43 protein-coding genes and 2 pseudogenes (2 of these 45 running past the window's edge) are annotated in these 57,671 nt (G+C 65.5%); 24 read left to right on the top strand and 21 right to left on the bottom strand.

The genetic code is table 11. The features are described from left to right. Together BOX37_RS08355 and BOX37_RS08350 are read left to right on the top strand one after the other, a co-directional pair. Positions 1-1,919 carry the 3' portion of an McrB family protein gene (locus BOX37_RS08355; protein ID WP_071927145.1) on the top strand. The gene continues 127 nt to the left of window position 1, outside the view, so 1,919 of the gene's 2,046 nt are visible here — the last part of the coding sequence; its start codon lies beyond the left edge, outside the window; it ends in the stop codon at positions 1,917-1,919. After that, positions 1,912-3,165, top strand: a complete 1,254-nt coding sequence (locus tag BOX37_RS08350) for an McrC family protein (RefSeq protein WP_071927144.1) — start codon at positions 1,912-1,914, stop codon at positions 3,163-3,165. Before BOX37_RS08355 ends, BOX37_RS08350 begins: the two co-directional genes overlap by 8 nt. Before the next feature lie 73 nt (positions 3,166-3,238). On the opposite strand, the gene BOX37_RS08345 is transcribed toward BOX37_RS08350, so the two are convergent. Continuing rightward, positions 3,239-3,751, bottom strand: coding sequence for a GNAT family protein (locus BOX37_RS08345; RefSeq protein ID WP_156910328.1), 513 nt, complete (start codon positions 3,749-3,751; stop codon positions 3,239-3,241). Further along, positions 3,748-4,905, bottom strand: a complete 1,158-nt coding sequence (locus BOX37_RS08340; RefSeq protein WP_071927142.1) for a helix-turn-helix domain-containing protein — start codon at positions 4,903-4,905, stop codon at positions 3,748-3,750. Before BOX37_RS08340 ends, BOX37_RS08345 begins: the two co-directional genes overlap by 4 nt. Before the next feature lie 607 nt (positions 4,906-5,512). Between BOX37_RS08340 and BOX37_RS08335 the strand changes: the two genes are divergently transcribed. The 3 genes from BOX37_RS08335 (at position 5,513) to BOX37_RS08325 (ending at position 9,919) form a co-directional block, all read left to right on the top strand. After that, a complete protein-coding gene (locus BOX37_RS08335; RefSeq protein WP_240505268.1) occupies positions 5,513-7,105 on the top strand; it encodes an ATP-dependent nuclease in 1,593 nt (530 codons plus the stop codon). Positions 7,106-7,356: 251 nt separating this feature from the next. Then, positions 7,357-9,282 carry a UvrD-helicase domain-containing protein gene (locus tag BOX37_RS08330; protein WP_338039863.1) on the top strand — a complete coding sequence of 642 codons (1,926 nt, stop codon included), beginning with the start codon at positions 7,357-7,359 and terminating at the stop codon, positions 9,280-9,282. Positions 9,283-9,427: 145 nt separating this feature from the next. Beyond that, on the top strand, positions 9,428-9,919 hold the full coding sequence (locus tag BOX37_RS08325; protein WP_071927139.1) for a Pycsar system effector family protein: 492 nt from the start codon (positions 9,428-9,430) through the stop codon (positions 9,917-9,919). 9 nt (positions 9,920-9,928) lie between these two features. Here BOX37_RS08325 and BOX37_RS08320 read toward each other — a convergent pair whose 3' ends face one another. The 7 genes from BOX37_RS08320 to BOX37_RS08290 form a co-directional block, all read right to left on the bottom strand. Then, a complete protein-coding gene (locus tag BOX37_RS08320) occupies positions 9,929-10,456 on the bottom strand; it encodes a hypothetical protein (protein ID WP_071927138.1) in 528 nt (175 codons plus the stop codon). Next, positions 10,446-11,516, bottom strand: coding sequence for a hypothetical protein (locus BOX37_RS08315; protein WP_156910326.1), 1,071 nt, complete (start codon positions 11,514-11,516; stop codon positions 10,446-10,448). Before BOX37_RS08315 ends, BOX37_RS08320 begins: the two co-directional genes overlap by 11 nt. Position 11,517: 1 nt before the next feature. Continuing rightward, positions 11,518-13,653: a hypothetical protein gene (locus BOX37_RS08310; protein ID WP_071927136.1), complete on the bottom strand. Its 2,136-nt coding sequence runs from the start codon at positions 13,651-13,653 to the stop codon at positions 11,518-11,520. Then, positions 13,650-14,381: a hypothetical protein gene (locus BOX37_RS08305; protein WP_071927135.1), complete on the bottom strand. Its 732-nt coding sequence runs from the start codon at positions 14,379-14,381 to the stop codon at positions 13,650-13,652. The genes BOX37_RS08310 and BOX37_RS08305 overlap by 4 nt, the downstream gene beginning before the upstream one ends. Before the next feature lie 34 nt (positions 14,382-14,415). Then, complete coding sequence (locus BOX37_RS08300; protein ID WP_276207262.1) at positions 14,416-15,060, bottom strand: Crp/Fnr family transcriptional regulator; 645 nt, start codon at positions 15,058-15,060, stop codon at positions 14,416-14,418. Between the two features lie 224 nt (positions 15,061-15,284). After that, complete coding sequence (locus tag BOX37_RS08295; protein WP_071927133.1) at positions 15,285-15,968, bottom strand: helix-turn-helix domain-containing protein; 684 nt, start codon at positions 15,966-15,968, stop codon at positions 15,285-15,287. Continuing rightward, positions 15,965-16,342 (bottom strand): hypothetical protein, encoded by a 378-nt coding sequence (locus BOX37_RS08290; protein ID WP_071927132.1) that lies wholly within the window; start codon positions 16,340-16,342, stop codon positions 15,965-15,967. The genes BOX37_RS08295 and BOX37_RS08290 overlap by 4 nt, the downstream gene beginning before the upstream one ends. Before the next feature lie 1,012 nt (positions 16,343-17,354). On the opposite strand from BOX37_RS08290, the gene BOX37_RS08285 reads away from it, so the two are divergent. The 3 genes from BOX37_RS08285 (at position 17,355) to BOX37_RS08275 (ending at position 28,244) form a co-directional block, all read left to right on the top strand. Further along, the gene (locus tag BOX37_RS08285) at positions 17,355-23,717 is read left to right on the top strand and encodes a DEAD/DEAH box helicase (protein WP_071927131.1); all 6,363 of its coding nucleotides are present in this window, start codon (positions 17,355-17,357) and stop codon (positions 23,715-23,717) included. Further along, on the top strand, positions 23,717-25,930 hold the full coding sequence (locus BOX37_RS08280; protein ID WP_071927130.1) for a 3'-5' exonuclease: 2,214 nt from the start codon (positions 23,717-23,719) through the stop codon (positions 25,928-25,930). The genes BOX37_RS08285 and BOX37_RS08280 overlap by 1 nt, the downstream gene beginning before the upstream one ends. 76 nt (positions 25,931-26,006) lie before the next feature. Then, complete coding sequence (locus BOX37_RS08275; RefSeq protein WP_071927129.1) at positions 26,007-28,244, top strand: 3'-5' exonuclease; 2,238 nt, start codon at positions 26,007-26,009, stop codon at positions 28,242-28,244. A gap of 3 nt (positions 28,245-28,247) precedes the next feature. Here BOX37_RS08275 and BOX37_RS08270 read toward each other — a convergent pair whose 3' ends face one another. Next, positions 28,248-30,185: an N-6 DNA methylase gene (locus BOX37_RS08270; RefSeq protein WP_071927128.1), complete on the bottom strand. Its 1,938-nt coding sequence runs from the start codon at positions 30,183-30,185 to the stop codon at positions 28,248-28,250. A 270-nt stretch (positions 30,186-30,455) separates the two neighbouring features. Between BOX37_RS08270 and BOX37_RS08265 the strand changes: the two genes are divergently transcribed. The 3 genes from BOX37_RS08265 to BOX37_RS35945 are packed head-to-tail and all read left to right on the top strand — an operon-like array spanning position 30,456 to position 31,986. After that, entirely contained in the window at positions 30,456-30,983 is a 528-nt protein-coding gene (locus BOX37_RS08265; RefSeq protein WP_156910325.1) for a hypothetical protein, read from the top strand. Next, complete coding sequence (locus BOX37_RS08260) at positions 30,980-31,516, top strand: hypothetical protein (protein ID WP_071927126.1); 537 nt, start codon at positions 30,980-30,982, stop codon at positions 31,514-31,516. The genes BOX37_RS08265 and BOX37_RS08260 overlap by 4 nt, the downstream gene beginning before the upstream one ends. A 56-nt stretch (positions 31,517-31,572) precedes the next feature. Further along, positions 31,573-31,986: a lipase family protein gene (locus tag BOX37_RS35945; protein ID WP_084759491.1), complete on the top strand. Its 414-nt coding sequence runs from the start codon at positions 31,573-31,575 to the stop codon at positions 31,984-31,986. Between the two features lie 120 nt (positions 31,987-32,106). Here the strand turns inward: BOX37_RS35945 and glnA are convergent, their stop codons facing one another. Continuing rightward, positions 32,107-33,543: a type I glutamate--ammonia ligase gene (gene glnA, locus BOX37_RS08250; RefSeq protein ID WP_071927125.1), complete on the bottom strand. Its 1,437-nt coding sequence runs from the start codon at positions 33,541-33,543 to the stop codon at positions 32,107-32,109. A 253-nt stretch (positions 33,544-33,796) separates the two neighbouring features. Between glnA and BOX37_RS08245 the strand changes: the two genes are divergently transcribed. Further along, complete coding sequence (locus tag BOX37_RS08245) at positions 33,797-34,252, top strand: RDD family protein (protein WP_071927124.1); 456 nt, start codon at positions 33,797-33,799, stop codon at positions 34,250-34,252. Positions 34,253-34,419: 167 nt separating this feature from the next. Here BOX37_RS08245 and BOX37_RS08240 read toward each other — a convergent pair whose 3' ends face one another. After that, positions 34,420-35,163, bottom strand: coding sequence for a DUF4191 domain-containing protein (locus BOX37_RS08240; protein WP_071927123.1), 744 nt, complete (start codon positions 35,161-35,163; stop codon positions 34,420-34,422). A 119-nt stretch (positions 35,164-35,282) separates the two neighbouring features. Here BOX37_RS08240 and BOX37_RS08235 point away from each other — a divergent pair, with 119 nt between their 5' ends. From BOX37_RS08235 to BOX37_RS08225, 3 genes are all read left to right on the top strand, one after another. Beyond that, positions 35,283-36,701 carry a M20/M25/M40 family metallo-hydrolase gene (locus tag BOX37_RS08235; RefSeq protein WP_084759490.1) on the top strand — a complete coding sequence of 473 codons (1,419 nt, stop codon included), beginning with the start codon at positions 35,283-35,285 and terminating at the stop codon, positions 36,699-36,701. Continuing rightward, positions 36,698-37,546, top strand: coding sequence for an alpha/beta hydrolase (locus BOX37_RS08230; RefSeq protein ID WP_071927121.1), 849 nt, complete (start codon positions 36,698-36,700; stop codon positions 37,544-37,546). The genes BOX37_RS08235 and BOX37_RS08230 overlap by 4 nt, the downstream gene beginning before the upstream one ends. Before the next feature lie 138 nt (positions 37,547-37,684). Beyond that, positions 37,685-38,149, top strand: coding sequence for a 6,7-dimethyl-8-ribityllumazine synthase (locus BOX37_RS08225; protein WP_071927120.1), 465 nt, complete (start codon positions 37,685-37,687; stop codon positions 38,147-38,149). A 1-nt stretch (position 38,150) separates the two neighbouring features. On the opposite strand, the gene BOX37_RS08220 is transcribed toward BOX37_RS08225, so the two are convergent. Together BOX37_RS08220 and BOX37_RS08215 are read right to left on the bottom strand one after the other, a co-directional pair. Further along, entirely contained in the window at positions 38,151-39,599 is a 1,449-nt protein-coding gene (locus BOX37_RS08220) for a neutral zinc metallopeptidase (protein WP_071927119.1), read from the bottom strand. An 85-nt stretch (positions 39,600-39,684) separates the two neighbouring features. Next, positions 39,685-40,635, bottom strand: coding sequence for an endonuclease/exonuclease/phosphatase family protein (locus BOX37_RS08215; RefSeq protein WP_071927118.1), 951 nt, complete (start codon positions 40,633-40,635; stop codon positions 39,685-39,687). 76 nt (positions 40,636-40,711) lie between these two features. Here BOX37_RS08215 and BOX37_RS08210 point away from each other — a divergent pair. Beyond that, positions 40,712-42,018 (top strand): annotated as a pseudogene (locus BOX37_RS08210) (IS701 family transposase). A gap of 75 nt (positions 42,019-42,093) precedes the next feature. After that, on the top strand, positions 42,094-43,272 hold the full coding sequence (locus BOX37_RS08205; protein ID WP_420811611.1) for an IS701 family transposase: 1,179 nt from the start codon (positions 42,094-42,096) through the stop codon (positions 43,270-43,272). 156 nt (positions 43,273-43,428) lie between these two features. Here BOX37_RS08205 and BOX37_RS08200 read toward each other — a convergent pair whose 3' ends face one another. The 5 genes from BOX37_RS08200 to BOX37_RS34865 all read right to left on the bottom strand — a co-directional run bounded on the left by BOX37_RS08200 (position 43,429) and on the right by BOX37_RS34865 (position 48,142). Beyond that, complete coding sequence (locus tag BOX37_RS08200; protein ID WP_071927116.1) at positions 43,429-44,910, bottom strand: amidase; 1,482 nt, start codon at positions 44,908-44,910, stop codon at positions 43,429-43,431. Between the two features lie 96 nt (positions 44,911-45,006). Beyond that, positions 45,007-45,609, bottom strand: a complete 603-nt coding sequence (locus tag BOX37_RS08195) for a TetR/AcrR family transcriptional regulator (RefSeq protein WP_071927115.1) — start codon at positions 45,607-45,609, stop codon at positions 45,007-45,009. A gap of 91 nt (positions 45,610-45,700) precedes the next feature. Next, entirely contained in the window at positions 45,701-47,077 is a 1,377-nt protein-coding gene (locus BOX37_RS08190) for a DUF2254 domain-containing protein (protein WP_071927114.1), read from the bottom strand. A gap of 302 nt (positions 47,078-47,379) precedes the next feature. Next, positions 47,380-47,877, bottom strand: coding sequence for a transposase (locus BOX37_RS35165; protein WP_276207260.1), 498 nt, complete (start codon positions 47,875-47,877; stop codon positions 47,380-47,382). Between the two features lie 73 nt (positions 47,878-47,950). Then, positions 47,951-48,142, bottom strand: coding sequence for a transposase (locus tag BOX37_RS34865; RefSeq protein ID WP_206045788.1), 192 nt, complete (start codon positions 48,140-48,142; stop codon positions 47,951-47,953). A gap of 252 nt (positions 48,143-48,394) precedes the next feature. On the opposite strand from BOX37_RS34865, the pseudogene BOX37_RS08175 reads away from it, so the two are divergent. Beyond that, positions 48,395-49,382: pseudogene (locus tag BOX37_RS08175) on the top strand (IS701 family transposase). Between the two features lie 254 nt (positions 49,383-49,636). Beyond that, positions 49,637-49,927 (top strand): hypothetical protein, encoded by a 291-nt coding sequence (locus tag BOX37_RS33820; RefSeq protein WP_071927113.1) that lies wholly within the window; start codon positions 49,637-49,639, stop codon positions 49,925-49,927. A gap of 60 nt (positions 49,928-49,987) precedes the next feature. On the opposite strand, the gene BOX37_RS08165 is transcribed toward BOX37_RS33820, so the two are convergent. Further along, positions 49,988-52,501 (bottom strand): GmrSD restriction endonuclease domain-containing protein, encoded by a 2,514-nt coding sequence (locus BOX37_RS08165; RefSeq protein ID WP_071927112.1) that lies wholly within the window; start codon positions 52,499-52,501, stop codon positions 49,988-49,990. 113 nt (positions 52,502-52,614) lie between these two features. After that, positions 52,615-53,637 (bottom strand): hypothetical protein, encoded by a 1,023-nt coding sequence (locus tag BOX37_RS08160; RefSeq protein ID WP_071927111.1) that lies wholly within the window; start codon positions 53,635-53,637, stop codon positions 52,615-52,617. A 223-nt stretch (positions 53,638-53,860) separates the two neighbouring features. Here BOX37_RS08160 and BOX37_RS08155 point away from each other — a divergent pair, with 223 nt between their 5' ends. The 5 genes from BOX37_RS08155 to BOX37_RS08135 all read left to right on the top strand — a co-directional run. Continuing rightward, positions 53,861-54,064, top strand: coding sequence for a cold-shock protein (locus tag BOX37_RS08155; RefSeq protein ID WP_056821080.1), 204 nt, complete (start codon positions 53,861-53,863; stop codon positions 54,062-54,064). Positions 54,065-54,257: 193 nt separating this feature from the next. Next, positions 54,258-55,058: an ABC transporter ATP-binding protein gene (locus tag BOX37_RS08150; protein WP_206045787.1), complete on the top strand. Its 801-nt coding sequence runs from the start codon at positions 54,258-54,260 to the stop codon at positions 55,056-55,058. Continuing rightward, positions 55,055-55,813, top strand: coding sequence for an ABC transporter permease (locus tag BOX37_RS08145; RefSeq protein WP_071927109.1), 759 nt, complete (start codon positions 55,055-55,057; stop codon positions 55,811-55,813). The genes BOX37_RS08150 and BOX37_RS08145 overlap by 4 nt, the downstream gene beginning before the upstream one ends. Further along, entirely contained in the window at positions 55,810-56,604 is a 795-nt protein-coding gene (locus tag BOX37_RS08140; protein ID WP_084759488.1) for an ABC transporter permease, read from the top strand. The genes BOX37_RS08145 and BOX37_RS08140 overlap by 4 nt, the downstream gene beginning before the upstream one ends. A gap of 39 nt (positions 56,605-56,643) precedes the next feature. After that, positions 56,644-57,671, top strand: the 5' portion of a protein-coding gene (locus BOX37_RS08135) for an ABC transporter substrate-binding protein (protein ID WP_071927108.1). Its footprint extends 28 nt past the window's final position; only the first 1,028 of its 1,056 coding nucleotides appear in the window; it begins with the start codon at positions 56,644-56,646; its stop codon lies beyond the right edge, outside the window.

Here is a 57,671-nt window from a genome sequence, read left to right as displayed (position 1 = left end):
TCGAACGCTATGCGTTGGGCTGCGGACCGGGCACGTACTGCCGGCTGATGGAGTTCGATACGGTCGATCTCGGCGGCATCGGTGGTGGTAGCGCGGGGAAGCACATCATCTTCCGGCGCAGTTCCGGCGAGTGGAAGCTCGCTCCGCAACTCGGCTCAGACCTCGAGGCGGGTTGGACGCGATTGCGCGCTCAGTTCGTGGCCGCGTTCGATGCCGTCAGACGTGAGGCGTTCGACGAGCTCGACGACCTCGACGCGCTGCGGTCCGGTCAGTCGTTGGTGACGAAGTCACTGGCGACCTATTTCCCACAGCATTTTCTCCCGGTCTTCTCGGGCTCTCACCTGCGTAGCTTCATCGAGCGTCTCGGTGGCACCCCGGAGCGCGGAGCGACCTCCTGGCGCGCGAACCGTCAGCTGCTCGCCTTGGTCGAGCAGTTCCCGGAGTTCTCCGAGTGGGAACCCCACGAACTGATGCAGTTCCTGTACGACTACTTCGACCCGAGGGAACGCAGCCGCCCCATCTGGAAGATTGCCCCCGGCGAACAGGCGAAGTACTGGAAGGACTGTCTGGAGGGCAACTACATTTGTGTCGGCTGGGACGAACTCGGCGACCTCTCGCAGTACACCAGCGACACCGACCTCAAAGACGCTTTCACCGCGCTGTGGCCGACCTCCGCCATCAGTAGTGCGAAGAACCTGCTCGCCTACCGTGATCTGGAGCCTGGCGATCGGATCATCGCCAACCAGGGCATGTCCACCGTGCTCGCCATCGGCACCGTAACCGGCGGCTATCGGTTCGACGACTCACGGACGGACTGCAAACATGTGGTTCCGGTCGCGTGGGATACCAGCCATGCGCGGCGACTGGATACCCCGCAGGGCTGGCGGCGCACCATCGTCAAGGTCAAGGACAGCCTTTTCGCGGAGCTCACCAAAGCGCAGTCCGCGCAGAATCCGAGGGCCGCCGATGTCGAACCCGAACTACCGGAATCGATCTCCGCGATCACGGCCGCCCTGCATCGCAAAGGTCAGGCCATCTTGTACGGCCCGCCGGGCACCGGCAAAACCCGCCTCGCCCTCAATGTCGCACTCGCCACCCACGGCCGGACAGCCGACATCGATGGCCCGAATCGGAATGCTGCGGTTACCGAGCTCCTCGAGACCGGCCGCGTCCGCCTGGTTACCTTCCACCCGTCCTACGGTTACGAGGACTTCGTCGAGGGCTTCAAACCGGCACACCATCCCGGCACCGCGGGCCTGCACCTGGAACTCACCGACGGCCTGTTCCACAAGCTCTGCGCCGAGGCGGCAACCGCCGATGAGGGCGACAAATTCCTGCTGATCATCGACGAGATCAACCGCGGCGATCTGCCTCGCATCTTCGGCGAGCTGATCACCGTGCTGGAATCCGACAAGCGCGGCCTCGGTGTCGATCTGCCTATCAGTCAGCGCGTTTTCGCCGTGCCGCCCAACGTTCAGATCATCGGCACGATGAATACCGCCGACCGCAGTGTCGGTCACCTCGACGCGGCGATTCGCCGCCGCTTCGCATTTGTCCATGTCGGACCCGACCCGGAGGTCGTTTCCGGCACCATCGGTCCTCTCGAACTTCCCGAACTCTTGTCAGCGCTCAACGACCGTATCGCTGGTCACCTCGACGCCGACCACCAGATCGGGCACGCCTACCTCCTCCACAACGGGCTCCCGATCTCGACCGAAGAGGAACTCGCCGCCGCCTATTACCACGACATCGTGCCGTTGCTCGAGGACTACTGCATGGGTCGTGCCGAACTGCTCCACCGCGTGCTGGGTTCCCTGGTCGACCCCGAAACCAGCCGCCCGAAGATCATCACGGCCACCGATCTGCCGACCTCGCTTGCCACCGAATTCACCACGAGCACTTCAGGTCTCGATGAGTGAAAGATCCGAGGTCCGCCTTCGGGAATACGAATCCGCCCAGATCCCCGCAGATCTGCTCACCCCAGGCGACCTGGTCCGGCTCCGTGCGATCCAGGCCCAGGGCCGCTTCACCGTGGAAGAGTCCCGGACTGGCTGGCGCCTCGAGGCCGATGCGACGGTCGGCATCCTCAATCTGGACCGAATCCGTCTGGTAATCGAGCCGAAGCTCGCCTTCACCGGAGAGTCTCTCATCCGGTGGCTGTGCTATGCCCTAGCCGTGCCCGTCCCGCACGATTCGACCGCGCGAGACTGGTCCGTATCCCGGACCGGCTTCGCCGACATCGTCGCCGCCGCGCTTCTGCGCGAATGCCAGATCCTGCTCCGCGAGGGCCTGCGCCGCGACTATGTTCGCAACCGCCAGCTCGGCCCCGTGCTTCGTGGACGCCTCGACACCGTCACCCAGGCCACCCGCCGCTACGGCATGCTCGACCAGCTTCACCTCGACACCTTCGACCGCAGCCCGTCGATCTGGGAGAACGAAGTCTGCGGCCACGCCCTCAGAGCCGCTCACGCGATCGTCTCCGACTCAACTCTGGTGCAACAGCTTTCCCTGATCGCCGCCGAATTTCCCGCTGTAGGGCGAGTTTCCGGGGCCGTGGATGCTCTGTCCCGAGCCAGCTACAACCGCCTCAACTGCCGCTATCGCTCAGCACATGTGTGGGCGGGCCTGATCCTGCGATCCGGCGGGGTAGCCGACCTACTCACCGATACGGGCACCCGTACCGACAGCCTCCTTCTCCACCTCCCCAGCGTCTGGGAAGCTGCCGTCGCCCGCCTCATCGCCGACTCCGCCCCACCCGGCGCCACCATCGCAACAGCGATCACAGCTACCAAGATCACCGTTTCCGGCGACCTGTCGACCCGCACATTCCGCCCAGATGTCGTAGTCACCGTCGCTTCTCCCACTACGTCGCAATACTTTCCCATCGACGCGAAATACAAGCGCTACGAGAACAATTCCGTCTCAGCGGCCGATACCCACCAACTCCTCACCTATATCACCGGCTACTCCCCACAGGACACGCCCGCAGCCGCGATAATCCACCCGTGCACCCATCCGCACTCTTCCCGAACACTGCACGTCCGCGGAAACAATCGACACCTCGGCACAATCCACACCATCGGCATCGACGTCGGCCAATCCCCCACCGAAACCGCAGCCTGGCTCCGGACCGGACTGTGGAGTGCGTGTGGCACGGGCACGTGACGAATGAAGCTCCATGGCTCGAAGGTGCGCGATGACCTTTCGGTTTCAGCGCCTCAGCAACCGAGGTCGCGGATCACTGCTGATACTCGCCGAGCGGCACCGAGATCGGCTCGAACTCAGCACGTTCGAACAGACGCTGACTCGGGTGGTTCTCGACATGAATATTCGCGGTGACCAGTATCGGACCAGCGCTGAACTCCTGTGCTCGATCGACGATGACCTCGCAGGACCTGGCCAGGACGCTGTCGGCGACCTTTCCGCCCAGTCCCCGCATGCTCTCACTCACCCCGACAGCCGCGACGTGGGCAGCGAACATCGTCGACGTGGATTCGTCGAACGTCAGATGAGCTACCGCAACAATCTCCGTGCTGGCCTCACATCGCCCGACGATCAGGAGATTGCCCGCCTTCAAACACTGCGGACTGCGCCGAATGATGCTCTGAGCCAGACGTTCCCAGGGTTTGGGATGCGGCAGCTCGCGCCCTGCGGGGCTGCGAAGGCGTGCGGTTGTGCAGGTGAAGGTTTGAAGTTCTATCGCCTCTCGGCGATCGGTAATCGTTGTCCAGCAGATCTCCGATGGAATCACTGGGCAGGTCGGCCCCTCGCTGCGAGCCAGTCCGCCAGCTCGGCATGACTCGGCCGGTTGTCGAAGCCCTGTTCGTATGCTCGCGCGAGGTCCCTGTTGTCATCCGGTTCAGGGAAATCAATCTCATCGACCGACACATCCAGCGCCCACGCGAGGTGTTCGGGAGAGATGGCGCCATCCTCGACCCGCTGTTGGAGCGCGTCGAGAAGAATCGACGGAACCGCGCGTGTGGACGACTCTTGCTGTCTCAGTATCACCGCTCGCCGAACTTCGAACGGCTCGAACTCGTCAGCGGTATGCGCGCGAACTGCCACCGGTGTTGCCTGTTTCAGGGCCGCGACGACTTCGACGGAAGGGTGAATCCTCAGCGTGGCCAGCCGATTCTTCAAGGCAGCCGTGGACACACCCGTTTCCCACAGGAAGCGCGCCACGCTGCGAGCACTCATCACAGGCCAACTCTGCTGAGTGACAAGTGCTTCAGGGAGGAGCAACCGAGCCGCGAAGTCGTCAGCCGGCGCCTCGTCCGACTCCCCGGGGTGCTGGTCCCCGCTGGGGTGCCCGAGTGCAAGATGAGCAAGCTCGTGGGACAGTGACCAGTTGCTCCGAAACCAATTGGGAGTGGTCGCGAGGATGACGACCGCCCGCGAGCCGATAGTCAGCGAGTAGTCCGTCGACAACATCGGCAGGCGAATGACGTCGACCCCCAACCGCTTCTCGACAGCGTCACCGAACCGCCGTGCGAAGTTCTCGCCGAGCACGCCGCGCATCGCCTCGGGGCTGTCGGGCATTCGTTCACTCGGCGGTGGCCCCTGTGGGAACGCCGCGTTGTAGGTCTCGACCACTTGCGCGAGGAGCGCCTCGTCGTGGGACCGCCCCGGATTGGTCCGCACGCCGCGATCGCCATCCCAGACATGGCGAGCAGCGATCCTGACCCGTTGCGGATCCCGTTCGCCGGTGACCAGCCAGTAGAGGTCGGCGCCGATCTCGTCGGCGATGCGGGCAAGTTCCCGGGAGGAGAACCCTCGCTGGCCGTTCAGCGCCCGCGACAACGCGTCAGGCTTCATTCCAGCCCGCTCAGCAAGGCTGCGCTGGTTCAGATCCGCAGGCATCCGCGACCGGATCCGCTCGCCTACCGCCATCAGATCGTCATCCATACATGCCAGACTACCTGGGTAATTGGGAAAATCCCAACACAAACCGGCGTGCGTATTGAAAACATCGTCAACCGAGATCTGCCTGCCCGGTGCCACGCTCCGAAGGAGACAAGGAACCACCCATGCGTCCGAACAGCTGCAAGCCTGGCAACACATCCAGGCAGCGCCCCCGACGAATGATCCGAGATCAGACGCCACGAAATTCTATGTGGATGATCCGAGTGGTTTCGTCGCGCACATCAACGGTGACTTCGCGAATCATCACCTTCCCCGACGCCGAGGTGAACCATGCTTCCTGCCCTCGTTCCACCCGTGGTGACGACTCCAGCGGCGGTCCGGCGATTGTCTTCACAGGATATGCCCGAGGACGTCGCCAGTTCCCCGAGATCGGTGGTGAATCCGCTGATGCTTGACAGCTCTACCGACAGATCAGCCACGGCAACTCCCCCCACACCCTGGAAGCGGGCCCAGCCGAGGTAACCGCAGCGCTCGTAGACACGTTGTCAGACAAGAACATTGAGTGCCACCTTCGCCTCGAGTGCATATCGCCAGATGACCAGCAGAACCACCACCCTGCAGCGATCGGTCGGGATTCCGTCACCCGAAGGTGACGCTGATCGCGCTATCATGCTCAACGGTCGGGGCGCGGAGCGTCCAGGTGACGAGCTGGGGGTGGTTCGTGGTTGTGTACGCAGGCAACGGGTTTCGTAGTGAGATCCGGGATGGGATCATCCAGGAGCTCGCGGGCAAGGTCGCCAAGGAGAACTACGGCCAGTACCTCCGCAAACTCACGCTCACCAAGGTTCGTGGCTTCACCGAAATCGAGGTGAGCTTCGACTTTCCGGTCACCGCGGTGGCCGGGCCGAACGGCGGCGGGAAGTCGACGATCCTCGGAGCTGCGGGTCTGCCCTACAGCTCGGTGCCGCCGAGCCGGTTCTTCGCCAAGAGCGGCAAGTACGACGACAGCATGCAGAACTGGTCGATCGAGTATCAGCTCATCGACAAGGGGCTGAACCGAAAGGTGCCGGTGCTGCGGACCGCCAGTTTCAAACGGCTGAAGTGGAATCGGACGGCGGTCGACCGGCGGGTGCTGATCTTCGGGGTCGAACGTACGGTCCCGGCCAGTGAGCGCCAGAATCTCCGCCGGGCGGTCGGCGGCGCCTTCGAGGCGGTTCGCGAGACCCACCTCCCTGATCAGGTCATCGACCAAGCCGAGAAGGTGCTCGGCAAGCCGTTGGCCGGGTTCCGTCAGTTGTTCCTCGATGCCACCGATCGGTTGAGCATCTTTTCGGGGGTCACCGCACACGGTGACGGGTACTCGGAGTTTCATTTCGGTGCCGGTGAGGCGAGCGTCATCAGGATCATCGCCGAGGTAGAGGCGGCCGAGGACAACAGCCTGATCCTGATCGAGGAGATCGAGAACGGTCTTCACCCGGTGGCAACCCAGCGGATGGTGGAGTATCTGATCGACGTGGCGCACCGCCGGAAGTGCCAGGTCGTGTTCACCACCCATTCGAACGACGCCTTGGCTCCTCTGCCCGCAGAAGCGATTTGGGCTGCGCTGGGCGACAGGGTGATCCAAGGAAAGCTCGACGTACGGTCACTGCGCGCGATCACCGGGCAGGTAGAGGCCGATGTGGTGGTTTTCGTCGAGGATCAGTTCGCCCGAGATCTGGTGGCCACCGCGTTGCGCGGGGACGGCGAGATCGAGATGGACATGATCGAGATCCATCCGATGAGCGGCGCTGCGGTCGCGAAGAACGCCACCCTGCACCATAATTCGATCCCCACCACCCGGCAACCTGCGCTCTGTTTCCTGGACGGCGATCAAGCGTCTCAGGCCGACAGTGACAAACACATCCATCTGCTGCCTGGAGATTTCGATCCGGAACGCACTGTGCTCGACGATGTCTTTTCCCGACTCGATGAACTCGGAGCGAGACTGACGATGTCGCTGCGACTGCCGCTGGATCGGCAGCGGCGTGTCGTTTCGGTGGTCCGCTCACGCAAGACGACGAACCGCGACGTCCACGTGATCTTTCAGCAGATCGGTGAAGACCTCGGATTTCTGTCGGCGCACGATGTGGCCCACGCATTCCTCGCATTGTGGGCGAACGAGTTTCCCGAACGGACCGCGACGATCGTCGATCTGATCCGGCAAGCGCAGCAACGGGAACGACCGATGCGGGCACCCGCATGACCGGGCGGGTGTAGTAAGTGGCGAGGATCGTCCTCACTTCCACAGCCACGAGCAGAGATCTCGATCCGACCGTTCGACGGCGCCTCATCGACCTGTTGTCACTGTTCCAGGGCAGCCCACAGGACGAGCCATGGACGGAGCCGGTTCCGGGCGCGAACGATTCGCGGGTGCGGACGGCATACGTGGATGGCAGGCACCGCGCCGTCGTCTTCCGTGTCGATCCTGACGCCGGCGAGACGACCTACATTTACATGGGCACGTGGCCGACCGCCGAAGCAGTCCGCCGAGCTGCCAGGGCGATGCTGCGCGTCAATCCGGTCTCCGGTGTGCTCGAAGGTACCGTGGGCCAGCTGCCGCTCGTCACCTCCGGACCACGGACTGCTGACCCGGCCCGTCATCCCGTACTGGAGCGGAGCGGGCGCACTGCGGCAGAGCTCGCTGCGGAACTGGGGCTCGACCGCACCGTCACCGAACGCGCGTGCCGCATCACCGATCGGTCGGAATTCGTGCGGTTCGCCGGAGAAGTCTCGGCAACGCTCGGGTGGCAGGGCCAGGCATTGCTCCAACTCCTCGATGGAGCTACACCCGCGCAGATTCGCGAACAACTCGACCTGATCGTCCCGAGCGACACAACAACGGCCGAAGACGACAGGATCATCGCCGCCCTGGCGCGCCCGGCATCACGGCTGCGCTTCAGCTATGCCGAGGATTCGACCGAGCTACGACGTGTCATCGACAGTGGCGACGCTGATGCCTGGCGAACATTCCTGCATCCGGAACAGCGGCGATACGCGGAGCAGAGCTATCAGGGCTCGTTCCGGGTCTCGGGCGGCTCGGGCACCGGCAAGTCGGTCATTCTCGTTCACCGCGCGCGTAACCTCGTTCGCCGCGACCCGGCTGCCCGCGTGGTACTCACCACGTTCACCAAAGAGCTGGCAACGATTCTCCAAACGAATCTCCGAACCCTCGATCCCGACATAGCGATTGTGACGAAACTGGGACAGCCCGGTATCTACGTCGGCGGCATCGACAGTCTGGCCATCCAGGTCCTGCGGCAGAGCTCAGAAGTAGAACCTGCATCACAGGATGTCTTCGGGCACCGCAAGTTCCATTGGCGGGGAAAGCGACCCGATCGCTACGTGTGGCCGCGGATCGCCGGGCAGGTGGACCATGGTTTGCCGCCCCAACTGACCACGCCGTGGTTCCTGGAGAACGAGTATGTTTCGGTGGTGCTGGCGCGACGAATCCGGACGTTCCGCGAATACGCAACGGTGGACCGGCGTGGGCGCCGAATCCGATTGGACAGGGCAACCAAGCACTCCCTGTGGAAGATCTTCGACGCGTACCGGGAGCTGTGCGCGCGGTTCAACTGGTACAGCTATCAGGAAGTCGCCGCCGTGGCAGCGCGGCGCCTCGTGCACGATGCGTCTGCAGGTGGCGTGGCACTCGCGGACCACGTTCTGGTGGACGAGGGGCAAGATCTGCATGCGGTGCATTGGCGATTCGTGCGAGCGCTTGTCGACGAAGGAGCTGACGACGTGTTCATCGCCGACGACCCACACCAACGCATCTTCAGCGAGCGAATCACTTTGTCGGACCACAATATTGCGTTGAGCGGTCGGTCACGTCGGCTCACTCTGAACTATCGGACCACGGCCCAGAACCTTGACTTCGCCCTGAGCTTCCTGTCGGACACCGAGTTCTGGGATCTCGAAGATCGGGTCGAACCGGGGTCTGGCTACCGCTCTGCCCGGCTCGGTCCCGAACCTAGTCTGCTGCGATGCCCTGGCGAGGAAGCGATGCTGAAACGGATCGTCGCGACGGTCCGTGGATGGCAGGAGTCCGGCACTTCGGCGACAACCATCGCGGTGCTGGCCTTCGACAACACCACAGCTGACAGAATTCGAACACGGTTGAGGTCAGCGAGTTTCGGGGTCGACGACGACTTCCGCGACGATGCTCCACCACCTGTCGCGGTCCGCACGATGTCCGGCGCGAAGGGGCTCGAGTACACCCACGTGATCGTTGCCGGCGTCGACCCCGGCAGACCGCCCACAGCAGTCGTCGACATGCAAGGGTCCCCGCACGAGACTGCCGATGCCGCGCAGCGTGCCAAGGCGCTTGCCTACGTCGCAGCAACCCGTGCCCGGGACCACCTCACGTTCATCTGGCACTGATCCGCTCACCACCGAGCTTGACGCTCTCTCGCTGAATCTGCCCCAACTTTCCTCGGAGACCACGACCCAGCGTGCGTGCTGTGCACCAACCTGCTGTGTGTCTTAGTACCTGGAGGTTACTCATGGCCGCTGCTGTGCTGGTCTCATGATGATCCGTAGCAAAAGTCTCGCCCCGCTCGACGACCTCAACACTGCTCTTCGCACCATCTCCGAGTTCAACCGCGTCATCCTCGCAGCGGACACCAAGGCCGGATTGCTTTTGACCGCCAACGGATTCGCAGTGACCGGCCTGGTCACCACTACTCGCTCGTCTATGAATATCGCTCTTGTCGTGACGGCGATCGGGCTCGCAGTAAGTCTGATCGTCTGTATGGGATACCTCGGCGCGACGCTGCGGCCAAGGCTCGGCAGCGCTGGGGCGGGGAACTGGTTCTGCTTCCCAACCTTTCCCAGCGAGGCGGACGTGCGCCCGACAACAGCGGTGCTGGCCGATCAGGCGTGGTGGCAAGCCAGCGCCCTGGCTGAGATTGCCCGGCACAAGTACCACCGGTTCGGGGTGGCACTGCGCTGGACGGCCATCAGCCTCGTCGTCTTCGTTGCTTGGTTCACGGTGGCGCTGCTCGGAGCATCGAGATGATAGCGCCGATCATCCCATCCAATGTTGAACTGGAGAGATGCATGGCTGACTGTCGGCTACGCAGGAACTGCTGTTCCACGAGAGAAATCCCAGCACGAGCACCGCGATCGCAATCTGTCGGCTGAACTTGCCCACTGATCCGAGGAATCGCAGCACCACCGAAAGCGCGGCCTGCAGCCAGTCCGTCAGGGCGAGCACGGCCTCACCATAGCCATACACGATTGCTCCCGGCTTTCGTCCGGCTTTGACCAGAAGTGTTGTGACCATCCATTCCGGCGCCAACAGCACCGCTGGGATCGGCGCGGTAAGCCGACCTTCGTACCCATTCAGCTTCCCACTCATCCACGGCACCACCTTGCCGATGGCAACGCTCAGAAGAAGGAACGCCACCACCGCAAGAATCAAGAACTCCACCGCCGCTGCCCACTGCGCGGTGAAACCCAGATCGATCAGCAACTTGTCGAGCTGCGCGACCAACCCACCGCCGACGGGAAGCTCGGCCAACGGGTTGTCCGCGACCGCGAGGTCAGACGTCATCGTCATCGGACCGGTCGAGAATTTCAGCCTCTTGGACAAGAGCCGACATCGACGAGGCGGAAAGCTCAGTCTTGGGCGGCGACACCGAACCGGCTTCCACCGCCCCGGGACTCAAATGGTTGGCGACGACCGCGGTCGCACGCGCCATGATGTCCTGGACGTCGCGCTTGTTGACCAGGTTTTGTTCCAGCAGGGCGGTCAACATGCCGTGCGCAGCATCGAAATCCACCTGCTTCTGCCGCATCATCAACGCGATGACCTCGTTGGCGTCGTCGCGGTTGGATGCCAGTCGGTACGCGAGCACACTCAGTTCACCGCCGTGCAGTGCCTCAGCGTAGAAACTCATCCGTTGCTGCTCCAGCTCAAGGTCGCGTCGTTGGGCGAGTTTGGTGAGCTCATAGTCCTGGTGGGTCGTTTGCAGCTTCAGACCGTGCCGGGACTCGTTCGCCGTCAGCTGCAGTTGCGCGGTGTGCAGGAGAGCGTCATGCTCGGCCTCACGACGCCGTGCCTTCCTGTGATCAAACGTGGATTCTTGAATGTAGGCATGGGTGCCCGACTCAGGCGCAAGCTTGACCGAGCAACTCAAAAGCGCTATACCACAGCTCAATTCGATTTGCTGATCGGCGAAATGATCGTTCACTTCCCGCTCGGCCATCATGAAGCGTTCGATCTGATATTCACGGCTCAGCCGTCGCAGCTCGCGTTCCAGGTAGGGCCGGTACACCTGCTCGCCGCTGGCCGGATGGTCTCTGACCGCCTTCACCGGGTCGGTCACCTGCCACGTGAGGTCGACCTCTGCAGTGAAGGTGAAAACGCCCTCGGCCGCAGGGAGAACGAACGTGCACGGATCGTGGTGCACGGCAACGTCCACCCAGTACACACCGGCAGGGGGCCGGAAGAACGCCTCACCTGCCGATGGCCGACGAGTGAGAAGAAGCAGCTCACCTCCCCGGTCCACCGAGACGGCCGCGTGTCCATCGGTAGGTGGACGGAATGTCCGCCAAGCAGACCGGTCGACGGTGGCGTAGCGTATCAACGGTCGAGTTCCGTCGATTGTCATGTCAATTCATCCTTTTCGACTCGAACATTTTCAGTAATTCGTCAACGGCCGCCACTGGCCCATTGCGTTCGTCCGCCCACTCACGCAGATAGTCCGGGACGACTCCGCTGTCCTGATCTGCTTTCTCCAAGTCGACCAGTAGTCGCCCCAATGGCACGCACAATCCGGAGTCGCGCTCGGCGAGATAAACCCACCGTCGGATCTCGTCATAGGCGGCAGGCAGGAAATACGGTGCTTGCATCAGGCGGGCCAGAAGCACGATGACATCATCGCGATGCTCGCTCGATTCGTCGGCCAGCCAGACCAGCACCGGCCACGGATACACGCCCTCGGCCGTGTCGACCGATAGATCGAAGCTCAATTGCAGGACGCACAGAAACCCGGTGCCGCGCAGGCTGCGATGCTGCGATGCAGTCCACCGGCGCAGCTCGCGTAGCACGGTGCCAGTCATATCGCGGATAGAGAATAGCTGCTTCATGCTGTAACACACCGCATCACGCACATCCGGCTCGGAGCTACGGGCTGCCTGACGGAGCAACAAAATGGCACGCTGCGGCATGAGCTGTCCGATCGTGCTGCCCAATGCGGCTGTCGCCGTCACTCGGCGCGCCAACGGCTGCCCGGGGCGAGACCATGCCGCGAGCATCCGCGCGACCAGCGGCGTGAGTTCTGGCCTCAGACTGGGAAACTGCAACGCACCGATCGCGGCATACTCTTCGTGATGCCGACCGCTGTCGGCCCACGGTTCGATCACCAACCGCCTGGCATGTTCGAACTCGAAGGTGGACAGCAGTCCTACCGCGACCCCGGCCCGCGTGCTGACTCTGAGGTCGTCGGCACCGCCGAGCCCACGCAACCAGTCACGGACCACCTCGTGCGCAGCGGGATATTCCTGCCACACGTACTCGAGCAGGCGCTGCGGAACGCGTTCGTCCTCGAAGCGCACAGCGTCGACCGGGATTCGGCCGTACACGGTGTCCTCGTGCGAGCGATATGACTGGGCACGGACCATGCCCAGTACTTCAACGCTCCGGACGCCGAAGACTGACCGAACCGACGCAATGTCCTCATTATCGACCTCGGCATCGAAGATCAGGCTCGCCAGTGTGCGGGCCGCCGCGGACACGATGTGCAGCGGCATCTTGTTGAACACCGCCAGGGCAATTGCAAATGGGCGGGCATCGGCGTCGAGTTCATCGAACCACTGCCGAAATCGACTGTCGGCGTATGCCGAATACCGGGCGATCACATCGTCGATGTCGGCTTGGCCCTTGACCACCTCGACGAGTTGTGCAGCCAATTCGGTTAGTTCGCGGGTGGGCAGACGGTCATGGGCCACCAGGTCCAACAACACGGACACCTCGGCATACTCGAGTATGCCCAGCTCCTCTTCTGCGAGATGTCTGCGCAGGTGCTCGCGCACCAGTGCCTCCACATCGACAGGTTCTCCGCAGTCGACCACGAAGGGATGGACAGCGGAGCCCAGTTCGACCTGTTCATCCACAATGACGACCAACCGACATTCGTGCTCGAGCAATCGTTTCCCGAGTTGTTCGAGATGGAACTCGCTCAGCGACCGCAACTGGTCGATCTCGGGTGTTTCGAGCAGGTATCCCGTGCGCTCGCTGAACTCGATGCTCAGCGACCGTAGTTCCACCTCAGGACTGAGCTTGTTCACGCCCGCCGAACACTGCCGACTCAGCGCCCGCAGAGCTGTAGCCGTTCTCCCCCACCCCTCGGGAGCGCGCAGCAGTGACACCGGATGCGATTCCAAGCGTTCGCAGATCTGTTCGAACTTCGGTGGTGGCACAAATGTCTTCTCGAGCTCATCAAGTCTGCTGGGCGACACCAGCCCGCTTCGCATGAAACCGACATCGGGACCGCCCGAATGGTTGTCTCGGCCGATCACAGTGCCGACCTGCGGCTCACCAATGAACAGGTTGTTGGCGACAACCGACATGCGGTCGCCACCCAATGCACCCAACGCATCGTTCAGCGCCTCCGCGGCGGCACGTGACTCACGTTTGCGTTCGGCGTCGGTGGCGCGTTCGCGAATACTGTTCGCTTCCTCCTCAGCGTCATCGATACGCTCCGGCCCGGCAGTGTCATCGGCGACCGGTACCTCGGAGTCGCTCACGCCGGTACCGTCCCACCTACATTGTCACCACCGATGATGGTGCGGGCTCGCACGTCACCCACGATCATGTTGTTGGCGGTGATCGAACCGGACTCACCCACCGCTCGAACAGGGTTGGCCTCCTGCGCTACCGCGGGCGCGGATGTGTCGGCGGGCAGGGGCGGCTCCGGGTAACCCGGCACCCTGAGCCACGCCCGCACCGGTCCTTCTTTGGTCGTGATATCGACACTGCGGTACTCAGCGGAGGTCACTGTAGGTCGGTAGTTGTGCCGCACGACACCCTGATACACGATATCGGAAATCACGACGACCCCGACCGCCCTGGCTGCGTTCTTCAGAGTTCCCTTCACCACAGCGGCGTCGTTGAGACGGAAGGTAGCGGTCAGCGCGTCGCTGGACCACCCTCGCCCATCCTTGTGCACATACCCTTCGTGGACTGCGACGCGAACACGCATCCAGTCGAGCGGGCCAACGGTGTGATTATGGGTGCGAACACCTACCACAACCGACTCGACGATCTGGTCGAGGACCTCCAGTACCGGAAGGCTCAGCACGAGTAGGCAACCGTCGCCCCGATCATCGTCGGCGACCACGGTCCCGGTGCGATCCGTCGCCTCGTCGAGTATCCGGTACAGCGTCGAGCGCATCGCCGCGAGCTCGGTGTTGCCCAGTTGGCTCGAGTTCTCGACATCGACGACGAGAAAGGTCCGGTGCATCGGTTCGTTCATGGTGTGCCTCCGTGTGGTGTGAGTCGCCTCATGTCTATCGGGGGTGGCCAGGCGCGTCTGCGTCCAAATGCACACTCGGCAGTCCTTTTACGATGTCGGCCAGTAGATCCGGCCGCAGCAGCTCGATTCGTCGCCGCCCGGTGCGGAGTACGCCGAGATCGCGCAACCGCTTCAGTGCTTTGGACACCGCTTCGCGGGATGCGCCGGCGGCATGTGCCAATTCTTCCTGCGACAACGGCAAGGTGATGATCACTCCGTCATCTCCCTGCTCGCCGTAGCGTCTGGCGTAGTCGACCAGGAGCCTCGCGATACGCTCGGTGACGTTGTACGCACCGAATTCGAGACGCTGTACGTCGGCCTCCCGCAGGCGGTCGACCACCACCCGCAGCAGGGCGAACGCGATCTGGCCATCACCGATGAGCAGGTCACGAAACGCCGAGCCTGGAACCAACGTCGCGGTCACCTGCGACAAGGCCGTCACCGTGGCCGAACGTTCCTTGCCGTCGATCGCAGACAACTCCCCGAGCAGGTCACCGGGACCCCGAATGGCCAGAAGGGCCTGCTTGCCGGTAGCTGCCGCTGACGTCACCTTGACGCGCCCATGCTCGATCACGACGACATGCTCGGACCGATCACCTTCGTGCATCAGCACGGCCCCGGCGGACCATTGACGCCGTATACCGGCCTTCAGAAGGGACTTTCGACAGAGTTGCCAAGCCTCGTCGAGATTCAGAGCTCCCCCTCAGCAAACCATGTGCTCAACATCATTCATCGCAGCACATCGAACATCACAGCGCAACAACATATTTCGACTATGAGACCTCGACTCAGCATCCGCTCACCGACCCGAAGGACTACCGGCCAGCCGCGTGCGAGCAATAGGTAGTCAGCTTGTCGAACGAACTAAGCCTGATCAGTTGTCTCGTCGAGGCACTCGGAATCCGACGAGACATCCAATCGGAGCTGCCGAACCAACCGCTCCATTTCCTTCTCCCATCCGGGGGTCTCGCCACCGGCAGTGTGGATGGCGGTTCGCACTGCGGCTGTGCCGCGGGTGCAGGCCTGGAGCAGGTCGTCTGCGTGGACCTGGAGTTCGACCAAGATCTCGTCTTCACGGTGGTCGAGACGGGCGGAGGAGATGTGATCGAGCGTTTGCAGGTTCGACCAGAGTTCTTCGATGTGGGTGGCGAAATCGGCTTTGTCCCTGACGCCGTCGGCACTGATCGATGCACGGAAGCAGACCGACCATGCCTTCCCCGCGGAGTCGTCTCGATCCACGAGGTGCCGCCTGATTCGGGCGCCCACAGCGTCGTGGCCCGCAGCTCCGCCGAGTGCGTCAGAAGCAAGGCGCACGCGGTATCCGAGGACGTACATCATGCGTGCCAAGCTTCGCAAAGTGAGGTTGCGTCTGCCGCTCAATCGCTGGCTCACTTCGGTGGGCGCCACTTCCAGCAATTCTGCCAGCTGTTTCTTGCTCACGCCCTTCGCGTTCAATGCGCCGTGCACCATCTCGGTAGCCGACAACAGCAGACGCTCCTCCGCGAACAGCGCCTCTGCCTCCGGCGTCCGCCGAAACCATGTCGTCATTGTTCTTGCGCCTCCTTCCAGATCCCCCGTGCCCGTTCGGCCTGCGCGCATACCTTGCGATCGGGCGGCTTGACCGCACCGTGGGTTGCCACCCAGTCCTGCCTCGACCTGATTACGTAGAGCCGATGTCCAGACCTCGTCTTGATCTCATGAACAGGTGGCTCGCCGTTGCATTGCAACGGGCGCATCTCTTCGGGGCTCCGCAGGAAGCCCACCTCCGTCAGCCTGTCCAACCTTGCCCGAAACTGGGCTTGAGGCTGCACCGGTAGACCCTCCAACCAGGCCGAAGCGAGGCATCCGCGTCCCGGCACCACCACACCAAACACCGTCAGTGCGCGACCTTCATAGATGACCTCCAGCTCAAATGAAGACATAACTTCACTTTCTTGGCAGTGTACTGCCCCGATCCAGTAACGCGTGAACTTTGACGCAAAGATGTGACTGGGAGCGGATCCCCCACTTCGGCCCGCTGCTGCGATCGATACCGTACGTGAACATCCCCCACCCGGCCAACGCAAAGCGACGCTCAGGACGGAGAGCTCTGCGCCGATCCGCCTGCTGCGAGGCGAAGCGCGTCAGTTGCCGTCCAGTTCCGCTCGGCACTGCTCTGTCGTTTTCACCGCGATGCACTGTATCCATTCACCCTGGACGTCACCGGACGTCGGGGGTTCACCGCACAGGCGGCCGCAGCGGTCGGCGCCGATGACGGGGGTGCCGTCCGGCCAGAAACAGCCGTTTGCGCCGCACTCGTATCCCCGGCCATTCGAGGGTGCTCCCGACTCGGATTCCGCGTCGAGGCTCTGTTGACCGCCTCGAGTGTCGAAGCACCACTGGGAATAGCGAGTGGTGCCGTCACTCCAGATGGCCGGCCCGGGTGTCCCTTCCAAGCATTGGACCGGGAATGGCTCAGGCGTGTTGGTCGGGCTGGGCTGTGCGGGCGGTTCAATTGGCGCTACCGGCACGGGCGAGGTGGGTAACGACTCGGGCGGTGCGGGCGAAAGTGATTCGAGGCCGGTAGTCGGTGATGGAGTCTCCGACAGCGATGTCGGTGGCAGGTCGATCGAAGGTGGCTGGTCGGCAGGGGCAGAGCAACCGGACAACGCTAGAACAGTGCCGAACCCGAGGACCGCCAACGCACGCCAGATTCGGATGTCCACGGCCCTGCCTTCCATCGAACGATCGATAGGCCGAAATCAGCGTACCTCTAGATGAAAACATCGTCAATCATTGCTGGGCTAGCGTAAACGTGTTAACTTCAGCGAGGGGACCAGCGGCCGTGCGCCGCAGAATCTTCCGACCGGAATCATTGGGTCGACTAGCATCCGACAGACGTGGCGAACAGCCGGTGATCAGCCATAACGGCTGACTGATATTCGAGGAGCACACGTGGGGGCCTTGCTTCCGACCCTGCAGGCCGAGCGGCTGCGGGAGGGGTTGACCGACTATCTGACGACGACCTTCGCGCTGACCGACCCGGATACCCAGGGTGCGCTCACCGACTTCATCGGGCATCCGCGCGACGGAATGTTCAAAGGCCCCTATGTGCGGCTGCGCTTGCCGTTCTCCTCGGCACGGGGCAACTGGGGGATGCACCTGAACTGGTGGCCGAAGTACTTCGAGCCCTACGGGCATCAGGCGGCCGCGTTCGAGCGCCTCTCGAGCAAGTTCCATCGGCGACCGCAGCCGACGCTGGTCACCACCGGAACTGGTTCAGGTAAGACGGAATCGTTCCTGATCCCGATCCTCGACCATGTGCTGCGGGCCAAGAAGGCCGGGGTGTCGGGGATGAAGGCGCTGATCATCTATCCGATGAATGCGCTGGCCAACGATCAGGAGCAGCGGCTCGCGAAGATGATCGCCGGCCACCCCGAGCTGGCGGGAGTCACCGCCGGGCTCTATACCGGGGAGCAGTCCTCGGGTGGGCGGACTCTGGTGTCGGAGGCGGGGCTGATCACCGATCGTCGGCTCATGCACGATTCGCCACCAGACATTCTGCTGACCAACTACAAGATGCTCGACCACATGCTGCTGCGATCTGATCGGGCGCCGATGTGGCGGCAGTCGGCGACCTCGTTGCAGTACGTGGTGCTCGACGAGTTCCACACCTACGACGGCGCGCAGGGTACTGATGTCGCGATGCTGCTGCGCAGGCTCGGGCTCACGATCAAGTCGCACTGGACAACCCGGTCGCCGGTCACCGACGAGGATCGGCTGCGGCCGCTGGGCAAGATCACGCCGGTGGCGACGTCGGCGACGCTCGGATCCAAGGGCGAGCCGACGGCGATGCTGGATTTTGCCGAAACAGTGTTCGGTGAGCCGTTCGACACGGAGACCTTGATCGGTGAGACACGAGTCGACCCCGAGGAATGGTTGGGTAGCCGCAGCCCCGCGCTCGACCGAACTTACTCGCCGGTCGAGCCGGTGATCAGCGAGGCTGTCGCGGAGCTGGATCGTGTGGCGGCGAAAGCACTCACCAACAAGCGGGTCACCGCTGCGGTGCTGGCCAGCCTGTTCCGGCACACTTCCGACATCGATGACTCGCCGGAGCGGATCGCCGCCGGACTGCACCGGCTGGACGAGACCGAGATGCTGGATCTGGTCAAGCGGCACGGAACCCTCGCGCGCATACTGCGAAGCTCCCTCGATGTGATCTCGGTGAAGGAGCTGGCGGCGACTGCGCTGCCCTCCCCCACTGGCGAGCGGGATCTCGGACGGGGGCTCGCCCAGCGCGAACGCTATGTCGACTATCTCTTCGCGGCGCTGTCACACCTGCGCGCCGAAGTCGGGCGCTCCGCGCTGAATGTCGATGTGCACCTGTGGTTCCGAGAGCTGTCCCGGGTCGACCGAGCGGCGACGGTGACGCCGCTGTTCCGCTGGCCCGACGACGGTGCGCTCGACGACACAGGCACCGACTACTACCCGTCGCTCTACTGCCGCCACTGCGGTCGCTCCGGCTGGGGCGTCCGGCTGGCACCGACCGGGAGCACACTCGACACCAGCGACGAGGACATCCGCAGCCACCATGCCGCGGGCGGGCTGCGGTTCCGTGCGCTGATCTCCGCGCCGACCGAGGCCGAATTGGCCGATGCGGTCGAGGGTTTGCGCTGGTTCCGGGTGGACGATCGGGAGATCGTCGATCAGCGTCCCGATGCCGACAGCGCGGAACTGGTCGACGGGCGTGTCCTGCCGGTGCTCTTCCTCAGCGGACCCGACGCCGATGAGAACTCGCGCAAGGATCTGTGCCCTGCATGCGGCTCCGACGACGGTATCCGGTTCCTGGGTAGTGCGATCGCCACCCAGTTGTCGGTGGCACTGTCGAATCTGTTCGGCGACGCGCAACTGGACAAGGTCGAGAAGAAGGCCCTGGTCTTCACCGACAGCGTGCAGGACGCGGCCCATCGCGCCGGGTTCGTCCAGGCCCGATCGCATACGCTCAGCCTGCGTTCGACCCTGCGCAATGCCTTGGGCGACAGCGTCAGTGGTGCGCAGATGCTGACGCTGTCAGAACTGCGTGATGCCGTGCTCGAACGGGCAGCCGAGGATTCGGGCCGACGCTATCACCTGCTCGCACCCGACATTGTCGAGCACGAGGCCTTCGCCGCGTTCTGGCAGCCCGATACCCCGGCTGCTCTGCGGCGCAAGGCAACCAAGAGCGTGGCACGACGAGTTCAGTTCGACATCGACCTGGAGTTCGGGCTGCAGTCCAGGCTCGGCCGCACGCTCGAGCTGACCGGCAGCGTGGTGGCCGAGGTGGATCTGGGCTCCGCGCAACGAGTTGCCCAGCTCGGTGTCACCGCGCTCGAACGGACCGAACACCAGCTGACCTTCGCCGAGCCCGATCCTTCGGCCGTCACTCACTGGGTGCGCGGTGTCGCGGAACGGATGCGCACCCGCGGCGCGATCGCGCACGAGTGGCTCGCGAAATACGTCCACCACGATGCCAACCGGCGGTGGGTGTGGGGCGGCCGTCCCCGAGGTCAGGGAATGCCTGCCTTCCCGAAAGGCCGTCCCGCACCGGCCTTTCCGGCAGTCGGCGGCCGGACCGTTCCCGAAGGATTCGACCCGATCACCGCGTCCTCCTCCTGGTACGCGAGGTGGGCGGCGCAGTGCTTGAACGTTTCACCGCACGAGGGCGGATTCCTCGCACGGGCGCTGTTCGATGTCCTCGCCGAGGAACGAGTGGTGAATACCGCGAGTACCGAGAAGTCGCTCACCGCATACCAGTTGACGCACGACACGGTGATGGTCGGAATACCCGCTGTCGAGGGGCTGGCCGGGATGAAGTACCTGCTCGTGTGCGATGTCTGCCAGACACCGACGCCGGGCAGCACTGCCGTCATCGACCAGCTCGACGGTGCGCCCTGCCTGCTCACCCGGTGCCCCGGCCGACTGACCAGGGCGGCCAAGCACGACAACTTCTATCGCAGCCTCTACGACAGCTCGGAGATGAAGCGGGTGGTCGCGCGCGAACACACCTCGCTGCTGCCGACCAAGACCCGGCTCGAGTACGAAACCAAGTTCAAGAAGACCGACTCCGACCCGACCGCTCCGAATGTTCTCGTCGCGACCCCAACGCTGGAGATGGGTATCGATATCGGCGACCTGTCCACGGTGATGCTCGGGTCCATGCCACGGGCCGTGTCGTCGTACCTGCAGCGCGTCGGTCGCGCGGGTCGTCTCACCGGCAACTCACTCGCCCTCGCCTTCGTCCGTGGCCGGGGCGAGCACCTACCGAAACTGGGTGACCCGACGTCGGTTATCCAAGGCGAAGTTCGCCCGCCGGCCACCTACCTCACCGCGGAGGAGATCCTTCAGCGCCAGTACCTCGCGCATATCGTCGACCGGCTCTCGCGGAAGGCTGGGGCAGAAGATCCTGGAAGCGCGGCCAACGTGCTCTCGAGTTTCGACGAGGGAACCTGGATGGGCACGCTGATCGAGGTCGCCGACGACGACGCCGATCTCTTGCTCGACGAGTTCCTCGGCCAGTTCGGCGATCTGCTCGGCGCAACAACGACAGCTAGCCTACGCGCCTGGGCGACACCACCTGGACTCGGCGAGTACAGCGGGCTCGGGGTGCTGTTGCGCGAAGCCGTGCATCGCTGGAACCGCGACGTCGACGAGCTGCGGCATCGACGCACGGCTGTCGATGCCGCGCTGCCGGACTTCGAGCAGCGCGCCGCCTCCCCCGCCGCCACCGACGACGACCGGCGCGACCTGCGCACCGCGCGCGGCACCCTGCGGCTGCTGTCCAAGAGCATCAACGACCTGACCACCGAACACTGGGTGGGTGTGCTCGAACGCTACGGCGTGCTGCCCAACTACACACTCCTCGACGATGCCGTCTCCCTCGACGTGGGCATCACCTGGATCGATCCCGACACCAACGAATATGCCGAGGACACCGCCAGCTATCAGCGCGGATCGCGGGTTGCGCTGACCGAGCTCGCGCCCGGCGCCACTTTTTATGCCCAGGGTCTGGCCGTGGAAATCGATGCGGTCGACCTCGGAGCGGGCGAATCCGCGATCCATACTTGGCGAGTGTGCCCGTCCTGCGGCTGGGCCGGGATCAGCCACGGTGCCGACCGGACGCCGCCGCCGATCCAGTGCCCCCGCTGTCACTCCGGTGCCATCGCCGACGTGAGCCAGCAGCTGCAGGTGGTCGAAATGGCCAAGGTGTCGGCTGAGGTCCGCCGCGACGAGTCCGCGATCAACGACATCCGCGACGAACGGCGCCAGGAGTCGTTCACCGTGCTGACCGCAGCCGACATCGACCCGGACAACATCACCAAACGGTGGTTCGTCGCCGAGCAGGATTTCGGTGCGGAGTACCTGCGGCGCATGGACATTCGCTGGCTCAACATGGGTCGGCGCAACTCGCAGGGCAGCAAACGCCTGGTGGCCGGAAACTCCACAACCGGTGGACTCTTCCGGGTCTGTTCAGGATGCGGACAGCTCGACAAGGTGGCAGGCCGCAACGAGCCGCACGAGCACCGGAGCTGGTGCAAGTTTCGAAAAGCCGATGACGAGAAGCATGTTCGCGAGATCGCGCTGGCCCGAACGTTGCGCACGCAGGCCGTGCTGCTGCATCTGCCCGGCTGGCTCGAATACGACTCGTTCGCTCATCCGAGCCTCAGCGCGGCGATCCTGCTCGGGTTGCGGCAGGTGATCGGTGGCTCGCCCGAGCATCTCGATGTCGCGGCGATCACCGATGCGCTGCACGCGCCCAACCAGCGAGCCCTGCTCATCCACGACACCGTTCCCGGCGGCACCGGCTATCTCGCCGACTTCGCCAATCCTCGCCGGGTATGGGAAGTACTCGCGGCGGCCCGCGAGGTCGTCAAGAACTGCGATTGCACGGATCGGCTGGCATGCCACAAGTGCCTGCTGCCCTTCGCCCCGCCACGGGAACTGGACAAGGTCTCGCGAGTCACCGCGGCCAAGGTGCTCGACGATCTGCTCGCCTGCCAAGGCAGCGAACCCGACGCGGTCCGGTGGCTGGAAACGATCACCGAGGAGTCGCCTGCCAAACCGGTCGTGAGCCCTGAGTCACCGCTCGAGCGCGAGTTCTATCGGGCGTTCACCGAGCGGTTGACGACGATGGGGGCGACGATCACCGAGCGTCCGGGCACCTATGGGCCCACCGCGACGATCAAGTTGCCCGGCACGAAGATTCGCAAGTGGCAGCTCGAGCCACAGGTCCTGATGGGCAACAGCCAGCCCGATTTCCAGCTACGCACCGAAGACCCCGAGGTCCCGATCATCGCCGTGTTCGCCGATGGGCGGAAGTATCACGCCGTGCCGGGTAAGAACCGGGTCAGCGATGATGCCCGCAAGCGCGAGATCCTGCGTTCGGGCGGTGTTCTCGTGTGGGCGTTCGGTCACGACGATCTCGTCCGGTTCACCAGCGCTCAGCCGGAGCAACCCAGCTGGTTCACCGACAAACTCGCCGGACTCACCCGGAAACAAGGGAATCTGCGCCCTGCGCTGTTCAATCTCTTGCACGCCGATCCGATCACCCAGCTGATCGAATTCATGGTGGACCCGGACCGGGATGCCTGGGCCGCGGTCGGTCGATGGCTCCCCTTGATGTTCTTGCAGAACGGCAAGACCAGGGGGGACAGCGAAGCGATCGGGAGCTGGGCGCTCGACCTGATCAACGGCAGCGGCACGCCGATCGTCAAGGGCGAGTACAACTGCTGGTCCTATACGGACGGTCCACTGACCATCACCGCTGCCGTGCCCGCAACGATGAAGACCATCGACGCGGTGCTGGCGCTCGACGACCGCGACGAAGCACTCGAAGTCCGGGATGGCCATGCGTGGAAGGAATGGCTGCGCCTGTCCAACTGGTTCGGGCTCGACGGTCACACGATCACCACGCGCACACTGCTCGATGCCAGTACCGGCGCCCTCGATGGTGTCACGCCAGGTGGTCCGGTACGGACCAGTGGCGCTCGTCCGGCTGCGGTCGAACTGACACCCGCGTGGCAAGAGCTCTACGACGACACCATCTCCGATGCCGAACGCGAACTCGTTCTCGGTCTTGCGTCGATCGGCGTCCCGGTCCCGGTGCTCGGTGTCGAGACCGATCGTGGTGATGTCATCGACATCGGCTGGCCGGATGCCCGCATCGGGGTCCTCCTGGGCGATCCCGAGGCGGCTCCTACGATGACTGCACAGGGGTGGACGATCTGCCCGGCTGATCCGGCCGAACTCGTCGACGCGCTGAAGACGAACGGGGTGATGTGATGGCGCACATCGTGATGACCAGCCAGCGGAAGTCGGGCAGCGACCTCGATGGTCCGGTCAAACGACGAGCATTCGATTTTCTCGACACGCTGCAGAACAACGAGTCCGCAGCGATCCCGCAGATCGGAACGGTCCCGGGTGCGCGCGACGACCGGGTCCGAGTCAGCCGAATCGGGCTGGGCCACACTGCGATCCTGTTCTCGGTGACGCCGACAGGTGGCGGTGAGGCCTCCTATGTCTACATGGGCGCGTGGCCTGACGACGCGGCTGCCGAGCTGGCACCCCGCGCCGGCCTCCAGGTGAACCCGGTCAATGGCGTGCTCGACCTCATCGTGCACGATGATCTGCCGATCGAGCCGACCCCGACCCCCGGTCATGCTCGTACTCAGGCACATTCGGGCTATCTGACCGGCTTGGGGTTCACCGCCGAACAGCTCACCCAGGAGCTCGGCCTCGACGCGAATCTCGCCGAGCGCGCACTGGTGGCCGCCGACGACCATGTGCTCAACACGATCGCCGCCGACGTCGACGGCTGGCAGGGGCACGCACTACTCGAACTGGCCTGCGGCGTCGGTATCGGAGACATCCGGGAGAAATTGCGTCTCACCGAGAACCCGGTCGATCCATCGCTCGCCGAGGACGACCAGATCCTGCAGGCGCTCGAACACCCCGCCAGCCAGATCCAGTTCAACTACATCGGCGACGATGCCGACGAGCTACGGCGCGTCATCGAAGGTGGCAGCTTCGCCGCCTGGCGGACCTTCCTGCATCCCGAACAGCGGGCCTACGCCGACAAGCACTACAACGGCGCGTTTCGGCTGTCCGGTGGCGCAGGCACGGGCAAGACGGTCGTCGCGCTGCATCGAGCTCGCAATCTGTGGCGTCGTAACCCGGACGCCCGCATCGTGCTCACCACGTTCAATCGAACGCTCGCCCGGCAGTTGCACGCAGACCTCCAGACGCTGGAACCCGGCATCACGATCGCCGCGAAGCCTGGCGACATCGGCGTCTACATCGACGGAGTCGACAAGTTGGCCAGCGATGTCCTGGTCCGAGCCCGCGATCTGGCACCGGTCACAGAAGCGGTGCTGGGCAGTGCCACCGACTTGTCGCCGCGGCGCACCGACACACTCAAGGTGTGGCGGGAGATCACCAAATCGGTGGACTCCGGTCTGGATCCGCGTCTGGCCACCCCGGCCTTCCTCGACAATGAGTACACAGCGGTAGTGCTGGCCAATCAGGTGACCACCGTCGCCGAGTACGCGAAGGTCGCCCGGGCCGGGCGCGGAGTACGGCTGAACCGCCCGCAGCGGATCGCCGTCTGGAAGTTGATCGAGGCATTCCGGCGTCGCGGCCGGATGGACGGCACCGTCAGCTTTCCGGAGGTACTCGCGCTGGCAGCGGAGTACCTGCGCAGGCGCGGCAATGCGGGCGAGCCCTTCATCGCAGACCATGTGATCGTCGACGAAGCTCAAGATCTGCATGCCACCCACTGGGCGATGCTGCGGGCTCTGGTCGCCGAAGGGCCCGACGACATGTTCATCGCCGAGGACTCCCACCAACGCATCTTCGGCCAGCCGGTGGTGCTCGGTCGGCTCGGGGTGAAGATCGTGGGCCGTTCTCGACGCCTGACGCTGAATTACCGCACCACCGCCGAGAACCTGAAATTCGCGGTCGACATTCTCTCCGGCGCCGACTACCGCGACCTGGAAGAAGCCGAGGAATCCACACACGGATACCGTTCGGCGCGAACCGGTCCCGAACCGATTCTCCTCGCGTGCACCTCGCTGTCGGATGAGCTCGACCAGGTGGCCGCCCGTGTTCGTTCCTGGCTCGATGAGGGAGTCGAGCCGTCGAGCATAGCGATCCTGACCCGTGGAAAGAACGATCGCAGCCAGTTCGTTCGGGCGCTGGGTGAGCGTGGAATCGACGCGCGGGTGCTCGACGACAACCCGGCCGGGCCAGGACACGTGCAAGTGCTGACCATGCACCGGTCCAAAGGCATGGAGTTCGCGAAGGTGATTCTCGCCGGTGTGGACGACGCGCATGTACCGGCCAAGTCGGTACTGAACGAAGCGCCCGAGGAAGAGCGGGCCGAGGCCGAGCTCCGGGAACGGTCACTGCTGTATGTAGCGGCGAGCCGTGCGCGCGACCAGCTCGTCGTGACGTGGAGCGGACGGCGTTCCGCCCTGCTCCACACCGCGGCACAGTAGCCGCATCCGCGCTCGACTCGATCCTGACCGGCAAGAAATCGGCGCACGTCGCCGATCGAAGGAACTGAGGTGTGCTGTGGCGACCGTTGTGTTGGCGACGAACAACAAATCGATGCCGAAGCTCGACGGGTCGGTCAAGGACAAGGTCTACGACTTCTTCGAAAAGGTCCGGGCCGACGACACCGCGCCGGGGCTGCACATCGAACCCATCAGGGGCTCCGCCGATGCTCGAGTGCGCACCGGACGGGTAGATCTGAACTACCGAGCGCTGATGTTCCGCATCGATGACAGATTCGGCGACGCCACCTACATCTATCTCGGCACGTGGAAACACGATGTGGCCAACAAGCTGGCCGAGAAGTCCACCCTGCGGGTCAACCCGGTCAACGGCGTGCTCGAAGGCATTGTCGGCGAGCTCGACGGCAACGCCGATCGTAAGAAGCGCTCGGTCGTACCCGATCCACTCGGGGTGCTCGCGGCCATGGCGGCCCAACCGACCATCGGCTACCTCAGCCGTGCCGGTTATGTTCTCGAACAGCTCACCGATCGCCTCGGTCTCGACGCGGCACTGGCAACCGAGGTCCTCACCGCACCCGACCAGGATGGCGTGTTCGCGGTAGCGCAGACCACCGAGGTGACCTGGCAGCAGAACGCCATCCTCGAACTCGCGGTCGGCCGGTCCATCGACGACATCCGTGACACGCTGGGCTTCACCGAGCGGCCCGTGGACGAGAGTCTCGACGAGAACGAACAGATCCTGGCCGCTCTCGAACACCCCGCGACCAGAATGCAGTTCACCCTCGTCGATGACAACGACGAGCTCCGCCGCGTCATCGAAGAAGGTGACTTCAAAGCCTGGCGAACCTTCCTGCATCCGAACCAGCGCCGGTTCGTGGAGAAGCAGCAGCGCGGCGCTTTCCGGCTCTCGGGCGGAGCAGGGACCGGCAAGACCGTGGTCGCGCTGCACCGTGCCCGTTACCTGGCGCAGCAGAATCCGGACGCGCGAATCGTGCTGACGACCTACAACAAGACCCTCGCCAAATCACTGCTCGACGACCTCCGCGCGCTCGATCCCTCCCTCACCATTGCCGACGAGCCAGGCGATCGCGGTGTCTACATCGCCGGCATCGACAAACTCGCCGCAGCGCATCTGCGGCGCAACAAGGAATGCGACGAAGCATTCACCGCGGTCTTCGGTCCCGGAACTTCGACACGGCGTGGACGAACTGTCAATGCCGATTTCGGGTGGTCGGAAGTGGCTGCTGGCGTCCAGAACACCCTCGACCCGCGATTGAAGCATTCGTCGTTCCTGGCCGCGGAATACGTCAGCGTGGTGCTGGGCAATCGCATCACGACCCAAGCCGAGTACTTGAAGGTGCCGCGGGCCGGCCGGGGCGTACGGCTCAGCCGCCCGCAGCGGTCCGCCGTGTGGCAGCTGATCGAGGAGTACCGCAAGCGCGGGCGCAACGCCGGGCGACTCAGTTTCCCCGAGGTCCTCGCCTTGGCCGCAGCGGACTTGCAGTGGCGAGCCAGGTCCACGGGGCACACCATTGCCGAACATGTGATCGTCGACGAAGCGCAGGACCTGCACGCTACACACTGGGCGTTGCTCCGCGCACTGGTCGAGGAGGGTCCGAACGACCTGTTCATCGCCGAGGACTCGCATCAGCGGATCTACGGCCAGCCGGTGGTCCTCGGCCGTCTCGGCATCAACATCCGGGGTGGGCGTTCCAGCAAGCTCACCCTCAATTACCGCACCACCGCCCAGAACCTGCACTTCGCCGTGAGCATCCTCGAGGGTGCGACCTATCGCGATCTCGAGGAAGGTGAGGAGTCCACGGCGGGCTACACCTCCGCCCGTCTCGGCCCGGACCCGCGCCTGGTCCCCTGTGCTTCGGTCGTCGAGGAACTGGATTCGATCGCCGACCAGCTGAAGACCTGGATTGCCGACGGCATCGGTCCGGCCGACATCGCGGTCCTCGCGCGCGGCCATCGCGAACGTGACCTCATCGAGCGCGCACTCAACGAACGCGGTGTTGCCGCCAAAGTACTCGATGACGACCTGCCGACCAGCGGACAGGTTCCCGTGCTGACGATGCACCGATCCAAAGGCATGGAATTCCGCTGTGTCGTGCTCGCCGGTATCGATCGTGATCATGTGCCGTCACAGCACCAATTGCGTGGCGTGCCAGAGGAGGAACTCAACGAGGCCCAGCAGCGCGAACGCTCGCTCCTCTATGTCGCCGCCAGCCGGGCACGCGATCAGTTGGTGGTCACATGGAGCGGTGAGCTCTCCGAGCTGCTGAAGCAGTAGCCGTCACTCGTCCTTGGTAGGCGGTTCCAACGCGCCCGAGGTGAGCCCGGTCCCGATCAGATCTGCTGCCCGTTGGGCAGCATCGGCTGTATGCACCGCCGCCACCCGCAGCCGGTGCAATCGCCGGAACGCCTCCGCGTACGGCTTCTGATCAACTGGGTGCACGTTGGGGATGCGCAAGCGGAAAGGGTCGAGGCGGATGGTTGTTGCGCCGACCATGGCTGCCGAGTTGTCAGGGCTGCCGACGAAACCGGCGAAGAACCAGGGGTCCATCCGGTCCGGGTCGGTGCGGAAGACGATGACACCCGCACCGGGAACTGCCCCGACGTCCTCACCTTCGGCGACGCGGGCGCCTTGAGCGGCGCCATGGTCATCGCGGAATCGGGAGACCAGGACATCACCGTCGCGAATCGGTTCGGAAGAGACCTGGACACCCGGCCCGGTGAGGCCAGACGGACCGCGGCCCGAAAGAAGGTCTCGGGCAGAGAGAACGGGACGGACTGGGGCATCGGAATCAGCGAGTTCTGTCGAGGAGCTGACTATTCGAACGACGCCGCCACGTTCGAGGTCACCGACCGTGGCGGTGCGCAGGGCGGTACCACTGCCGGCGGGCCACACTTCCAAGGTGGCAGCGGTATCGCGGAGGTAGGCGAGGTGTTCACCGAGCAGCGCGACAGCGGCATGGGCGGAGGATGCGACACTGCCGGTGTCGACCGCGGCGCGTACTCGTCTCGCGGGAGTGAGGTCGACGTCGTCATCGAGAATGTCCATCACACGGACGACCGCGCTGAAATCGGCTATGGTGGCCGCTTCGGTGTCGCCGTGATCGAAGTAACGCCACGAATCGATGAGCCGGTCGGCGAGGACCTGCCAATCCGGTTGAGTGTCGCCACGGTGCGGGAGGCGGGCCGCGTCGGCGAAAAAGATGGAGTCCTCGGAGGCAGCGCGATCGGGTCGGCGCAAGATCCAGATCTGCAGACCGATCTGACGTGGCGTCGACGCACCCGGGGGCAGTGCGACCACTGCCCGGAGGGCACCTGCACGCAGCAGTTCCATCCTGATTCGTCGGCCGGATGTCCGGGAAGCGACCGCAGGCGGTAGCAGGACGACCGCGGTACCGCCAGGAACCAGGTGCGAGATGGCGTGCTGCACCCAAGCGAGTTCGGATTCGCCGCGCGGAGGAACCGAGTATTCCCAGCGCATGTCGAGAGCGAGCTGATCGGCACCCCAATCTCTTTGTGCATAGGGGGGATTGGTGATGACGGCATCGAACTTTTCGCCTGGGAAAGCATCAGCGAGGAGGCTGTTGCCCGTGCGGATGTCGACGGAGACCCCGGGTAACTCCGCGCTCAACAGCCTTTCGGTGCGGGCGGACTGGACCGGCAGAGAGTCTTGGCCCGCGAGCGAGGTCGCGCCGATCCGCGCCGCCTCGATCAGCAAGGTTCCACTGCCGCAGGCCGGATCGAGAATACTGCTCCGCGGCAGCGAAGCGGAGGCAGCGAGCAGGTCGGCCATGAGGGCCGCGACCGGATGATCAGTCGGATAGACACCCGTGCTGGGCACCGCGTCGAGCCCACGTTCCGCCAAGGTGTCGAGCGTCTGTTTGAGACCGACCACACCGATGGCAGCGTTGACAGCGGCATGCACTGGCGAGCTGTCGGCACCGATCTGGCCTATGAGGGTGGGCACGGACGCCGGATCGACGTCGGAGCGCAGCAGAGATCGCAGGCGTTGCACCGGCGAATCCGCTGATTGCACACCGTGTCCGCGCAGCCACTTCTGCACCTCACCAAGGTCGAACACAGGACGTGTCTCGGTGCCACCCGAAGTCGGGGCAGGAAAGTCGGCATGCCTGCGGCGCCAGTTGCTGACAGTGGCGCGCGTGACGCCCGCAAGCCTGGCGATTTCCGCCGCGGCGACCGTGGGCGATGTGTCGGACATGGGCCTCCTTTCGACCCGCCACCGATGGCGGGAGGTCGTCAATCCTCAACGTAGCACGCTCATTTTGACGATGTTTTCACAAGCGGCGGTACTGGTCTCTGAAAACATTGTTAACTGCTTGCAGGCGACATGACTTTGATGCTACGGTAACGACGCAGCGACCCCCGAGTGCCGATCAGAGGCGAAACCGGTCGCTCCACCACCGATTCCCCAGATCGACGGCCCACAGAGGCCGCTGTTCGTCGCGCCCTCGAACGCCTAGGAGACCGTATGTCCACCCCTCGACAGCTCCGTAGTCGCCGGCGTATGCACCGCGCCTCGCATGCACTGCCGCTCCGGCACGGGCACGATCTGTTCAGTCGACGCACGCGCGTTCCGACGACCAGGTGCCTGTACGGCAAACGCCGCTACTTCACCCGGCTCGACGCCGAGCTGGTACTGGCCTGCCTCGACCGGCGCGATCCCGCTCGTCGCGAAACACGTTGCTACAAGTGCCCCGCCTGCCATGGCTGGCATCTGACCAGTCAGACGCTCGAGCAATACGCCGCTGAGCACAGCGCGCCCGAACCTGCCTCCGGTTCGGCAAGGCCCCCGACCACGCTCGACCTGCCGTATCCGCGCGGTCCGGTGCCGACGCCAGCCGAGGTCGCCGACCGGCTCGGACTCCTGCGCACTGTTCCTGTTGCACCGCAGCAGAATTCCGCGCCGAACGGGCTGCGCACCCTACTCCGTCGCGCCTGGCGGCACGTCACACACACCCTCCATCGACCATCGACAACAACCGAGGAGCTTCGATGACCCGCCCGCAGTACCCGTACCCGGCACCGCCGCGGCCCCCTGCCCCGAACAACGCCGCAAAGACCGTCGCGATCGTGGCGGCAGCTCTCGGCGGACTCTGCGTCACCGGTCTGGCGATCGGCGCGATCGGAGGGATCGTCTCCAGTGACAGCGCGAGCACTTCACCCTCCAGCACCCTGGCAGTTGCCGCGACACCGGAGTCACCGCGCATGACGACCACGGCCGCAGCTCGCTATGACGCCCCTTCGGCGGACAACCTCGCAACCGAACTCACTGTGACCGAGAAGCAGTGCTTCGGGTCGGCAGGATGCAACTTCAAGTACGAGCTACGAGTGGTGGTCACCCAGCCGGTCACTTTCGACCCGGCCAAGTCGTATCGGGTTTCGATCGTCATCGACGGCGGCACGAACTGGGAGCGGATCCACTCCCTCGACGTCAGAGGTACCAAAGCCGATGTCGTCAGCGGACGAGTCAGCTCTGACACCCTTGCTACCCCCGTGGCGGTCATCGAATCGGTCACCGCCAAACCCTGAAGCGAAACGCACCGCGAATATCGTGAGGCGAGCGTGTCACGTACTGCTACCGGTGCATCAGCTGCGCGTACGGTCACTCGTCGGCACGGGCGACAGCCGCGATCGGCCCGAACTTCGTCGTCGTTTCGGGTATCCATCACGATCCGGACATATACCCTGACTGCCTCGAGCGGATTCGCGGGTGGCGGTCGCTCCAGGGAGGGAAGTCCGATGATGGTCAGTGTCGTATCAACCTGTGGTGCAACGACGAGATCATCGACATCGCGGGGGTCGACAAGGCCGTGGCACAGTGGTGCGCGTCGGGGGCACAGATCACCTATACGCGGGACCAATGGAGCGAGCACGTCAGTCTCGCGATCAGCGCGACGCCCGCGGTCCTGCGCTGGGTCGACGAGCGTCTGGCAGGTCAGGCCGCGCCCGACGGTTGCTCGACGCGCACGGTGCTGTCCATGTCGCTTGACGGCGCCTAGCGCGGCGGGGACTGCGTTGAGCTAGGTAGCGATCTACTCTTCAGAAAATAAAACGCCCGCCCCACGAAGCGTGGGACGGGCGTTTCAGGTACTGCTACCGACGGTCCGGCTGGTGACGACTCACACGTCGTAGTACAGCTCGAACTCGTAGGGGTGCGGGCGGAGGTTGACCGGGGCGATCTCGTTTTCGCGCTTGAGCGAGATCCAGGTCTCGATCAGGTCCTCGGTGAAGACGTTGCCTTCGGTGAGGTAATCGTGATCCTGCTCGAGGCGGTCGATGACCGTCGCGAGGCTGGTGGGGGCCTGGGGGATGTTCTTGGCCTCCTCCGGCGGGAGCTCGTAGAGGTCCTTGTCGACCGGGGCCAGCGGCTCGATCTTGTTCTTGATGCCGTCCAGGCCGGCCATCATCATGGCGGCGAAGGCCAGGTACGGGTTGCCCGAGGAGTCCGGCGCGCGGAACTCGATGCGCTTGGCCTTCGGGTTGTTGCCGGTGACCGGGATGCGGACCGCGGCGGAGCGGTTGCGCTGCGAGTACACCAGGTTGATGGGGGCCTCGTAGCCCGGCACCAGACGGTGGTAGGAGTTCACGGTCGGGTTGGTGAACGCCAGCAGCGACGGGGCGTGGTGCAGGATGCCGCCGATGTAGTGACGCGCCAGATCCGAGAGGCCACCGTAGCCGGCCTCGTCGTGGAACAGCGGCTTGCCGTCCTTCCACAGCGACTGGTGCACGTGCATGCCCGAGCCGTTGTCACCGAAGAGCGGCTTCGGCATGAAGGTGACCGACTTGCCGGCCTTCCACGCGGTGTTCTTCACGATGTACTTGAACAGCTGCAGGTCGTCGGCCGCGCCGAGCAGGGTGCCGAACTTGTAGTTGATCTCGGCCTGACCGGCGGTGCCGACCTCGTGGTGGCCGCGCTCGAGCTCGAAGCCCGCGTTCTGCAGGTTGGTCGAGATCTCGTCGCGCAGGTCGACGTAGTGGTCGTACGGGGCGACGGGGAAGTAGCCGCCCTTGTTGCGGACCTTGTAGCCCAGGTTGCGGCTGCCGTCCGGGTTGAACTCCTTGCCGGTGTTCCACGAACCGGAGACGGACTCGATCTCGTAGAACGAGCCGTTCATGCCGGAGCCGTAGCGGATGCCGTCGAAGATGTAGAACTCGGCCTCGGCACCGAAGTAGGCGGTGTCGGCGATACCGGTCGAACGCAGGTACTCCTCCGCCTTGCGCGCGATGTTGCGCGGGTCGCGGGAGTAGGCCTCACGGGTGAACGGGTCGTGCACGAAGAAGTTCAGGTTGAGCGTCTTCGCGTTACGGAACGGGTCGATCCGCGCGGTGCTGAAGTCGGGGAGCAGGAGCATGTCCGACTCGTCGATCGACTGGAAGCCACGCACCGAGGAGCCGTCGAACGCCAGACCCTCTTCCGCCAGATCGGCGGTGAACGCCTTGGCCGGGATCGAGAAGTGCTGCTGAACGCCGGGCAGGTCGGAGAAGCGGATATCGACGTACTCGATGTCCTCTTCCTTGATGTGCTGGATGACCTCTTCGGCCGTGCTGAACGTCACTTGTTCTCCTTACGGATCGGTTCCCAGCCAGTAACCATGCATGGGTTCGTCGCGACCTGACGGTATGGACGCGGTGTTTCCCGACAGTCAAGGCTGTGTTTCGCCAGTGTTACGCGTGCGGCGGACTGGGGTGATGCCAGCCATCCGAGCGCGACCTGCATGGTAATCCTGCCATCCGCCCTCGCGGTGCGATGACGTGACCTCCACCGATGCGGTCGTGAGCGGGCGATAGTCCGCCACTATCCTGGAGCCCATGGCGCGTATCACCGGCACATGGCTCTCCGGATCTTCGGCGGAGCCGGGCGACCCGGAAACACCCGGCTACCCCGGCGAGCTGTACGGGCTGCCGCGCTCGGGTGCCGGGTCGCTGGCCGCGACCTGGCGCCGGGTCGTCGCCCTGTTCATCGACTGGTTCATCGGCGTCGGGATCGCCGCGATCATCACGAAGGGGTTCACCTCCTCGACGATGCCGCTGCTGGTGTGGTTCGTGATCGGCGTCGCGGCGGTGATCCTGTTCGGCTTCACGCCCGGCCAGTACTTCATGAAGCTGCGGGTGGTGCGTATCGATGCGCCGGTGACAGTCGGTTTCGTGCGCGCGCTGGCCCGGCAAGTGCTGCTGGTCTTCGTGGTTCCCGCGCTGTTCACCGACGCCGACGGGCGCGGCATGCACGACCAGGCCACCGGTACCGCACTGGTCAACGCCCGCTGATCCCTGCCCTGGCCCCCTGCTGGCACGGATGACGGTTCCTTCGATCCGCCGTGACGCTACCGGCGCCTACGACCGGGCGATCTGGCTGCTCACCGGGCGCACGGCGACCAGCTGACAGAACACCGCGAGCCCGCCACCTCGGGGTGACGGGCTCGCGGGAAGTCGAGTCAGCGGCGACGGATCGCGCGCTGCATGCCCTTCATCTTCGCACCGGGGGGCATCGGGCCCTTCGGCATCGCGGGACCACTGCGCGAACTCAGCGCCGAGAGCCTGCCCTCGATCTGTTCGATCCGCTTGGCGTCGATGTTGCGCGGCAGTTTGGTGAGGTGCTTCTGCAGATTCTTGAGCGGAATCTGGCCGTCGTCGTTACCGACGATCACCTCGTAGATGGGGGTGTCACCGACCAGTCGGGCGGTGCGCTTCTTCTCCTGCGCGATGAGCGACTTGACCCGCTGCGGGGCGCCCTCGGCGACGAAGATCACGCCGGGCAACCCGATGACGCGGTGCACGGCGTCGAGCTGGGTGGTCGCGGCGACGCCGTTGGCGACCCGCCACTTGCCCTGCAGGTTCTCCAGCACCCACGCCGCGGCGCCCGCCTGGCCCTCGGCCTTGCGGTAGACGTTCTTCTGCACCCGGCGACCGAAGATGATGAACGCGAACAGCACGCCCAGCAGCAGACCCAGCGGCAGCAGGAACCACTGCATGTCGAAGATCAAGCCGATCAGGAAGAAGACCACCGTGGTGCCGACGAGTGCGCCGATCATCAGCGGCAGCAGCGCCTTGTCTTCCTTGCGCTGCATGGTGAACGCCTGCCACAGCTGCTGACGTCGCTCGCGTGATGCCTGCTTACGTGCCGCTTTAGCCGCGGCCTTGGCTTCCTTCGACGGCTTGCCGCCCTTGCCTCCTGCCATAGGGTTCAGCTTAGATGGCGCCCCGCGGGCCGGTCGGACCGCATGACACTCCGGCACGATCACGGCGTTTCGGACGTCTTTCCCGGCGCGCGGGACGAGCACCGGACAGAATGCCTAGGATGCGCCCGATCACCGAGAACCCGGCCCACTTCCCCGTCACCGAGGGCGTCGACGACGCGGTCGCGCAGCGCCTCGCCGTCGCCCTGCGCTGCGCGACGGTCTCGACCGAGGACCCGGCGCGGACCGCCGACGCGGAGTTCGTCCGCCTGGCCGAACACCTCGAGTCCTCGTTTCCCCGGGTACACGCCGAGCTGACGTTGACCACCTTCGGCCGCAGCAGGCTCTACCGCTGGGACGGCGTCGAGCCGGGGCAGGTGTCGGCGATCCTGCTGGCCCATCAGGATGTGGTCCCGGTCGACGACGAGCAGCGCTGGACGCATCCGCCGTTCGCCGGGGTGGTGGACGAGGAGTTCATCTGGGGCCGCGGCGCGATCGACGACAAGAGCCGTGTGCTCGCCGTCCTCGAAGCCGTCGAGTGGGCGTTGGAGCTGGGCATCCGGCCGCACCACACCGTCTACCTGGCCTTCGGCCACGACGAGGAGGTCTTCGGCGACGGTGGCGCGGTGCAGATGGCTCAGTACCTGCGCGAACGGGACGTGCGCGCCGACTTGCTGCTCGACGAGGGCGGGGTGATCACCGACGGAGTGGCCGACGGGGTCGACCGGCCGGTCGCGAGCATCATGCTCGGCGAGAAGGGCTACGCGACGGTGCGGCTCTCGGTCACCGAGACCGGTGGTCACTCCTCGATGCCGGGCAAGCAGACCGCGGTCGGCAGGCTGGCGCGGGCGGTCGCCCGGGTGCAGGACCATCCGATGCCGCTGCGGCTGACGCCGGTGATCGCCGACATGCTCGCCCGGATGCGGGTGGCGCTGCCCGAACCGCGCCGCACGCTGCTCGAGCTGACCGATCGACGCGGCCTCGCCGCGCTGACCGGACCGCTCGTCACCCGGATCCTGGCGGCGGGACCGACGACCGAGGCCCTGGTCCGCACCACGACGGCGCCCACCGTGATCCGCGGCGGGGTGAAGGCCAATGTGCTCCCGCAGAGCGCGGAGGCGCTGGTGAATTTCCGTATCCTGCCCGGTGATTCGGTGGCCGCGGTGCTCGCGCACTGCACACGGGTGATCCGCGACCTCGGTGTGAGGATCGACCTCACCGGCCCCACCTCGGAGCCGTCCCAGGTGACCGGGCCCGGCCCGGCCTTCGATCTCATCGCCGAGCTGGCCACGGGCGTGGTCGAGGGCATCGTGACCACCACCGGCCTCGTCCCTGGCGCGACCGACTCCCGGCACTACGACGGCTTGGCGGGCACACGCTGCAATTTCGCGCCGATCGTGCTGACCGCGGCCGACCTGGAACGAATCCACGGAACCGACGAGCGGATCTCCCGGCTCAACTACGCTCGGCTGATCGAGTTCAACCGGCGCCTGATCGAGCGGCTCGCCGCGGCGCCCGACCCCACAGGAGAACGGCGATGACGACGGATACGGGCGAGTTCGCCGGCAACGGCGGCCGGATCGCCTGGCGCGCATGGCAACCGGAGTCCACCGCGCGCGGGGTGATCGTGCTCGTACACGGCGTGGCCGAGCACTCCGGTCGCTACGAGCACGTCGGCGAGGTGCTGGCCGGGGAAGGGTTCGCGGTCTACGCGCTCGATCACATCGGGCACGGACTCTCCGAGGGCGCCTCGGCCAACATCGGCTCGATGCAGGCGGCCGCCGACAATGTCGCGACGCTGCTCGAGCTGGCGGGCGCCGCCCATCCCGGCGTGCCCCGGTTCCTGCTCGGCCATTCGATGGGCAGTCTGGTCGTGCTGCATCTGGCCACCCGCGCACCGGTCGACGTGGCGGGCATCGTCGTCTCCGCACCGCCGCTCGACATTCCGCTCGGCAACCCGGTCCAGCGCCTGGCCGCTCCCCTGCTCACCCGGATCGCGCCGAATCTCGGTGTGCTGACCCTGGATTCGTCGACGATCAGCCGCGATCCGGAGGTAGTCCGCGCCTACGATGCCGACCCGCTGGTGTTCCGCGGCAAACTGCCCGCGCGCACCGCGGTCGAGATCCTGCAGCACACGGCGCTGGTGAAGCAGCGCCTCGGCGCGCTCACCCCACCGCTGCTGGTGGTACATGGCACCGGCGATGTGGTGGCCGCGCCGTCGAGCGCCGATGTGCTGGAGACCGGCACCGGTTCACCGGATGTGACCGTGATCCGGTATCCGGGGTTGTTCCACGAGGTGTTCAACGAACCCGAGCGCGATGAGGTGATCGGCGACGTCGCGCAGTGGTTGTCGGCGCACGTCAGCGAAGGCGACGCCGAGTCCTGACACCGGCGCCTCCTCACAGACTCTGCGGGCGGGGCGACCGACGCCGTGCCCGCCCGGTGAGATGCGGGTGGTGGCGCCGCCGGACTCAGAGTGATCCGACGCTTCCGGGGGATGTTCACCGGAAAGTAGACTCGGTCCATGGGAACCACGTCTACCGGCGCCGTCGCCTTCATCCGTGCCAGCTGGCACAGCTCCATCGTCAACCGGGCGCACGAGGGGTTCGTCGCCGAATACGCCGATCTCGGCTTCGACCCAGCGCTCGTCGACGTCTTCGACGTGCCCGGTGCCTTCGAGATCCCACTGCACGCCAAGCGCCTGGCCGCCACCGGACGCTATGACGCGATCGTGGCGGCCGCGCTGGTGGTCGACGGTGGCATCTACCGCCACGACTTCGTCGCCACCGCGGTGATCGACGGCCTGATGCGCGTGCAGCTCGACAGCGATGTGCCGGTCTTCTCGGTGGTGCTCACCCCGCACCACTTCCACGAACACAGCGAGCACGTGGACTACTACACCAACCACTTCGTGACCAAGGGAGCCGAGGCCGCCCGCGCGGTGGCGAACACCCTCAGCTCCCTGCGGTCACTGCCCGCGGCGACCTGACCTACTCGAACTTCTTCAGGCAGGCCTGCTCGCCTTCGAGGACACCGGTGCGGAACGCCTCGAGGCGCTGATACCCGCTCGGCACGACCTTGCCGTTGACGTCGGCGGCCGCGAGACCGTCGGCGAGCAGGCCCGAGACCGCCTCGTCGAGGTCGCCCGCCGACAGGCGCGGATCGCTGCCGGGCTCACTGAGTTTCGTGGTGAGCACGCCCGACAGGCAGGCGGTGCGCAAACCAGCGGTTTCCGCGCCGGTGAGCGGCAGCTCGCGGTCCTGCTGCACGGCGAGGGCATAGCGGGAGACGAACACCACCGCGGCGTCGTAGTCACCGGTCACGATCGCCGAGAGCGGTTCCTCCTCGCTTCGCGTCTCCTCGCCCGCGCGCTCGGCCATGGCGGGCAGGTCGGTGTCGATGGTGTTGCTGCCGGGGCAGTAGGACACCAGCTCGGTCGTGGTGATCGCGGCGCAGTCGCGGGTCAGCCCGGTGTAAACGAACTTCGGCGCGTTCTTCACCGGCATCGACTTGGCCAGCTGCTCGGCCAGTGAGCTGAGGTTCTCCTCGTTCACCGGGAGTTGCTCGTCGCGCTCGCCGTCCTCGAAGGTGATCGGCAGCCCGGCGCGACGCTGAGCGATCTCGTCTTCGTCGATGTCCTTGCAGGACTTGGCGCCCTGGGTGTAGCCCATCTGCACCGCGGTGACCCGTTCGAAGGCCGAACCGTGCACGGCGTGGGGATCATTGGGGTCGCGGTCGCGCACCGCGACGGCCGCACCGAGCACACCGTTGAGGCCGTCGGTGGTGTTGAGCGTGAAGTGCTGGGCATTGCCCTCGGCCACATGACGCAGGAAGACACCGGCCAGACAGTCGGCCTGCTGTTCCTTCACCAGGGCGTCGGTGGTGAAGCCGCGCAGCAGGTCGGCCTGGGACTGGATGGCGTGACCGTACTCGTGGGCCAGCACCATCACCACCGACATCTCCTTGTACTTGTCCACCAGCAACGGCAGCAGCACCGAGCGGTCCCAGCCGATGGTGTGGTCGAGCGGGCAGTACGCGGCGTTGACCAGCTGATAGGTGCTGCTGAGGCAGAACTTCACCGATTCCGACTCCGGGGCCGTCGCCGACCAGGAGATGTACTTCGAGGCGGGCTTGAAGTTGCCGCGGAAAGTCTGGGAATACTCGGTCCGCCAATACTCTTCGATATCGGCGATGGCGTTGAGCGCGAGTGTGTCGATCGGTCCGCTGTCACCGTTGTCGGCCTGCTTGTCGGTGTCGGGGACACCGGGACGCGGCCCGCTGGGGCTGGTGCTCGACGCGGCACCGGCCACCTCCCAGGGATCGTCGAGCACCGGTACCGCCTGGTCGCTGGCGACCGTCGTTGCCGTACAGCCGGATACGAGCATGCCGGCACTGGCCAGTGCCGCGGCCACGGCCAGGCCGAACCGATTTCTCCTCATGGTGTCTTCCTCCCCGAGAATGCCGCGGCCACCGAGCGGTCCGCGGTCGAGCGCTCACATGGTAGTAGCAGCGGCCGCGCCGACGTCAACGGTCGAGTCGGACAGTGGCCAGCACGGCGCGATGGTCGGTGCCGGGCAGAGTGAGTGTGCGCACCGACTGGGCGACACCGCCGGCGAGCAGGATGTGGTCGATCCCGATGACCGGCCCCCACCGGCGATCCGCGGGATAGGTGAGCAGGACACCGTCACCGGTCTGCTCGGCCGCGGCCGCGAACGGGCCGTCGAGCAGTGCGCGATAGGCCGAATGATCACGGGTGGCATTGAAGTCCGCGCCGACAACGGCGGGAACCGGTGCGGTGGCGAGGATCTCGTCGACCCGGCGCATCTCCGCCGACCAGGCCGGGAAGTCGGCCGTGGGCGGGACCGGGTGGAAGGCGTGGACCGCGATCGGGCCGCGCTGCGGATGTGCCAGCGTGGCGGACAGGTTGTGCAGGATGAAGCCGTCGTATTTCACGGTGTCGCGCAACGGGTATCGGCTGTAGATGCCGGTGCCGCCGCCGCCCGCATGGGTGGGTTCGGTGTAGAAGTGCGGCAGCACGTCCTCCAGGCCCGCGGTGCGCAGTTTCACGACGGCGTCGAAGGTCAGTTCGTTGAGGGTGAGCACGTCGACGGCATTGTCACGGACCGTCGCGACCACCGCCGCCGGATCGGCCGCACCGAAATACAGATTCGACTGCAGCACCACCAGTTCCGGACCGTCGCCGGCGCGGCTGTCCGGGATGTAGGGCGGAATCAGCGTCCACCCCACGCCGACGACGACCACCGCGGCGGCCGCCGCACTGCGCCATCCGCGTGCCGCCAACACCAGGATCAGCCCGACGATCGCCCCCAGCATCAACCAGGTCGCCCCCGAGGCCAGCAGCACCAAGCCCTGCCGCTGCCAGTTCCCCACGTGCAGCACGATCCCGGTCACCGCCGCCGCCAGTGCGCCCCACCCCAGACCGAGCAGTACCCGGTCCACCCATCTACGCATCATCGGGCCAGCCTAATACTCCAGCCGCACTGTGTGATTTTGCTGGGTAGCATCGGCTTTCGTGCTGGTTGATGAGGATCTGGCTGCGTGGACGGCTGGTTTGGACGAGTTGTTCGCGCGGGTGGCGGGGCGGTTCCTGCGGGCGGAGCCGCGGTTGAGGGCGCGGGCGTATGTGCGGGGACTGCTGGCGCCGTTGGCGGGGAAGAACGGGTGGACGCTGGCCGAGGTCGCCGGTGACGTAACTCCTGACGGGATGCAGAGGCTGCTGAACAGGGCGTCTTGGGGCGCCGATGGCGTGCGTGATGACGTGCGGGCGTATGCGGTCGAGCATCTGGGCGACGCCGACGGGGTGCTGGTGGTCGACGAGACCGGGTTCCTCAAGAAGGGCGTGAAATCGGCTGGGGTGCAACGGCAATACTCAGGGACTGCCGGGCGGATCGAGAACTGTCAACTCGGCGTGTTCTGCGCTTACACGACCGTCAAGGGCCGCACTCTGATCGATCGGGAGTTGTATCTGCCCAAGTCGTGGACCACCGATCGGGTCCGGTGCGCAGCGGCTGCAGTGCCCGAAGATGTCAAGTTTGCTACGAAACAGGTGCTGGCGCAACGGATGCTGGGTCGTGCGCTCGATGCCGGCGTGCCTGCTCGGTGGGTCACCGCCGATGAAGCCTACGGTGGTGATTCGAAGTTCCGGCGCTGGCTCGAGCAGCGCCGGATCGGGTACGTGGTGGCCGTGGCCAGCAGCGCGCCGATTGTGACCGTCGGGGGCGACTCGCGTGCAGACCGGCTCGTCGCGGACGCGCCGCAGCAGGCGTGGAAGCGTCTGAGCTGCGGAGAAGGAGCGAAAGGGCCTCGGTTGTTCGACTGGGCCGTCGCCACGCTGCCCACCCTCAGCGAGGCCGGCCCGGGGTGGCGGCGCTGGCTGCTGGCCCGGCGGTCGCTGACCCACAACGCCAAGGGTGAACTCGAGATCGCCCACTACCTGTGCGGCGCCCCGATCGGCACCGCCGACACCGATCTGATCCGGGTCGCGGGTGCTCGCTGGTCGGTCGAGGACTGCTTCCAGACCGCGAAAACCGAGGTCGGGCTCGACCAATATCAGGTCCGCCGCTACGACGCTTGGTATCGGCACGTCACCCTGGCGATGCTGGCCCACACCTACCTCGCAGTGACAGCAGCAGTTTCCCCAAAAGCATTGGCAGCGGCCTCATTCCACTCACATTCGGTGAGATCAAGCGTCTCCTGGCACACCTGATCACCCCGACTCCCGACCTATCGAGGGTGCACCGCTGGTCGATCTGGCGGCGAAGACATCAACACCGCGCCAAGCAAGCCCACTACCAGCGAAGACGGGCTATGCATCACAAAGTGCGGCTGGAGTACTAACACGGCAGTTGTATTTCGTTGTGCTGCACCAGGGCTGGCGGTGCGGTAGGTTGCCCGTTCGTGTTGGATGATGTTGTGGCCGAGGATGTTTCGGTGTGGCGGGTGGCGTTCGACGAGGTGTTCGCTGGGATCGCGGGGATGTTCGGTCGGGTGGAGTCGCGGCGGTGGGCGCGGTCGTACCTGACAGGGTTGCTGGCGCCGGTGGAACGCAAGAACTCCTGGCAGCTCTCCGATGCCGCGGGTGTGGTGGGGCCGGACGGGCTGCAGCATTTCCTGAACCGGTCGCGGTGGGATGCCGATGAACTGCGCGACAGGCTGCGCTCGTATGTGACGACCGCGTTGGCTTGCCCGGATGGTGTGCTGGTGGTCGACGAGACCGGGTTTCTGAAGAAGGGTGTCAAGTCCGTGGGTGTGCAGCGGCAGTACTCCGGCACCGCCGGACGTGTGGAGAACTGCCAGCTCGGGGTGTTCCTCGCCTACGCTGCCGGTGCGGGGCGAGCATTGATCGACCGAGAGCTGTATCTGCCGGAATCGTGGACCGGCGACGCGGACCGATGCACCGAGGCAGGGATCCCCGACCCACGTCGTGAACAGGGGGTCGTGACCAAACCCCGGTTGGCCGAAGCGATGATCGCCCGCACCGTCGAGGCGGGCGTGACCGCCGGCTGGGTCGCCGCCGATTCCGCCTACGGGCGCGACGGAAAGTTTCGCTCGTTCTGCGAGGCTCGCCGGCTGTCCTACGTGCTGGAAGTGCCGGTCCGTCAGACCGTGAACGACCTCGACGGCCGTCGCCGTGTGGACACCCTTGTCGGTCGCGCGCCCGCCGATGCCTGGCATCGCGTATCGGCCGGTCTCGGTGAGCGAGGCGAACGCGTCTACGACTGGGCGTGGGCCACGCTACCGTCCTTCGGCGACGTCCCGGCCGGGTTCTCCCGCACCCTGCTGGCCCGCCGCAGCCTCGACGACCCCACCGACATCGCCTACTACCTGTGCTTTCACCCCGCCACCGTTACCCGCGAGCAGATCATCGCCGTCGCCGGCTCCCGGTGGGCGGTCGAGGAATGTTTCCAGGCCGCCAAGGACCAATGCGGCCTCGACCACTACCAAGTCCGCAAATGGACTCCCTGGTACCGGCACATCACCCTGGCCATGCTCGCCCACGCCTTCCTCGCCGTCACCGCCGCTACCGACCCAAAAGCCCACGCGGGCTGGGTCGAATCACAGTCGCCGACGTCCGCCGTCTCCTGGCGATAGTCCTGCACCCCGCCCGCACTCTCACCCACGCCCTGGCCACCTGCCGATGGCGGCGCCGCCACCAGAACTACGCCCGCCAACTCCGACATCAACGAAACCGATTATGAAGCAACGAAATACAACTGTCGTGCTAATGGTCGGTCACGTGGTGTGCGGTCAGATCGTTGGGCGACAGTCGATCCACGGCATGGCTTCTTCGAGCTGTGCCGCCAAGCGCACCAGCATCGCTTCACCGCCCAATTGCGCGGTGAACTGCACACCCATCGGAATGCCGTCGGCGGTCCAGTGCAGTGGCAACGACAGGGCCGGGCGGCCTGTCACGTTGGCCAACTGCGTGTAGGGAATCCAGCTCAGGCTGCTGTGGATGATCTGATCGGTCAGCGTCGAATGACGTAAGAGACCCGCGGTGCCTGTTTTGAGCAGTACCTCCGCGGCCAGCCGCAGCCGCCGTGGTGTGTCGAGCGAGCCGATTCGCGGTGGAAGGTCCGCGAGCGTGGGGGTCAGCAGCAGGTCGTAGCGCTCGAAGTAGCTCGACAGGCGCCGAGCGTGTTCATGGCGACGCATGACCGCGTCGACGTACTCGACGCTGCCGAAAGCCCTTCCCAGCGCGGCCATCAGTCGGGTATCGAACTCGAAACCTTCGTCACCGCAACCGGATCGGCGCTTGGCGGCATCGACTTCCCAGGCCAAGTAGGTGAACCATGTCAACAGGAAGTCCTGCGCCAGCGCCTCGTCGTCGAACGGTGGTTTGTCGAGGATCTCGACGGTGTGATGTAGGTCGGTGAGCGCCTCGGCGGCGGCATCGACAGCCGCCAGGGCTTCTGGATGGGGCGAGGAGTTGATGGCCGAAGACGTGCAGATACCGATCCGCAGTCGGCCTGGGTCTCCCCCGACCTGGGAGAGGAACGTTTCTGCCGGAACGGCGGGGATGTAGGGCCCGCTGTGTTCGCCCCCCTTGAGGACATCGAGCATGGCGGCCGTATCGCGCACCGAACGCGACACCACACCTTGGACCACGGCACCGTGCATGGCTTCGCCGACGGCGGGACCCATCGGAACCAGTCCCCGCCCCGGCTTGAGGCCGACGAGGCCGCAGCAGGCGGCCGGGATCCGGATGGATCCTCCGCCGTCGTTGGCTCCGGCCACCGCGACGATTCCGGCGGCCACTGCCGCGGCCGATCCCCCGGACGAACCGCCAGGAGCTCGATCGAGGCTCCACGGATTGCGGGCGGGGCCGAACAGTTCGGGCTCGGTGACGCCTTTGGCGCCGAACTCGGGAGTATTGGTCTTACCGAGGACGACCAGGCCGGCGTCGATCCATCGCCGCACCACCGTCGAATGCTCTTCGGCCAGTAACCGCGCCAACGAGCGAGACCCATTGCTGCTCGGCAGACCGGCGTAGTCCTGGCCGAGGTCCTTGATCAGGAACGGGACGCCTGCGAAGGGGCCGACCAAGTCCTCGGTGACGCGGCGATCGGCCTCGGCATCCATGAATCGAACGATCGCGTTGATCCTGCTGTTCACTGAATCGGCCTGTCGCCGAGCGACTTCGAGTAGTTCGCTGGGCGTCACGTCACCGGCTCGGACGAGTTGGGCAAGCCCCAGCGCGTCGAAGCTCCGATACTCATCGGTCCGCATACCGCGAGAGCATAGCCGTACCAAGCGGTTAGTCAAACCGATTGGTACGGGATCGGCGCGCACATCGTCGCGCGCCGGGATCGGGCCTCCGACGGGTCAGCTCCCGTGGGGGCTATGCATCATCGCGATCGCCGCATCGAACGCGGCATCGACACGCGCGCGATCTCCGGTCAGCAACAAGTCGAGCTGCAATCCACGGATGTGCCCCAGGACGAGAGTGGCGAGGGTGCGCGCTTCGTCGGCAGGCCAACCGTCGGCACACAGGCGTTCCTCGATCGGTGTCAACCAGTCATCGACGATCGAAGGCGCCAGCGCCTGCGCGTCGGCGGGCCTTCGCGCCGCGCGACCCACCAGCTGGAACAACAGGATGAACTGCCGCTGTTCCCTGGGCTCACACAACCTCGTCCACACCATGCGCACCAGTTCCGCCGACGAGCTCGCGGTGCTGAACTGCTCGTCCTGCTGCCACGACCGAACGAAGTCGCCGCGAATCTTGTCCCCCACGCACAGCAGAAGCTCGTCCTTGGACTTGAAGTGACGCAGCAGCGTCGCGTGCGATACCCCGAGCGCGGTAGCGACCGGCCGCAGCGACACCCCGTCGATGCCATGATCGAGCACGTACTCCGTGGCCGCGGCCAGCAATTCGGGTCGACGATGCCGATAACGCAGGGTGCGCCCGTCCACTCGGTCATCAGTCATCGCTGTCGATCGTAGAGCGCGCCGGGATCGACGTGCCGGGCAGAGGCGGACTCACTGCCGCGCAACCATGCTTTGCCACCTGAGACCGCGGTCAGCTCTCTTGCAGCGACTGCTCCACAGCCTGGGTCAGCAGGCTGAGGTGGTCGCGTTCGACCGTGTCGAAATCTTGTCGTCGACAGATCTGTTCGATGCGGGCGAGTTGGTCGCCGATTGCTTGTCGATCCACCGGGCTTCGGGTAACCGACGAGAGCGCCTTCAGCATCGACAACAAGCTGCCGAGTACCGCTGGGTCGTGCGCACCATAACGTCTGGGTTGGGCGCAGACGAGGTCGAGCAGCTCCGGAAAATCAGGGCGGGCCACATGCAGGCGGGCAGTGCCGTCGCTGTCGTAGCGGGTTTCCGGACCGAGGCGGTATCGAGTGAGTTCACAAAGAACCACGGTCGCCGAGTTGATCGCGTGAATCGCGGTGGAAGGGTCGTTGATGCCCGGTGACAACGCTCGAATGACCACGTCGGTCAACTGCCGCAACCCGTAGCCGATATCTTGCGCAGCCGTGCGTTCGGCACCGCAATTCAGCGCGCGAGAGACCTTGTCGCCGAGTTGATCGATCGCCTCCGAGGAAAGGGCCACGGCCTCCGCCGGCCAACAGTAGGCCACCACGGTACGGGCAACCACCGGGTCGCCGACCCGGCAGCGGATCGACAACACCGCGTCCGCTTCGACCGCAGCAGCGAGGAGCACTTCTTCGTCGACTTCGACGAGATAGCCCGACGAACATGCCTCGATTCCCGTTCGCTGCGGCGGCATTGCCAGGGGGTCTACGGGTTGATCGGCGGTCTCGGCCCGTTCCAGCAGGTGGTGGGCGCTGCCGATCGATTCGGACGCGACCTGGTCGAGCATTGTCTCTATTCGAATCTGACGCACCAGGTGACCGAGAAACACCACCAAACCCAACACGCTACCCATAGCGAGCACATACGCCACCGTCACCGAGATCTGCGGAACGAATTCGACACCGTCGAGGCGGCCGCTGCGCACTCTGCGCAGGACCGTCAGCGAGTAAGCGAACGTCGCCAAGAACAACGTGAGGGTGCGTTGAACAAACCGGTCGGAGGAGAACGACCGCAGCAGTCTGGGTGAATACTGACTGCTCGCCAACTGCATCGTGACCAGCGTCAGCGAGAAAGTCAGTGAGGTCACGGTGATCAGCGAGGTGGCGATGGTGCCGAGTACTTCACGCGCGGCGTCGGCCCCGCCCCCGAACAAGTGCTCGGTGACGGACTCGGGAAGGTGACCATTCAGCCGAGAATCGAGTGCGGGCAGGAATATGCCGGCGAGGATCGCTACGAGAACTCCCGCCAAGGGCACCGGCCACAGCCGAGCCCGCATTGCGTCGACGATGGCTCCTCGGCGACGCTTCACCGTCGCGGCGGCTCCGGGGCCGCGATGAGTTCCTTCGCTGCTCACACTCGTGCTCCTATCCACTTCACGGCGATATCGGCCGAGCTCACGCGGCACGACCGGGACGGGCGAGCCATTCCGAGCCAGTGCCGGTACCTGCGATACGAACGCCGAGGGCGTCTACCAGCGGCTGCTCAACTCTATCGAGCGGTGGGGCCCGAGGCCGGCAGTGAATCAACCGATTCGGAATCAACCGATTCGCCGGTAGCAGGGCACTCTGCGCGCACGAAAGGGATCTGACGGATCGAAAACCGTCCGGGTGGCTAAGAGCTCCTAACATGTTCGATTGCTGAGTCGTCGCCAGCAGATCAGCACAGCGGCGAGGTCGAGGTATCCCTGATGGATGTCGGTACGGCGTTCCCAGCGGATGGCCAACCCCGGTATTGGTGCAGCAACGCCAGTGTTTGCTCGACGATCCAGCGGCCGGTGGTCACCTTGTCGCGGGTTCCGCTGCGTGGGATGTAGACGGTGATTCGTCGTTGCTCGAGTTCGTCGTAGACGCGGGGGTAGTCGTAGCTCTTGTCCGCGATCAGGGTCGTGATCTTCTCGCGTGGTCGGCCGGGGCGTCCTCGTAGCGGCCTCACACGATCGAGCAGTTTGGGCAGCACAAGGTGGTCGTTGACGTTGGCCGCTGACTGCACGATGGCTAGAGGAAGGCCGTTACCGCAGGTCAGGATGTGGTGCTTGGCTCCGATTCTACGGCGGTCGACCGGGCTGGGACCGGTATCGGCACCCCTTTTGTGGCCCGCACGTGCGAGCCGTCGGGAATGACGCGGTCGAAATCGATCAAGCCCGCGCGGTGGCAGTGGGCGAGCATCGTGGTGTGCATGGCCTCGAACACCCCGGCTGCCTGCCAGTCCCGGAGACGCCGCCAGCAGGTCATGCCGGACCCGAAACCCAGTTCTTGGGGCAGTCTTCCCACCCGATGCCGGTGATCAACACGAACAGAATCCCTTGCAGGACAAGCCGATCATTCATCCATGCTGGTCCCGGTGTTCCCGCCGCCTTGACCGGCAGTAGCGGTTCGATCACTGCCCACAGCTGGTCGTCCACGATCCACGGCGCTGCCACGACGAAAAATCCTGCACTACAAGCAAACTCGTCGCTACCCGACAGAACCTGTTAGGAGCTCTAATACTGCAACTGCACTCGCGTAGTTCTGTGCTGGTAGACCTGTCTGATGGTGTTGGATCATGCTGTGGCCGAACTAGATTCGTTGATGAACAGGATCGAGGGCCGGTTCACTCGGACTGAGCCGCGGGGGCGGGCGGGTGAGTATGTGTCGGGGCTGGTAGCAGGTCTGAACGTAAGAACGGGTGGACTCTGGCCGAACGCGCTGGTGAGAGAGTTCCGGATGGGATGCAGCGGCTGCTGCGCGCTACGGACTGGGACGTCGAAGGGGTGCGTGACGATGTGCGCGATTTTGTCGTCGAGCACCTCGGTGACCACGCCGGGGTGCTGGCCGGTGACGAGACCGGTTTCCTGAAGAAGGGCATCAAATCTGCTGGCGTGCAACGTCAGACTCCGGGACTGCCGGACGCACGGAGAACTGCCAGATCGGTGTGTTCTTGGCCTACGCCTCCCGGCACGGGCACGCTCTGATCGACCGGGAGCTCTATATCCCCGAGTCGTGGACATCGGATCGGGCCGCTGCCGCGACGCCGGTATCCCCGACTCCGCGGAGTTCGCGACCAAGCCCCGACAGATGATCGCCATGCTCGAACGCGCGCTCGCGGCGAAGGTCCCCTTCGCGTGGTTCACCGCCGATGAGGCCTACGGCCAAGTCGGCTACCTGCGGGATTGGTGCGAGGACCGCGACGTGTCCTACGTGCTGGCCACCCGTTGCGACCAGCAGGTGAGCACTCGCGCCGACCGCGTAGCCTGCGCTGATGACCTCGTAGCCGAATTCGGTGACCGCACCTGGCAACGGCTCTCGGTCGGTGCTGGCGCACACGGACCCCGCGAATACGACTGGGCACGCCGCCAGATCGAGGTCACCTGGGCCACCGGGCGCGGGCACTGGCTGCTGGCCCGGCGCAGTATCAGTAACCCGACCGAGATCGCCTACTACCTCTGCTACGGTCCGGCCTCGTCGCGGCTGGTCGATCTGGCCTGGACCGCCTGGTCGCGTTGGCATGTCGAAGAAGCGTTTCAGCAGGCCAAAGGCGAAGCCGGACTCGACCACTACCAGGTACGCAAATGGCGGGCCTGGCATGCCCACATCACTTTGTCCATGCTCGCCCTGGCGTGGCTCGCAGCCATGAAAACCATTGCTACAAAAGGGGACTCGCCGACGATGAAGACGGCATGATCGCTCTCACGTTACCCGAGATCCGCCGCCTGCTCGTCGCATTCGTGCTCACCCCACTCAATCGGGCTGACCATATCTGGGTCTGGTCACGCTGGCGACGACGCCGACAACACCAAGCTCGGCTCTCGCACTACCGACTACGCGGCCGCCCACTCACCTGAGTGCAGTTGCAGTACTAAGTCGCCCCACTTTCGGCCGGCTTGTGGCGGAGCTGAAGATTCTCTGTGGACTACCCTGACCCCAGGAGGTGGCCGATGTACATCGAGGAGTTCACCGCGGCGGGCCCGCTCACCGAGCACGCGGTCGACGAGCTGACCCTCCTCGCGACCCGCTACACCTCCACCATCACCCTCACCGTCGCCACCCGGACCGTCCAGCTCCCGGTCCTGTCCACCTGCTGGACCGAACTCCCCATCACCACCGGCACCCCGATCACCGTCGAAGCCGCCCACGGCTACTGTCCCGCCGACCGCGAGGACAGCACCGCTCTGCGCGACTTCGTCACCACTTTCCAGCGCGCGACCGCGCCTACCGAATCCCGGTGAGCGGCGCCGGGTGGCCACCTGCCCCATGACCGTCCGCGCGAAGAGCCGTACGCCGCCTGGCTACAGCGGCAGTCCTTCCTCGATCCAGTTGTAGGCCTGGATCTTTCGGGAGGCCGGGTCGTTGACGACTTGATTGATGAGGTCGTTGACCTGGTCGGGCGAGAGGGGGTAGCCGTAGTGTTCGGCGGCGCCCGCGGAGGCCCAGAGGGAGGCGAAGAGGCCGGGGCCGCCGAGGAGGTAGGTGAGGGCGGTGCCGACCTCGTCGACCGTTTCGATGACACCGTGGACCAGGGCGATCGCGATGTCCTCGTCGCCGGGGGCGGCGCCGGGGGCGAGGGCGCCGGAGTCGACCGCGCGCTGGGCCAGCCACTCGTAGGGGATCAGCGGGGCAGCGCCGATCACATCGCCCAGGTAGTAGCGCCATTCGCCGGGATTGCCCTGATCGAAGGCGTGGATGTAGAAGGTGCGGGTCAGCGCCCACAGGGCGACGTAGCGCAGGGCGACCTGCTCGGGCTCCAGATTCGCGTCGGGGCCGCTGGCCCGGTCGTGCTCGAGCTGGTTCCAGGCGTAGTGGAACCAGACCTGCTCGGAGTTGCCGACCCAGGTGGCGGGCAGGCGCTCGGCCAGGGCCGCCACATCGGCGGCCGGGCCGTCGGGGCCGGTGGCGCCGGAGGCCTCGGCGCGCAGGTTGCCGACATAGCCCCGCAGGGCGTCGACGGAGGTGAACACCGCGTAGCCGAGCTGGGCGAAGCGGGTGAGGTCGGCATTGGCCGGTTCCAGCACGAGTACCACCGGCATCCCGACACCCGGCTGTAGCCCCTCAGGCCAGAACGCCTCGGCCACAGCGAGTTCGCGACCGGTGACCGGGTCGGAGACCTCACTGTCGAGCAGCGGGAAGCCGAAGCCGTCGGCGATGAGGTCGTCGACGAGCGCGTTGACCTGATCGACGGCGGGATCCCCGAGCGTCGCCCCGGCCACGCCGACCGTCAGCAGCGTCGGCCGATGCAGGGTGCCGGTGCGCAGCTGTTCGAGGAACGAGTCGGCCGCCGCGGCGAGCAGCTTGCGCCGCGCCCGCAGGAACTCACGGTAGTTCTCCACCCGCCACAGCGCCGGATCGGTCGGAATCCATTGCGAGGCGAGCACACCGGGGTTGCGCTGCTCCACTTCGGCGAAGTAGTCGCCCGGCTCGCGGTCACCCAGCTCGGCCTCCGAACCGGGGCTCAGGAAGCAGAAGTTGGCGATCGCGTTGATCTCGTTGCGCTCGTAACCCGCCTCACGCAGCAGGGTTTTCGGGAACAGGTAGTGCACCTGCACCGGTGTGCGCTCGCTGAACTGCTCGATCCCCAACTCGGAACCGGTGCCCAGATCGCGCGAACCATCCACGCGGGCAAGCAGATACAGCAGCGGATAGAAGCGTGAGCCGCGGGTGGCACCGCCGAAATCATCGGCGCAGATGTCGAGCGAACCGCCGCGCAGCCGTTCCAGCGAAGCGATGAGACCGTCGATGCCGCCGCGCTCGAGGGTGTCGTAGTCCTGCTGCAGGAAGGTTTCGGTGGAGCCACTGAACCGCCCCCACAGCGCCGAGTGCACGTACCAGTACAGCACCCGATCGCGATGCAGGTCGTTGTCGAAGCGGCCGCCGTTGAGGAACAGCAACCGGGTGATCACCGGAATGGCGTAGCGCCCCATCAGGACTCGGTCGTGATCGAGCCCGAGCCTGCCCGCGACGGTGTCGAGGAAGGTGTCGACCTGCGTCGCGGTCGCGGTGAGCGCCTGCTCGAACTCGACCGGGTCCAGATCGCCGAGCGCGTCGAAGTGCGAGCGCCCGTTGCCGACCGCGATGACATTGCGCAGCAGCCAATCCAGGGTGAAGGTGTAGCCGTCCTTGTCCCAGCGGATCAGGTGGTCGCGCAGGTTGCCGCGGGCCTGCGGCCACTGCGCGCACAGCGTGGCAAGCGCCAGATCGCCCTTGGACAGCTTGGTGCCGCCGGAGTTGACCCGGTTGAAGATGTCGACCACCTCGTCGACGGTGCGATCGGACCCGGTGATGGTCTCGACATTGAACTCGCGGTGGGTGATCTCGCGCAGCTTGTTGAGCCGGTCGAGATAGACGGCGAGGGTCTCCGGCGCCACGTCGGTGAACCGGGCCAGGTAGTGCATCGGCCCCAGCGCGAACAGTTCGGTGACATCGATCCAGGCCGGATTGGTGTCGCGCCCCGGCACCTGGAACTCGAAAACCTCACGCTCGACATCGAAATGAAGACCGGTGAACGCGATCGCGTCGCCCTCGAAGAACGACGGCGCGGTCCCGCGCACGATCCCGTAGAGGGTGGTGATGCGCTGCTGGCCGTCGAGCAGCAGCTGCCGCAGGCCCGACCCACCGGGGGCACCGCGCACCGCGATCTCCTCGGACCCGGTCTCCCACACCAGCAACCCACCGACCGGGTACCCGAGGTACAGCGACCGCATGAGTCCACGCACCTGGTCCCGATTCCACACGTAGCCGCGCTGGAATTCGGGCAGCAGCACAGCACCGGAGTCGATCTGGTCGAGCAGGGTGGACAGACGTGTCACGGCAGCCTTTCGATCGCGATCCGGTGGCGGCGAACCGCCCCATCGTTGCACGGATCGTACCGACACACACCGACGCGGCAGCGCCCGAACAGGACTGGCAGGTCGCCGCCGAACTACCCGGTGCCCGCCACCGCGGCCCGGAACTCCGCCGAGGCGTAGAACGGGGCCAGCCTGCGCCGCACCACGGCGTCGAGATAACCACGCTCGTCGAGCTTTCCGAGCACCGAGGGGCCGAAGCGCAGGGCCTCCTCGATCAGGTCCTCGCGCCCGATGCCCAGCTCGGCGAGCAACTCGGTGAGCGGGGTGTCGCCGTACTTGTCGAAGACGTGGTCGATGCCCTCGTCGAGCAGGGCGTGGAAGTAGTCGGTGTCGCGGAAGGTGCGCCAGAACTCGAAGGTGAGCACGACCGCGTCTTCCACGTCCTCGGCCGAGACCAGATCGCGGAACGAACCGATCGAGTCGCCGGTGTGCTTGCGCCAGGTCTCGCGGGCGGTGTCGAGCAGTACGTCGTCGGCGTCGGCGCGGTTGCCGCGCAACACGAATCGCGCGCCGGTGCGGGTGATCCTGCCGACGCCGTCCTCGATCGCGGGCATCGCCGGCTCGGCCAGCCGAGCCAGCGCGCCGCGCAGGGTCCGCGCCAGCCCACCGCCGTCGGCGTGACGACCGTCGTCGACCGCGGTGACGACCGCGCGCTGAACCGCTTCGACACAGGCGTCGACGGTGACCGGACTGCTGAGCACCAACCGCACCAACCGGTGCGTGACCCCCATGTCGGCCACGGCGGCGGCCAATTCGTCGAAGCGACGGCTGTCGACGACCTCGCCGACCGGGATCTCGTCGTTGGCGCGATGGTGGTAGAGCCGGGCGGCGACCTCACCGACGAGTTCGGGGATCGCGCCCTCCACGGGGATCTGCACCGCGTACTTGTGCGCGACCGCCTTGATCTGCTCCCGCGTCACCGACTCGGCCAGAGTCAGTTCCTCGGCTTCGTCGAGCAGGCCGTCCACCTCCTCGACGACGAGCTCGAGGAATCCCGGCGGCTCCAGCAGCTGCGCCTTGGTGAACGCCACGTGCGCGTCGAGCACCCGCAGCGCCAGGTCGACATGACCGGAGTCCCCCTCGTTCGTCTCACCCATACCGCCCAGATTGGCACACCTGGCGAAGGTAGGTGGCGCGGGCGCTCGAACCCGCGTCCGAAGGGCGCGACACGCCCGGGCTCGAACCGCATTAGCCGCCCACAACGTGGTCTTATAGGTCTGATTGCGCAGTTTGCCGACGAGTATGGCATACTGGGTTGCTGAGACTGGGCTGATCGCAAGTGATCGCCGTGGCTCACCTACGGAAAAGACTTTTAAACACATGACTCAAGGCACTGTTAAGTGGTTCAACGGCGAAAAGGGCTTCGGCTTCATCGCCCAAGACGGAGGCGGCCCCGACGTCTTCGTGCATTACTCCGCCATCGGCGGCTCGGGCTTCAAGTCTCTCGAAGAGGGACAGCGGGTGGAGTTCGAGGTCGGCCAGGGCCAGAAGGGCCCTCAGGCTCAGGACGTCCGCGCCATCTGATCTCGGCGCAACTGTAGAAAGGCCCCGTACCACTGGTACGGGGCCTTTTTCACGTCCGCATGCGGTGAGCGGACGGTAACCCAGTCTTGTCCGGACGTCACCGCACCGAAACAACCGAGCCCTAGATTCTTGGATACGAGTTTGGATCCAAACTTGGATGCAGACTTCGCCGTCCTTCCCGCTAGGAGCTCGTATGGTCCCGCCCACCGCACCAGGAATCCATCTCGGCAACCTCACGAAGAAGTTCACGGTCGGTCGCCAGGAGGTCACCGCCATCGATGGCGTCGACATCCACTCCGACGAAGGCGAGTTCATCACCCTGCTCGGACCGTCCGGGTGCGGCAAGAGCACCATCCTGCGGATCCTGGCCGGACTGGAGACCCAGACCACGGGCACCGCGCTCGTCCACGGCGAGACCCCGCTGGACATGCGCCGCCACCATCACCTGGGGATCGCCTTCCAGGACGCCGCGCTGCTGCCCTGGCGGTCGGTGCGCACGAACATCCGGCTGCCACTGGAGGTGTCGGGGCAGCGTGGTGACGAGGGCGCGATCCGGGAGCTGATCGACCTCGTCGGGCTGACCGGATTCGAGAATGCCCGGCCCGCACAGCTTTCCGGCGGGATGCGCCAGCGGGTCGCGATCGCTCGCGCGCTGGTGGTCAAGCCACAGGTGCTGTTGCTCGACGAACCGTTCGGCGCGCTCGACGACATGACCCGCCAGAACCTCAATGTCGAACTGCTGCGCATCTGGACCGAACGCCCGGCCACCACCCTCATGGTCACCCACGGGATCGGCGAAGCGGTGTTCCTCTCGGACAAGGTCGTCGTGATGAGCGCGCGGCCCGGTCGCGTCCAGAAGGTCGTCGACATCGACCTGCCCCGGCCGCGCACGCCCGCGATGATGCGCACCGCCGCATTCCACGAATACGTCGACCTGCTGTCGTCCACCCTGTTCGGCACCGAGGCCGCGGCCGAGCTGGAGCCCGCGCGATGAGCGGCAGGCGGTATCTGGGCCTCGGTGGCACCGCGATCGTGCTCGTGGCCTGGCAGCTCGTCGGGATGACCGGAGTACTCGGGCCCGCCATCGCGGCGCCGGTGCAGATCGCCGGTGGCCTGCTGGCCGACGGAGCCGCGTTCTACGGCACCCATCTACCGGTCACCCTCACCTCGGCAGCCGTCGGGTACTTCTGGGGCAATGTCGCCGCCGTCGCGTGCGCGGCGCTGGTGATGACCGTGCCCGCGCTGGAGAAGCTCGTGCTGCAGATCGGGATCGCCTCGGCGTGCATCCCGCTGATCGCGATCGCGCCGATTCTCGCTGCCTGCTTCAACGGTCCCGCGACCTCGGCGATCATGGCCGCGGTGTCGGTGTTCTTCGCCTCGCTCGTCGGCACGGTCAACGGGCTGCGCCGCGCGGACCCGGCCGGCGAGGATCTGGTCCGGGCCTACGGCGGTGGTCGCGTGCTCGTCCTGCGCAAGGTGCAGTTCCTCGCGGCACTGCCCTACATCCTGACCGCACTCAAGATCGCGGTGCCCGCCGCCGTGCTCGGCACCGTGATCGGCGAGTTCATGGGTCAGGAACACGGCCTCGGCGCGGCCCTGGTCGTGGCGCAGCAGTCCAGCGAGGTGGTACGGGCCTGGGGCATCACTGTGGTCTGCAGCCTGCTGGCCGGCATCGCCTTCGCGCTCGTCGCTGCCGTCGAACGGCTGGCGACCCCCTGGGCACCCAGCACGGCGGGAGACCGGTCATGACCTGGAATACGTTGGCACGCAGTCTCACTCGCACGATCGTCACTTTCGCCGGAACGGCGGTCGCCATCGTGGCGGTGTGGACGCTGTTCCTGCGGCTCGTGGACGTGAGCCCCTTCGTCGCCAAGACACCGGCTGATGTGTGGAACTACCTGTTCACCGAAGCCGAAGCGGCCGCGAATCGTTCGGCGATCACGGCGAACCTCGTACGGACCCTGATCGACGCCTCCTACGGATTCGTCCTCGGGCTGTCCCTGGCCGCGGTGATCTCGCTGGTGTTCTACTTCTCCCGCACCGTCGAGTCGATGTTCGTCCCGGCCGTGACCGCGATGCACGCCGTGCCGATGGTGACCGTCGGCCCGATCCTGGTGTTGATCTTCGGTCGCGGCGCGCTCGGCACCGCAGTCGTCGGGGCCGCGATCGTGGTGGTCCCCGCCCTGCTGACCATGCTGCACGGCATCCGCTCGACCCCGCGCACCGATCTGGACATGGTCACCGCCTTCGGCGGATCACGAGCGGCGGCCTTCTTCAAAGTGTCCCTGCCACACGCGATTCCGACCTGGTTCACGGCGGCCAAGGTCGCGGTGACCACCTCGGTCGTCGGCGCGCTGCTGGCCGAATGGCTGGCGACCGGCGAGGGACTGGGCGGCCAGATGCTCAGGGACGCCAACGAATTCCAGTTCGCCCGCCTGTGGTCCTCGGTCGTCGTGCTGACCGTCGTCTGCGTCGTTGTCTACCAGCTCGTCTCCGTCGCCGAAGACGCCGTCGGATCCCGTCTGCGCGCGGCTCGCTGACCGCGCCCACCCCGTCCCCTTCTCGACCATCGGAGCACCATGTCCCCTCACTACGACCGTCGCAAGTTCCTCACCCGCGGCCTCGTCGTCGGCGGTTTCGCCGTCGCCGCGCCGACCCTGCTGTCCGCCTGTGTGTCCAGCGGGACCGAGTCCGCCCCGGCGGGAGGTCTCGGCATCGCGTCCCAGCGGCTGGCCTGGATCAAGAACACGCAGTTCGCGGGCAGCTATCTCGCCGACAAGAACGGCTACTACACGCAGGAAGGCTTCAGCGGTGCCGACCTCGTCGCCGGTGGGCCGACCGCGCCGCCCATCGAATCCGACGTCCTGTCCCGGACATTCGCCGGTGTCTCGCAGGTACCGATCGTCGGCTCCGCGGTCGCCGAGGGTGCCCCGTTGAAGATCGTCGGCGCGGTCTATCAACGCTACGCGGGCTGTGTGATGTCGATGGGCGCGAACCCGATCAGCACGCCGGAAGACCTGTACGGCAAGACCATCGGCTGCGCGTCCTCCAGTGAGCCGGTGTGGCGCAACTTCATCGCCGCGCTCGGCCTGGACAACTCGCGGATCAAGACGGTGCCGGTCCAGGGCGACCCCATCGGGATGACCGCCGGTGAGATCGACGGCTACCTCGGCTTCATCAACAGCCAGGTGGTCGACCTGCGCGCCAAGGGATTCGACATCAGGACGATGCTGCTCGCCGATGTCGGTTTCCCCCTGGTCGGTCAGGTCTACATCACCACCCAGGACAACATCGACAACCACCGCGACAAGTTGAAGGCCTTCCTCAAGGCCGAGGTCCGCGGCTGGACCGACGTGCTCGCCGACCCACAGCGCGCCACCGATCTCACCGTCACCGAGTACGGCCGGACCCTGAATCTCAATCCCCAGAGCACCTTTCAGTGCTGTCTGGCGGGCAACGAGCTCATCCGCAGCGGCCGGCCCAATCAGCAGATCCTCGCCATCTCCGATGAGGCCGCCGAGGCGAACATCCGCTCGATCGCCGCGGGCGGGCTCGATCTGTCGGTCACCGACCTGTTCGAGCTGGGACCGATCCGCGAGGTGTATCA

Source organism: Nocardia mangyaensis, from assembly GCF_001886715.1.
GTDB classification, from domain to species: domain Bacteria; phylum Actinomycetota; class Actinomycetes; order Mycobacteriales; family Mycobacteriaceae; genus Nocardia; species Nocardia mangyaensis.
The sequence above is the reverse complement of the archived record's forward strand: the minus strand, read 5'-3'. Positions and strand labels throughout refer to the sequence as shown.

Coding starts and splice junctions, on each gene's coding strand:
- BOX37_RS08230 (WP_071927121.1), top strand. CDS start 36,698: ATGACGACGGATACGGGCGAGTTCGCCGGCAACGGCGGCCGGATCGCC.
- BOX37_RS08225 (WP_071927120.1), top strand. CDS start 37,685: ATGGGAACCACGTCTACCGGCGCCGTCGCCTTCATCCGTGCCAGCTGG.
- BOX37_RS08220 (WP_071927119.1), bottom strand. CDS start 39,599: ATGAGGAGAAATCGGTTCGGCCTGGCCGTGGCCGCGGCACTGGCCAGT.
- BOX37_RS08265 (WP_156910325.1), top strand. CDS start 30,456: ATGTCCACCCCTCGACAGCTCCGTAGTCGCCGGCGTATGCACCGCGCC.
- BOX37_RS08305 (WP_071927135.1), bottom strand. CDS start 14,381: ATGAACGAACCGATGCACCGGACCTTTCTCGTCGTCGATGTCGAGAAC.
- BOX37_RS08280 (WP_071927130.1), top strand. CDS start 23,717: ATGGCGCACATCGTGATGACCAGCCAGCGGAAGTCGGGCAGCGACCTC.
- BOX37_RS33820 (WP_071927113.1), top strand. CDS start 49,637: ATGTACATCGAGGAGTTCACCGCGGCGGGCCCGCTCACCGAGCACGCG.
- BOX37_RS08150 (WP_206045787.1), top strand. CDS start 54,258: ATGGTCCCGCCCACCGCACCAGGAATCCATCTCGGCAACCTCACGAAG.
- BOX37_RS08350 (WP_071927144.1), top strand. CDS start 1,912: ATGAGTGAAAGATCCGAGGTCCGCCTTCGGGAATACGAATCCGCCCAG.
- BOX37_RS08195 (WP_071927115.1), bottom strand. CDS start 45,609: ATGACTGATGACCGAGTGGACGGGCGCACCCTGCGTTATCGGCATCGT.
- BOX37_RS08200 (WP_071927116.1), bottom strand. CDS start 44,910: ATGCGGACCGATGAGTATCGGAGCTTCGACGCGCTGGGGCTTGCCCAA.
- BOX37_RS08245 (WP_071927124.1), top strand. CDS start 33,797: ATGGCGCGTATCACCGGCACATGGCTCTCCGGATCTTCGGCGGAGCCG.
- BOX37_RS08260 (WP_071927126.1), top strand. CDS start 30,980: ATGACCCGCCCGCAGTACCCGTACCCGGCACCGCCGCGGCCCCCTGCC.
- BOX37_RS08140 (WP_084759488.1), top strand. CDS start 55,810: ATGACCTGGAATACGTTGGCACGCAGTCTCACTCGCACGATCGTCACT.
- BOX37_RS08325 (WP_071927139.1), top strand. CDS start 9,428: ATGATGATCCGTAGCAAAAGTCTCGCCCCGCTCGACGACCTCAACACT.
- BOX37_RS08270 (WP_071927128.1), bottom strand. CDS start 30,185: ATGTCCGACACATCGCCCACGGTCGCCGCGGCGGAAATCGCCAGGCTT.
- BOX37_RS08240 (WP_071927123.1), bottom strand. CDS start 35,163: ATGGCAGGAGGCAAGGGCGGCAAGCCGTCGAAGGAAGCCAAGGCCGCG.
- BOX37_RS08320 (WP_071927138.1), bottom strand. CDS start 10,456: ATGACGTCTGACCTCGCGGTCGCGGACAACCCGTTGGCCGAGCTTCCC.
- BOX37_RS08295 (WP_071927133.1), bottom strand. CDS start 15,968: ATGACGACATGGTTTCGGCGGACGCCGGAGGCAGAGGCGCTGTTCGCG.
- BOX37_RS08155 (WP_056821080.1), top strand. CDS start 53,861: ATGACTCAAGGCACTGTTAAGTGGTTCAACGGCGAAAAGGGCTTCGGC.
- BOX37_RS08340 (WP_071927142.1), bottom strand. CDS start 4,905: ATGGATGACGATCTGATGGCGGTAGGCGAGCGGATCCGGTCGCGGATG.
- BOX37_RS08315 (WP_156910326.1), bottom strand. CDS start 11,516: ATGACAATCGACGGAACTCGACCGTTGATACGCTACGCCACCGTCGAC.
- BOX37_RS08235 (WP_084759490.1), top strand. CDS start 35,283: ATGCGCCCGATCACCGAGAACCCGGCCCACTTCCCCGTCACCGAGGGC.
- BOX37_RS08160 (WP_071927111.1), bottom strand. CDS start 53,637: ATGGGTGAGACGAACGAGGGGGACTCCGGTCATGTCGACCTGGCGCTG.
- BOX37_RS08145 (WP_071927109.1), top strand. CDS start 55,055: ATGAGCGGCAGGCGGTATCTGGGCCTCGGTGGCACCGCGATCGTGCTC.
- BOX37_RS08215 (WP_071927118.1), bottom strand. CDS start 40,635: ATGATGCGTAGATGGGTGGACCGGGTACTGCTCGGTCTGGGGTGGGGC.
- BOX37_RS08330 (WP_338039863.1), top strand. CDS start 7,357: ATGGGCACGTGGCCGACCGCCGAAGCAGTCCGCCGAGCTGCCAGGGCG.
- BOX37_RS08290 (WP_071927132.1), bottom strand. CDS start 16,342: ATGTCTTCATTTGAGCTGGAGGTCATCTATGAAGGTCGCGCACTGACG.